General features: G+C 37.8%; 64 protein-coding genes and 3 pseudogenes (1 of these 67 running past the window's edge). 53 read left to right on the top strand and 14 right to left on the bottom strand.

All coding sequences use genetic code 11. From position 1 onward, the window contains the following. From ppc to BMZ31_RS00285, 4 genes are all read left to right on the top strand, one after another. Positions 1-483, top strand: the 3' end of a protein-coding gene (gene ppc / locus BMZ31_RS00300) for a phosphoenolpyruvate carboxylase (protein ID WP_090829733.1). It extends 2,280 nt beyond the left edge of the window; 483 of the gene's 2,763 nt are visible here — the last part of the coding sequence; its start codon lies beyond the left edge, outside the window; it ends in the stop codon at positions 481-483. 372 nt (positions 484-855) lie between these two features. Beyond that, positions 856-1,080 carry an SRPBCC family protein gene (locus BMZ31_RS00295; RefSeq protein WP_090829732.1) on the top strand — a complete coding sequence of 75 codons (225 nt, stop codon included), beginning with the start codon at positions 856-858 and terminating at the stop codon, positions 1,078-1,080. Between the two features lie 229 nt (positions 1,081-1,309). Next, positions 1,310-1,561, top strand: a complete 252-nt coding sequence (locus tag BMZ31_RS00290) for a hypothetical protein (RefSeq protein ID WP_090829731.1) — start codon at positions 1,310-1,312, stop codon at positions 1,559-1,561. Between the two features lie 239 nt (positions 1,562-1,800). Further along, on the top strand, positions 1,801-3,300 hold the full coding sequence (locus BMZ31_RS00285) for an amidase (protein ID WP_090829730.1): 1,500 nt from the start codon (positions 1,801-1,803) through the stop codon (positions 3,298-3,300). 105 nt (positions 3,301-3,405) lie between these two features. On the opposite strand, the gene BMZ31_RS00280 is transcribed toward BMZ31_RS00285, so the two are convergent. Then, positions 3,406-3,780: a nucleotide excision repair endonuclease gene (locus BMZ31_RS00280; protein WP_090829729.1), complete on the bottom strand. Its 375-nt coding sequence runs from the start codon at positions 3,778-3,780 to the stop codon at positions 3,406-3,408. Positions 3,781-3,903: 123 nt separating this feature from the next. Here BMZ31_RS00280 and BMZ31_RS00275 point away from each other — a divergent pair, with 123 nt between their 5' ends. Genes BMZ31_RS00275 through BMZ31_RS00265 form a run of 3 tightly spaced genes read left to right on the top strand, consistent with a single transcriptional unit; the run spans position 3,904 to position 8,882 of the window. Further along, positions 3,904-5,100, top strand: a complete 1,197-nt coding sequence (locus tag BMZ31_RS00275) for a coiled-coil domain-containing protein (protein WP_090829728.1) — start codon at positions 3,904-3,906, stop codon at positions 5,098-5,100. 7 nt (positions 5,101-5,107) lie between these two features. Next, positions 5,108-7,093: an McrB family protein gene (locus tag BMZ31_RS00270; RefSeq protein WP_254778530.1), complete on the top strand. Its 1,986-nt coding sequence runs from the start codon at positions 5,108-5,110 to the stop codon at positions 7,091-7,093. Next, positions 7,077-8,882 carry a DUF2357 domain-containing protein gene (locus BMZ31_RS00265; RefSeq protein WP_090829727.1) on the top strand — a complete coding sequence of 602 codons (1,806 nt, stop codon included), beginning with the start codon at positions 7,077-7,079 and terminating at the stop codon, positions 8,880-8,882. The genes BMZ31_RS00270 and BMZ31_RS00265 overlap by 17 nt, the downstream gene beginning before the upstream one ends. A gap of 51 nt (positions 8,883-8,933) precedes the next feature. On the opposite strand, the gene BMZ31_RS00260 is transcribed toward BMZ31_RS00265, so the two are convergent. Beyond that, entirely contained in the window at positions 8,934-10,091 is a 1,158-nt protein-coding gene (locus BMZ31_RS00260; protein WP_090829726.1) for an HD-GYP domain-containing protein, read from the bottom strand. A 136-nt stretch (positions 10,092-10,227) separates the two neighbouring features. After that, complete coding sequence (locus BMZ31_RS00255; RefSeq protein ID WP_090829725.1) at positions 10,228-10,491, bottom strand: zinc ribbon domain-containing protein; 264 nt, start codon at positions 10,489-10,491, stop codon at positions 10,228-10,230. Positions 10,492-10,773: 282 nt separating this feature from the next. Here BMZ31_RS00255 and BMZ31_RS00250 point away from each other — a divergent pair, with 282 nt between their 5' ends. Both BMZ31_RS00250 and BMZ31_RS00245 read left to right on the top strand, forming a co-directional pair. After that, positions 10,774-10,974 carry a cold-shock protein gene (locus BMZ31_RS00250; protein WP_090829724.1) on the top strand — a complete coding sequence of 67 codons (201 nt, stop codon included), beginning with the start codon at positions 10,774-10,776 and terminating at the stop codon, positions 10,972-10,974. A gap of 113 nt (positions 10,975-11,087) precedes the next feature. Further along, on the top strand, positions 11,088-11,579 hold the full coding sequence (locus BMZ31_RS00245) for a nucleoside deaminase (protein ID WP_090829723.1): 492 nt from the start codon (positions 11,088-11,090) through the stop codon (positions 11,577-11,579). 69 nt (positions 11,580-11,648) lie between these two features. Here the strand turns inward: BMZ31_RS00245 and BMZ31_RS00240 are convergent, their stop codons facing one another. Continuing rightward, positions 11,649-13,037 carry a VWA domain-containing protein gene (locus tag BMZ31_RS00240; protein ID WP_090829722.1) on the bottom strand — a complete coding sequence of 463 codons (1,389 nt, stop codon included), beginning with the start codon at positions 13,035-13,037 and terminating at the stop codon, positions 11,649-11,651. A 170-nt stretch (positions 13,038-13,207) separates the two neighbouring features. On the opposite strand from BMZ31_RS00240, the gene BMZ31_RS00235 reads away from it, so the two are divergent. The 25 genes from BMZ31_RS00235 (at position 13,208) to BMZ31_RS00125 (ending at position 33,975) form a co-directional block, all read left to right on the top strand. Then, the gene (locus BMZ31_RS00235; protein ID WP_090829721.1) at positions 13,208-13,624 is read left to right on the top strand and encodes a MarR family winged helix-turn-helix transcriptional regulator; all 417 of its coding nucleotides are present in this window, start codon (positions 13,208-13,210) and stop codon (positions 13,622-13,624) included. Further along, positions 13,615-13,953, top strand: coding sequence for a DUF3147 family protein (locus BMZ31_RS00230; protein WP_090829720.1), 339 nt, complete (start codon positions 13,615-13,617; stop codon positions 13,951-13,953). The genes BMZ31_RS00235 and BMZ31_RS00230 overlap by 10 nt, the downstream gene beginning before the upstream one ends. Positions 13,954-14,058: 105 nt before the next feature. Beyond that, the gene (locus BMZ31_RS00225; RefSeq protein ID WP_090829719.1) at positions 14,059-14,646 is read left to right on the top strand and encodes a hypothetical protein; all 588 of its coding nucleotides are present in this window, start codon (positions 14,059-14,061) and stop codon (positions 14,644-14,646) included. Between the two features lie 228 nt (positions 14,647-14,874). After that, positions 14,875-15,222: a DUF805 domain-containing protein gene (locus tag BMZ31_RS00220; protein WP_090829718.1), complete on the top strand. Its 348-nt coding sequence runs from the start codon at positions 14,875-14,877 to the stop codon at positions 15,220-15,222. Positions 15,223-15,504: 282 nt separating this feature from the next. Continuing rightward, positions 15,505-15,885 (top strand): VOC family protein, encoded by a 381-nt coding sequence (locus tag BMZ31_RS00215; RefSeq protein ID WP_090829717.1) that lies wholly within the window; start codon positions 15,505-15,507, stop codon positions 15,883-15,885. A 633-nt stretch (positions 15,886-16,518) separates the two neighbouring features. Continuing rightward, positions 16,519-16,647: a hypothetical protein gene (locus BMZ31_RS20850; protein WP_302846819.1), complete on the top strand. Its 129-nt coding sequence runs from the start codon at positions 16,519-16,521 to the stop codon at positions 16,645-16,647. A gap of 339 nt (positions 16,648-16,986) precedes the next feature. Continuing rightward, positions 16,987-17,790 carry an ABC transporter substrate-binding protein gene (locus BMZ31_RS00210; RefSeq protein WP_090829716.1) on the top strand — a complete coding sequence of 268 codons (804 nt, stop codon included), beginning with the start codon at positions 16,987-16,989 and terminating at the stop codon, positions 17,788-17,790. 8 nt (positions 17,791-17,798) lie between these two features. Next, entirely contained in the window at positions 17,799-18,458 is a 660-nt protein-coding gene (locus BMZ31_RS00205) for an amino acid ABC transporter permease (protein ID WP_090829715.1), read from the top strand. Positions 18,459-18,493: 35 nt separating this feature from the next. Then, positions 18,494-19,234: an amino acid ABC transporter ATP-binding protein gene (locus BMZ31_RS00200; RefSeq protein WP_090830642.1), complete on the top strand. Its 741-nt coding sequence runs from the start codon at positions 18,494-18,496 to the stop codon at positions 19,232-19,234. A gap of 12 nt (positions 19,235-19,246) precedes the next feature. Then, positions 19,247-20,506 (top strand): NAD(P)/FAD-dependent oxidoreductase, encoded by a 1,260-nt coding sequence (locus BMZ31_RS00195; RefSeq protein ID WP_090829714.1) that lies wholly within the window; start codon positions 19,247-19,249, stop codon positions 20,504-20,506. Beyond that, on the top strand, positions 20,499-20,777 hold the full coding sequence (locus tag BMZ31_RS00190; protein WP_175477960.1) for a (2Fe-2S)-binding protein: 279 nt from the start codon (positions 20,499-20,501) through the stop codon (positions 20,775-20,777). Before BMZ31_RS00195 ends, BMZ31_RS00190 begins: the two co-directional genes overlap by 8 nt. Then, positions 20,774-21,070 carry a (2Fe-2S)-binding protein gene (locus BMZ31_RS00185; RefSeq protein WP_175477959.1) on the top strand — a complete coding sequence of 99 codons (297 nt, stop codon included), beginning with the start codon at positions 20,774-20,776 and terminating at the stop codon, positions 21,068-21,070. Before BMZ31_RS00190 ends, BMZ31_RS00185 begins: the two co-directional genes overlap by 4 nt. Positions 21,071-21,097: 27 nt before the next feature. Beyond that, the gene (locus tag BMZ31_RS00180; RefSeq protein ID WP_090829711.1) at positions 21,098-22,351 is read left to right on the top strand and encodes an NAD(P)/FAD-dependent oxidoreductase; all 1,254 of its coding nucleotides are present in this window, start codon (positions 21,098-21,100) and stop codon (positions 22,349-22,351) included. A 91-nt stretch (positions 22,352-22,442) separates the two neighbouring features. Continuing rightward, complete coding sequence (locus BMZ31_RS00175; RefSeq protein ID WP_254778529.1) at positions 22,443-22,787, top strand: DUF3870 domain-containing protein; 345 nt, start codon at positions 22,443-22,445, stop codon at positions 22,785-22,787. Positions 22,788-22,990: 203 nt separating this feature from the next. After that, positions 22,991-23,653, top strand: a complete 663-nt coding sequence (locus tag BMZ31_RS00170) for a CoA transferase subunit A (RefSeq protein WP_090829710.1) — start codon at positions 22,991-22,993, stop codon at positions 23,651-23,653. Beyond that, entirely contained in the window at positions 23,650-24,324 is a 675-nt protein-coding gene (locus BMZ31_RS00165; RefSeq protein WP_090829709.1) for a 3-oxoacid CoA-transferase subunit B, read from the top strand. Before BMZ31_RS00170 ends, BMZ31_RS00165 begins: the two co-directional genes overlap by 4 nt. Beyond that, complete coding sequence (locus tag BMZ31_RS00160; protein ID WP_090829708.1) at positions 24,324-25,520, top strand: thiolase family protein; 1,197 nt, start codon at positions 24,324-24,326, stop codon at positions 25,518-25,520. Before BMZ31_RS00165 ends, BMZ31_RS00160 begins: the two co-directional genes overlap by 1 nt. Then, the gene (locus BMZ31_RS00155; RefSeq protein WP_090829707.1) at positions 25,505-26,893 is read left to right on the top strand and encodes an aminotransferase family protein; all 1,389 of its coding nucleotides are present in this window, start codon (positions 25,505-25,507) and stop codon (positions 26,891-26,893) included. Before BMZ31_RS00160 ends, BMZ31_RS00155 begins: the two co-directional genes overlap by 16 nt. Beyond that, positions 26,877-28,163 carry an aspartate aminotransferase family protein gene (locus BMZ31_RS00150; protein WP_090829706.1) on the top strand — a complete coding sequence of 429 codons (1,287 nt, stop codon included), beginning with the start codon at positions 26,877-26,879 and terminating at the stop codon, positions 28,161-28,163. Before BMZ31_RS00155 ends, BMZ31_RS00150 begins: the two co-directional genes overlap by 17 nt. Before the next feature lie 13 nt (positions 28,164-28,176). Next, positions 28,177-29,625, top strand: coding sequence for an aldehyde dehydrogenase family protein (locus BMZ31_RS00145; protein ID WP_254778528.1), 1,449 nt, complete (start codon positions 28,177-28,179; stop codon positions 29,623-29,625). 121 nt (positions 29,626-29,746) lie between these two features. Further along, the gene (locus tag BMZ31_RS20845; RefSeq protein ID WP_302846818.1) at positions 29,747-29,875 is read left to right on the top strand and encodes a hypothetical protein; all 129 of its coding nucleotides are present in this window, start codon (positions 29,747-29,749) and stop codon (positions 29,873-29,875) included. Next, a complete protein-coding gene (locus BMZ31_RS00140) occupies positions 29,872-31,374 on the top strand; it encodes a M81 family metallopeptidase (RefSeq protein ID WP_090829704.1) in 1,503 nt (500 codons plus the stop codon). The genes BMZ31_RS20845 and BMZ31_RS00140 overlap by 4 nt, the downstream gene beginning before the upstream one ends. A 2-nt stretch (positions 31,375-31,376) precedes the next feature. Further along, positions 31,377-31,853: a GNAT family N-acetyltransferase gene (locus BMZ31_RS00135; RefSeq protein ID WP_090829703.1), complete on the top strand. Its 477-nt coding sequence runs from the start codon at positions 31,377-31,379 to the stop codon at positions 31,851-31,853. A 328-nt stretch (positions 31,854-32,181) separates the two neighbouring features. Next, complete coding sequence (locus BMZ31_RS00130) at positions 32,182-33,129, top strand: nucleoside hydrolase (RefSeq protein WP_090829702.1); 948 nt, start codon at positions 32,182-32,184, stop codon at positions 33,127-33,129. Between the two features lie 111 nt (positions 33,130-33,240). Further along, positions 33,241-33,975, top strand: coding sequence for a polysaccharide deacetylase family protein (locus BMZ31_RS00125; protein ID WP_090829701.1), 735 nt, complete (start codon positions 33,241-33,243; stop codon positions 33,973-33,975). A 113-nt stretch (positions 33,976-34,088) separates the two neighbouring features. On the opposite strand, the gene BMZ31_RS00120 is transcribed toward BMZ31_RS00125, so the two are convergent. Together BMZ31_RS00120 and BMZ31_RS00115 are read right to left on the bottom strand one after the other, a co-directional pair. Next, complete coding sequence (locus BMZ31_RS00120; protein ID WP_090829700.1) at positions 34,089-34,523, bottom strand: hypothetical protein; 435 nt, start codon at positions 34,521-34,523, stop codon at positions 34,089-34,091. Positions 34,524-34,707: 184 nt separating this feature from the next. Beyond that, positions 34,708-35,355 (bottom strand): glycosyltransferase, encoded by a 648-nt coding sequence (locus BMZ31_RS00115; RefSeq protein WP_090829699.1) that lies wholly within the window; start codon positions 35,353-35,355, stop codon positions 34,708-34,710. A 204-nt stretch (positions 35,356-35,559) separates the two neighbouring features. Here BMZ31_RS00115 and BMZ31_RS00110 point away from each other — a divergent pair, with 204 nt between their 5' ends. After that, entirely contained in the window at positions 35,560-36,681 is a 1,122-nt protein-coding gene (locus BMZ31_RS00110; protein WP_175477958.1) for a thermonuclease family protein, read from the top strand. A gap of 476 nt (positions 36,682-37,157) precedes the next feature. Here BMZ31_RS00110 and BMZ31_RS20165 read toward each other — a convergent pair whose 3' ends face one another. Next, a complete protein-coding gene (locus tag BMZ31_RS20165) occupies positions 37,158-37,295 on the bottom strand; it encodes a hypothetical protein (protein ID WP_175477957.1) in 138 nt (45 codons plus the stop codon). Between the two features lie 198 nt (positions 37,296-37,493). Here BMZ31_RS20165 and BMZ31_RS00105 point away from each other — a divergent pair, with 198 nt between their 5' ends. After that, the gene (locus tag BMZ31_RS00105; protein ID WP_090829698.1) at positions 37,494-37,685 is read left to right on the top strand and encodes a hypothetical protein; all 192 of its coding nucleotides are present in this window, start codon (positions 37,494-37,496) and stop codon (positions 37,683-37,685) included. 463 nt (positions 37,686-38,148) lie between these two features. On the opposite strand, the gene BMZ31_RS00100 is transcribed toward BMZ31_RS00105, so the two are convergent. Continuing rightward, positions 38,149-38,412: a DUF2533 family protein gene (locus BMZ31_RS00100; protein WP_090829697.1), complete on the bottom strand. Its 264-nt coding sequence runs from the start codon at positions 38,410-38,412 to the stop codon at positions 38,149-38,151. Between the two features lie 123 nt (positions 38,413-38,535). Between BMZ31_RS00100 and BMZ31_RS00095 the strand changes: the two genes are divergently transcribed. Continuing rightward, positions 38,536-39,072 (top strand): DinB family protein, encoded by a 537-nt coding sequence (locus BMZ31_RS00095; protein ID WP_139205901.1) that lies wholly within the window; start codon positions 38,536-38,538, stop codon positions 39,070-39,072. A 55-nt stretch (positions 39,073-39,127) separates the two neighbouring features. On the opposite strand, the gene BMZ31_RS00090 is transcribed toward BMZ31_RS00095, so the two are convergent. Beyond that, the gene (locus BMZ31_RS00090) at positions 39,128-40,354 is read right to left on the bottom strand and encodes an MFS transporter (protein ID WP_090829696.1); all 1,227 of its coding nucleotides are present in this window, start codon (positions 40,352-40,354) and stop codon (positions 39,128-39,130) included. A 108-nt stretch (positions 40,355-40,462) separates the two neighbouring features. On the opposite strand from BMZ31_RS00090, the gene BMZ31_RS00085 reads away from it, so the two are divergent. Continuing rightward, positions 40,463-42,229, top strand: a complete 1,767-nt coding sequence (locus tag BMZ31_RS00085) for an ABC transporter substrate-binding protein (protein ID WP_090829695.1) — start codon at positions 40,463-40,465, stop codon at positions 42,227-42,229. Between the two features lie 392 nt (positions 42,230-42,621). On the opposite strand, the gene BMZ31_RS00080 is transcribed toward BMZ31_RS00085, so the two are convergent. Continuing rightward, positions 42,622-42,960, bottom strand: a complete 339-nt coding sequence (locus tag BMZ31_RS00080) for a L,D-transpeptidase (RefSeq protein WP_090829694.1) — start codon at positions 42,958-42,960, stop codon at positions 42,622-42,624. A 229-nt stretch (positions 42,961-43,189) separates the two neighbouring features. Between BMZ31_RS00080 and BMZ31_RS00075 the strand changes: the two genes are divergently transcribed. From BMZ31_RS00075 to BMZ31_RS00055, 7 genes and pseudogenes are all read left to right on the top strand, one after another. Beyond that, complete coding sequence (locus BMZ31_RS00075; RefSeq protein ID WP_090829693.1) at positions 43,190-43,579, top strand: hypothetical protein; 390 nt, start codon at positions 43,190-43,192, stop codon at positions 43,577-43,579. Between the two features lie 133 nt (positions 43,580-43,712). Then, a pseudogene (locus BMZ31_RS19975) lies at positions 43,713-43,871 on the top strand (sporulation protein YhbH); the annotation flags it as partial. Positions 43,872-44,217: 346 nt separating this feature from the next. Beyond that, a complete protein-coding gene (locus tag BMZ31_RS00070; RefSeq protein WP_090829692.1) occupies positions 44,218-44,484 on the top strand; it encodes a hypothetical protein in 267 nt (88 codons plus the stop codon). 331 nt (positions 44,485-44,815) lie between these two features. Next, positions 44,816-45,196, top strand: coding sequence for a hypothetical protein (locus BMZ31_RS00065; protein WP_090829691.1), 381 nt, complete (start codon positions 44,816-44,818; stop codon positions 45,194-45,196). 524 nt (positions 45,197-45,720) lie between these two features. After that, positions 45,721-46,020: a hypothetical protein gene (locus BMZ31_RS20595; RefSeq protein WP_254778527.1), complete on the top strand. Its 300-nt coding sequence runs from the start codon at positions 45,721-45,723 to the stop codon at positions 46,018-46,020. Next, a complete protein-coding gene (locus BMZ31_RS20590) occupies positions 45,996-46,331 on the top strand; it encodes a hypothetical protein (protein WP_254778526.1) in 336 nt (111 codons plus the stop codon). The genes BMZ31_RS20595 and BMZ31_RS20590 overlap by 25 nt, the downstream gene beginning before the upstream one ends. Before the next feature lie 359 nt (positions 46,332-46,690). Further along, positions 46,691-47,236: a VanZ family protein gene (locus BMZ31_RS00055; RefSeq protein ID WP_090829690.1), complete on the top strand. Its 546-nt coding sequence runs from the start codon at positions 46,691-46,693 to the stop codon at positions 47,234-47,236. A gap of 212 nt (positions 47,237-47,448) precedes the next feature. Here the strand turns inward: BMZ31_RS00055 and BMZ31_RS00050 are convergent. After that, positions 47,449-48,686: pseudogene (locus BMZ31_RS00050) on the bottom strand (IS110 family transposase). Positions 48,687-49,022: 336 nt separating this feature from the next. Between BMZ31_RS00050 and BMZ31_RS00045 the strand changes: the two are divergent. The 3 genes from BMZ31_RS00045 to BMZ31_RS00035 all read left to right on the top strand — a co-directional run bounded on the left by BMZ31_RS00045 (position 49,023) and on the right by BMZ31_RS00035 (position 50,744). Further along, complete coding sequence (locus BMZ31_RS00045; protein ID WP_090829689.1) at positions 49,023-49,484, top strand: YhfM domain-containing protein; 462 nt, start codon at positions 49,023-49,025, stop codon at positions 49,482-49,484. 320 nt (positions 49,485-49,804) lie between these two features. Further along, positions 49,805-50,251, top strand: a complete 447-nt coding sequence (locus tag BMZ31_RS00040) for a GyrI-like domain-containing protein (RefSeq protein ID WP_090829688.1) — start codon at positions 49,805-49,807, stop codon at positions 50,249-50,251. 118 nt (positions 50,252-50,369) lie between these two features. Next, positions 50,370-50,744 (top strand): VOC family protein, encoded by a 375-nt coding sequence (locus BMZ31_RS00035; RefSeq protein ID WP_090829687.1) that lies wholly within the window; start codon positions 50,370-50,372, stop codon positions 50,742-50,744. 182 nt (positions 50,745-50,926) lie between these two features. On the opposite strand, the gene BMZ31_RS00030 is transcribed toward BMZ31_RS00035, so the two are convergent. Both BMZ31_RS00030 and BMZ31_RS00025 read right to left on the bottom strand, forming a co-directional pair. Next, positions 50,927-52,510 carry a vanadium-dependent haloperoxidase gene (locus BMZ31_RS00030; protein ID WP_254778525.1) on the bottom strand — a complete coding sequence of 528 codons (1,584 nt, stop codon included), beginning with the start codon at positions 52,508-52,510 and terminating at the stop codon, positions 50,927-50,929. Between the two features lie 306 nt (positions 52,511-52,816). Next, positions 52,817-53,696 (bottom strand): annotated as a pseudogene (locus tag BMZ31_RS00025) (IS110 family transposase); the annotation flags it as partial. Between the two features lie 401 nt (positions 53,697-54,097). Here BMZ31_RS00025 and BMZ31_RS00020 point away from each other — a divergent pair. The 5 genes from BMZ31_RS00020 to BMZ31_RS00010 all read left to right on the top strand — a co-directional run bounded on the left by BMZ31_RS00020 (position 54,098) and on the right by BMZ31_RS00010 (position 56,649). Next, positions 54,098-54,607 (top strand): DinB family protein, encoded by a 510-nt coding sequence (locus BMZ31_RS00020; RefSeq protein WP_090829686.1) that lies wholly within the window; start codon positions 54,098-54,100, stop codon positions 54,605-54,607. Positions 54,608-54,809: 202 nt separating this feature from the next. After that, positions 54,810-54,989, top strand: coding sequence for a hypothetical protein (locus BMZ31_RS00015; RefSeq protein WP_217642730.1), 180 nt, complete (start codon positions 54,810-54,812; stop codon positions 54,987-54,989). A 280-nt stretch (positions 54,990-55,269) separates the two neighbouring features. Continuing rightward, a complete protein-coding gene (locus tag BMZ31_RS20160) occupies positions 55,270-55,416 on the top strand; it encodes a hypothetical protein (RefSeq protein WP_175477956.1) in 147 nt (48 codons plus the stop codon). A 243-nt stretch (positions 55,417-55,659) separates the two neighbouring features. After that, complete coding sequence (locus BMZ31_RS20585; protein ID WP_254778524.1) at positions 55,660-55,935, top strand: hypothetical protein; 276 nt, start codon at positions 55,660-55,662, stop codon at positions 55,933-55,935. Between the two features lie 54 nt (positions 55,936-55,989). After that, positions 55,990-56,649: a tyrosine-type recombinase/integrase gene (locus tag BMZ31_RS00010; protein WP_254778523.1), complete on the top strand. Its 660-nt coding sequence runs from the start codon at positions 55,990-55,992 to the stop codon at positions 56,647-56,649. A gap of 86 nt (positions 56,650-56,735) precedes the next feature. Here BMZ31_RS00010 and BMZ31_RS00005 read toward each other — a convergent pair. After that, a partial coding sequence (locus BMZ31_RS00005) for a hypothetical protein (RefSeq protein ID WP_254778522.1) occupies positions 56,736-57,041 on the bottom strand: 306 nt, incomplete at its 5' end.

Genomic DNA, 57,041 nt, shown 5'->3' with positions numbered 1-57,041 from the left:
CAAAGTCGCCAGTTGTTCCCTGCTTGGTATGCTGCCGGGGCAGGATTAGAAAGCTTTGCGGCGAAAAGTGAAGACAACTTACAAATGCTACAAGAAATGTACGAACAATGGCCATTCTTCCGCTCCACCATCGATAATCTGCAAATGGCTCTCATGAAGGCAGATATCACAACTGCGAAGGAGTATGCAGCACTAGTTGAAGATGAAAAAATTGGTACCCGAATCTTTCAAAAAATTGTAGAGGAGTATGACCGGACAAAAGAAGTTCTCCTCAAAATCACTGGTGATGATGAGCTATTGGATCACACACCAAACATAAAGGATTCTGTCTTCCGTAGAAACCCATATGTCGATCCTCTCAACTTCATTCAAGTAGAAATGATTAAAGAATTGCGTGCAATGGAAGAACCAGATGAAGAACTTGTGACACAAGTGCTGCTGACAATCAGTGGTATTGCAGCAGGTTTAAGAAATACAGGTTGATTTTTGAATACAAGTCCTCTCCGTTTTATTCATGGAGAGGGCTTTTTGTATGGGGAAGAACGGTGAAAGTTTCTAAACGGGAATAAAAGGACGTTATCGGGAAAAAGATTGTTTGGTAAGGGAATAAATCTAATATGACGGGAAAAAATCCTTCCACCAAGGGAATAAATCTCGAGAAACGGGAAATTAACAATTCACTTAGGCAAACTCTATATTTACACGCGTTCAACAAAGGATAAGAAAGCAATCGTATAGAATTTGTTAATAGTCTAAATAGACAAGTATGATCCCTGTTAGTGGTTTACTGTTCATTACGAGGAAAAAGCTGATAAAATAAACGGTGAAATTTCCTTTCTGTGGACGGCGAGTGGAGTGGGAACAATTGTTGATTTTGTACCTGAAGAAGTTGATGGTGCAACATTGGTCAAGGTGTACGAAAGTGGTTGGGAAAGTGATCATGAAGGTATCTATCGTTATGGACAACAAATTCAAGGTTGGGTGGATATGTTGAATTGTATGAAAGCATACCATTTGTTTGGAATCAATTTAAGGTCGGGAAAATCCTTGGCAAAAGATAAGAAAAACATTCCATCTTGAGTCCCTTAAAAGAGCATACAGTTTAACTGCAAAAATATCGAAATAGAGTCTGATGAATCAGGCTCTTTATTATTGATATATCGAATAGAAAGTTGCGTTAACAACAAGGAGACTCTTGTATCACGTACCGGAAAGCTAGGATTTGAAGTAGAATTCTACAGTCAAGTTTTACCTAAACATAAAATAAAATGTACTTCTAACCAACAAAAATTATGAGGGAGATTTTGTATTGAGCGAAATAGATAAAAGAAATCAATTAAGTTCTGAACCATTTACTTATCAAATTACGAAAAAAGGAACTGTAATGATCTCGTATGAAGGTAAACAAATCAAAATTGTAAAGGATAAGGAAGCTGAACGTCTAATAGCTAGAATCACAGAAGTTGAAGATGAGAAAACAGAAGTACAGTTATTGTTAGCTAAAATAACGGGCAACTTTAAACGAGGTAACGAGAAACTTGGTAAAAATAAAAAACAATAACATTCGTATTTCCAGAAAACCATTAATCTTACAATTTTATCATCTAATGACTATGTAATGATGTCTCGAAAAAATGAGCTATGCTTATTTTGGTATTGGGGATATAGAATTTTTTGCAGAACCTGGTTATCCATAAAAAATAGGATATTAATTTAGAAAAATAGAAAATAACGTGCTAATTATATAGAATATTCTGTAAAATAAAGATAGATAGATTATGGGGAGAAAGTGGGTGTAACATGGATGGTTTTCGTTATCAAGATTACGATGCACTCGGTTTGGCGGAGTTGATTGCTTCAAAAGAAGTCTCAAAGGAAGAAGTACTAGAAAGTGCAATCACGCGAATAGACAAGTTGAATCCTTCTTTAAATGCAGTTATTAACAAAATGTATGACAGTGCAAGAAATAGCTTGAAAACGAACGAGAAGGGAAGTCTTTCTGGAGTTCCTATATTACTAAAAGATATCACACAAGAAATCAAAGGCGAACCTTTGTCTGCGGGATCGAAAGCATTGCTTACATATAGAGCACCCGAAGACTCGCTTTTAGTGGCAAAGATGAGACAAACAGGCGTGGTGTTTTTAGGGCAGACGAACGTACCTGAGTTGGCACTGATGGGGATAACGGAGCCTGCACATTATGGTCCATCAAGGAATCCTTGGAATATCAAACATACCCCTGGTGGTTCAAGTGGAGGTTCAGCAGCGGCAGTCGCTTCTGGCATGGTTCCCATGGCTGGTGCAAATGATGGAGGAGGATCGATTCGAATCCCTGCTGGCTTTTGTGGTCTATTTGGTCTGAAGCCTTCTAGAGGGAGAATGCCAGTGGGCGGAAGATTTGGTCGGCAAATGCAAGGGGCATCTCAAGATCTGGTGTTATCGAGATCGGTTCGGGATAGTGCCTTTATGCTAGATACCCTAAAAGGATTCGAGAAAGGTGCTGCCTTCCATGCTCCACCAATAGATACTAACTACATGGAATGTGTCACAAAAGAAATAAGAAAACCTCTTCGCATAGCCTATTCTGTCAAATCACCAATTGGGACCGAAGTCCATGCCGACTGTAAAGAAGCGGTTTTGTTGGCTGCAAAACTATTGGAAAATATGGGTTTTGATGTCGAAGAGAAAGATGCACCTGTGGATGGGAAGAAGATAGCAAACAGTTTTATGACGATGTACTTTGGTGAAGTGGCAGCCATGTTGGTAGAAATGGAACAGGTTCTAGGACGGAAGGCAGGTTACCACGACGTAGAACAAACAACATGGATCCTAGGAATGATAGGTAAGGCGACATCTGCAGAAGAATGGGTTATAGCCATGCGTGAATGGGACAAAGCAGCATATGCAATGGAGTCTTTCCATGAAATATACGATTTTTATATCACACCAACTACAGCATTTCCAGCTTCAAGCATTGGTGAACTAGATCCTTCACCATTCGAAAAATTGATGCTAGGTGTCTTTGGTAAGCTTCGGATGGGTGGATTCATCAAGAAAGCAGGACTAGTGGATCAGTTAGTAGAAAAGAGTTTGATGAGAACGCCCTTTACACAACTGGCTAATTTAACTGGTCAGCCTGCGATGTCTGTACCCTTGCATGAAACAAAAGATGGACTGCCTGTGGGAGTTCAATTCGTTGCTGCAATGGGGAGGGAAGACCTTCTCTATCAAATGGCTGGTATGCTAGAGCAAAGCGATCAATGGAAAGATGTGAAGAAGAATCCGCTTTTTTATGCGTAACAGATTGTGAAGAAAGATTTTATAGGGAAATAATTAGTAATAATGGTTTCTGTATACCAATTTCATTGATAAAATAAAAAGAAGAAGGAGAAAATTCTCCTTCTTCTATTTGTAAAATACTTTGTCGATATTGTATTTAGCTTTTAAGTGATTGATGATGTAAGTTTCGTATATTTCTCTTTCAGTTGGATCTTCGACAACAATTACAGCGATTTTGTAAACTTCATCACGATGCATCTTGATGGGTGAAACTGTATCTTCAAAATGTCTTTTTACGCGCGGACGAAGCTTTCTAGCTTTTCCGACGAACATTAATTCATCGTTAGCATTGAAAAATAAAATAATGCCGCCTTTGTCACGAGGAATACGGTGGTATTCAGTAAATCCGAAAGAGCTGCTAATGACAGCCTCTACAGGCTCTCCTAATTGCTTTTTCTTCGTAATGACGATATCTGGACTTGGTATTTCAATCTTAATCATAAATAGTATCGCTCCCTAATTTCGGTAAATCACTCACTTTGTTGTAGTGATAATCCATTATAGCACAACTAAGGTGCCAGGCAACTGAGGTTCGTGGCACCTTCAAAAAAGGAGGAAATAAGAATGGATGAAAAGCAGGTTTGGAAATGGATATTGGAAAAGTTTTCTGATGAGAGTATCGCAGAGTTGGGTCGTGTATCGGGTATTAAAGTGCCGGGATTTCGCCAAATTAGTGTCCAACATAACTTTAAAATACTAAGGCCGAGACTCATTTCCGCACTCGTTAACTCAAAGAATATGAGTACATTAAAGGACTATTATGATCCCTTTTCAGATGAAGCTGATGAACTGAAGGGATATAGAGATAAATCTGTAGAGGAGTTACTTACTCTTGTTGAAACGGAAATAAAGCCTTCTGCACTTATTCTCATTTTACTATCAGGAGAACATGCGGAACATATAGACAAAGCAATTGAAATCTACTCCCATCTAAGTAATGAAGGAACTCTTGATGTGCTTGAGAAAAAATACGAAGAAAATGAGGGGGAAGGGGTAAAATCCTTTGAAGAAGATTCATCGACCATTCTTGAAACGAAAAATCTCAAAGCCGCACAAACTCAAATGAAGAGTCTTGAAAAAAAGTTAAAAAAAGCTGAGCAAAAAAATGAGAGTATGAAAGCCACTAGCTTGCAGGATAAAGAAACGAATGAAAAGCTAAAAAAACAGTGGAAAGAAGAGAAAAAGACGCTAAATCTCGAACTCCACCAACTAAAAACCGAAAATGGTAAACTGGCGGCCGAAACGTCAGCTTTAAATAAAGAGAAACAATCCTTCTTGTCTGAAAAAGAGAGTTTGAAGAAAACAAAAGAAACGCTACAACTTGAAAATACCTCATTAAAAAATGAGGTCGAACAGTTGAAAAACACGCTGAAAGAGAAAGATGCAGAAATATCACGACTTCACGCTTTGTGTCTTCATTTAAGAAAAGCTGGAAATCAGCCGTTGGAAGAACAAAATGATGAAATGAAGTCCCAATCAAAAACGAAAATTCATAGTGGTAAAACAAAAATTGCCATTGTGGGTAATCCGAAAAATACCAAAGTAAATCAAAATGGTGACTATGATTTGGTTATCGTTGATGCAAACGAGGTGGAGAATCAAATCCATACTGGATTGTTTGAACAAACAGAACAGATCTGGTTGCTCACATATAGGACGCCAATCAAAGCACAAAGGAGAATAAAGAGTGCTTATAGCGATAAAACACTTCGCGAATTTGCTACATTCGTAGATTTAGAGAATTTTATGTTGAAAGGATAGGATCGATTTGAGCACAAAGAACTGGAACATAGATTTGATCGGTGTGTTGCCGACAGATGAATACGTCATAAAAACGATCGACAAAGAATCGATTTATCCAAACAGCCAAAATATCATGCAATTTTCCGTTAAAATCGTTTCTCAAACACCAAAAAGTTTTCCTGACGTTAAGCTTGTTACTTGTTACGGAACCGATTTGGCAAAATGGGGATTTGAAGATGATATAGAAGCAACAAGACAGGAACGAAGCAAAGCTCTGAGAGACTTCCTAGGTGACAACCTTATTGTGTTCAAACCCCAGAGGAAGATGCTTTACGATCATAGTGAAGTATACTCGGGTAGTGAATTGCGGTTATTGCAAAAATCCGAAAGTTTTGATGGGAGAGATTTGATTCCGCTTCCGATTTTCAGTAATGAAGTCCATGGTCTTCAATTTAGCGACTTTGTAAAAAAGCTACAATCGAAAAAGCCGGTAGGACGCATTGATAATATTGCAAATGAAGTAAATGATACGCCAGAATATGTCATTTGGAAAGATGCTGAATACGAATTTACAGTACTTGGTGAATTCAGCCGTCATCATTACGCACACGGTGGATTTAGTTTCAGTACTAGAAAGAAGCTTAAAGCGGCCCATTTCAAAGATGAGTGGATCGATGACTGTTACGAAAAGGACAATATCTTATACGTAACGAGGGAGATTTACTCTTATTTGTCAGGTATGATTTCTGCTGCAGATTCGTTAGACCTCTTTATGGAGATTCAAGAAAAATCAGTTCAAGTAAGAAGATTGGCAAGTGAAGAAGCTGCTGTGGCGGTACTCGAAAAAACCATCGTCAAGCCTAAGCCAAGAGTGACGAATATGGGGTCTCTTGAGGATGTTTCAGAAGAAATGCTTATGCAACGCTTTTATGAAAGTACACAGGACCTAGGGCTCGTTTATGACCAAAGAGATCTATATAATTTCCACACTGCGATGAAGTCTTCGAATCTAGTCATTTTAGCTGGTATGAGTGGTACGGGAAAATCGAAACTCGTACAGGCATATGGTAAGGCACTAGGATTGGGTAAACAGTTGGCTTTTGTTGCAGTAAGGCCTTCCTGGACGGATGATGGTGATTTACTAGGATATGCAGACACGATGAACAAGCTGTATCGACAAGGTGATTCCGGTCTCGTAAATATTCTTTTAAGAGCTAATGACAATCAGGATAAAATGTATGTCATTTGTTTCGACGAAATGAATTTAGCGAGAGTGGAACATTATTTTTCTCAGTTTCTGTCCGTACTTGAAATGGAACAAGGACCTAAAAAAGCCATTCGCTTATATAATGAAGAACTTACAAGCTTTTTAGACAACTCAGAACAATATCCACCGTCCATTCCTATTGGTGATAATGTTATATTTGTCGGTACCGTCAATCTAGATGAGTCCACATATCATTTTTCAGACAAAGTTTTGGACCGTGCAAATGTCATCAGCTTAAAAGTTATGCCATTTACGAAATTAAGGCAGCTACCCGCTACAGACAACGGACAGGATCAAACTGAAACGACAGATGATCAAATTTCCTTTGAACTATTTGAAAGTCTTAGAAGAGGAAAAGGTGAAATTGAGTTGTCTGAAGGGGAGTTAAGCTTACTTTGGGACATTCATATGGAACTTCAGCAAGTCAGCCAGAATCTTGGTGCTGGACCACGAATCGTCAGACAAATTGATAAGTACCTAAAGAATCTCCCTGAAAACGATTTTCTATCTCGCAAGGATGCTTTAGATCTGCAATTGGTCCAACGAATCCTTACAAAAGTAAGAGGATCTGAGGAACAGTTAAGAAGATTAATAGGCATGTACGAAGATGGTAGAGATTTTGTATACGAAAGTAGACTTGCTGACATTCTTGACCGCTATGCTAGCTTATCCGAATTTAAAGAAACGCGTAAAGTTCTTCTTCATAAGGCGAAAGAGTTGAGAATCAATGGTTACACAGTCTGATTTTGAAATCGGTTTTATACAGAAAAGGCAAGGGCAGGATTATGTTTTTCCGATTAAGAATTTTTTTGACAATGAAGCTGAATTTTATGAAAAGATGGAAGACAAGCATACGGAGATAATCGAAAACTTTGAAACGTCTCTGACTTTTTATTCGCATATTCCTGAATTGAGATTGTATTTTGATGCCATCGAGGTTCTGCCTGAACAGACAATGAAGATGGATGAACGTGGAGAGTCATACTTGGAACCGTCACTTGAAGCATTGACTCTCTTTTCCACTACACAAGAATGTTATCCTTTAATCCCTGGGTTTTATCGTTTGATGGTCATCTTAGGAAACAAAACATGGTATAGCTGGGTCAAAATATCTCCCAAGCAAATGTTGGACACCCAATTAGAAATCATGAAGAATGAGGTAGAGCAGGAATTACGAGGTCTTGCACAAGATCTATTGATGAAAAAAACAGGAATGGGCTCTAGTGGACAGGCTATTCCGCAAAGTATGCTAGAGCAGTTCGCCACAATGAGAGAACGCTTTCCTTCCGTAATGGCTGCTCTGACAGATTTATTTCGGAAGGTTAACTATAGGATTACAAAGGAATATGTACTAGTACCAGCTGGCAAATCGAGAAATATGGATGGGAAATCGTTACAGCAGAGACTGATGAATCCAGGAAACCATCATAAGGTGAAGTCTCCTGAATGTACTCTGATTTATGACTTGCCAGAAAATCGTTTTGTAAAAAAAATCATCAGTAGCGTATCACAAAAGTTGTCTATTTTTATAGAAGCGGTTGACCGTTTAAATAGAGAGCTATTAACGGAAAAATCGAAAGGAATCTTTCGTTCGGAACTAGAAAAAAGACGAACCCTTTCAGAATTAGAAAATTTAGCTGAGATGGCCAAGAAAATGCGCGGTGCATTCTATTGGATAAAGACTGCTCCTTGGTATGACCAAGTAAAAGAGCATTCGGCTACTAACACATCCATTCCACATGTCATGCATAGTGATTCACGATATCGAGCTTTATTTCAGCTTTATCGTGAGCTTGAAAACGAAGAGAAAAATCAGAAGTTGGAACACTCTTATGCTTATCAGTGGAAACGAACAGACAAATTGTATGAAATATGGGGATTCATCAAATTCATAAAGTTGCTTTCCAATGATGAACACGGCTTTACCCCAGTCAGAGGATGGATCTTTGATGATCAGCCATCAAGTAGTAGTTCTTTAACTAGGTCCTTGCCTACTGGTACTTCGATTGAGTTCATCAAAGAAGATTGGAAACTTCAACTCGTTTATGAAGAACTACTTCCTACAAAAAGCGATGCATCGAATAGAATGAAACCTTTGTTCACGAGAGGTACAAATACATGTCCGGATACAAGGCTGGATGTATACAAAAAAGAGGTCTATGTTGGTAGCTTAATTATTGATTTTAAGTACCGTCCATTAAGATATATATGGGATCAGAACCTCTTCTTGACGAATCAGCCGCATAAGACAATGCGACAGCTTATCAGTTATGCTGACCATCTCCATTCTCGATATTTGTTCGGGGGAGATAATGAAGACCATCCGTTAATTCGTTTCATTAATCCTGTCCAAGAGGTTTGGGCGCTATTCCCGGCTCGCGCTTCAACTGCTCATATTATCTATGATAAGGATCACAAAGTGCGTCTGCTCGAATTTACTCCGGGCTTTGATCAATCACATGTAAGCATTGAGTTGAAGAAAGTATTAGATGGACTAATAGAACGAGCTGATAAGGTTAGGAAGATGTTTTGAAGTGAATATCTAAAAGGACACTCAGCCTTGATCTGAGTGTCCTTTTCCGTTCTATGCTATTCGGTTAGATTTGTTCAACATTTTTAAAAAATAGGGATAGGATTCCTTGAAATAGACCGCAATATGTTCGTCGAATTGTTTCCCTGCATTTTCAAGGATGATTTCTCTAGCGGCTTCAGGCGAAAAAGCTGCGCGATAGGGCCGATTGGATGTTAGAGCATCGAAAGTGTCAGCAATTGCAATGATTTTAGCAAATAAAGGGATTTCCTTATCAACAAGACGATTTGGATAGCCTGTGCCGTCTATTCTTTCATGATGATAAAGGATGGCTTCAAGTATATCCTGCTGAAAGCCCATATCCTTTGCTGTCTCATAACCGTACACTGGATGTTTCTTAATCGTATTATATTCCTGATCAGTGAGGGAACCTTCTTTTTCAAGAATTTTCGAAGGAATATTTATTTTACCAATATCATGTAGAAGGGCAGCGACTTTTAACGTATCTAATTCAATCTTATAGCCAGCTTCTTTCATACAACGACCAATAGAAACGGCATAATCCGAAACGCGAATGGAATGACCTTGTGTATATTTATCCTTCGCTTCAATAGCGATAATGAGGGCCTGTGCCGTTTTGGTGTATAAACTGTCTTTCTTTTCATATCTCATCATGACCAATGAAACGTAATAGAGGATGATGACATAAGCAAGGAAGATGCAGAAATTCACTGCGGTCTCGAACGAATCTAGTTTCAAATCAGGGAGAACAGCGAAAACGAGCAAATAAGTAAGGACTGATGAAAGATATGTATAGAAGAAATAGAATTTCTTTTTAAATATAACCGCAAAGATCGTCGTAAAGAAAAAGATCTTAAATTCAAGATAAGGCGCAATATAAAACAGTAATCCAACAATTAAGGTTACATTGAACATGAATAGCAAATGCTGCATGTCTTTCTTTAAAAAGCGATGGAACAAGGTATACGGAAGAAAGCCGAGGGTAAGAACCCCAAGCAGAAGATAGTAATTAGTACTAAAGTAATGCACGATAAAATAGGTGACAGACACGAGTGTAAAAATACCTACTCCTAAAATCGTCCATACAACCTTCAATAAATTCCTCATATCCACCATGACACACCTGCTTGAACGTATTGGTATAGAAGCTTCGTCGACAATTTGTGACATTGTCAAAAATATATCATGCATTGATACAAATGGGTAGTGGTAAATAATAATAATTCATTTTTATTTATAAATATCTGTATTAATGAATAAAAAGACTCATATATGAATGAGTCCATTGATACAGTATAGGAGCTTTGAGTGTTAAGCGTTTCGAAATTTAAGATTTTTTCCACCTTTCAAGATTCGGTATGCCTCGAGTGAAAAATCCGTGAAGGAACTTAGGGATTTTAAATTCCGTTAACTTTTCACTTACCTTTTCTTTCATTTGAGTGGCTGTGATATCAGGTAATGTAAAAACACCGCCTTCATAACAATGGCTACAATACACAGAACTCTTGGTTCCGTCCATTTCTGTACCGCCGCCTTTTTCGTCTCTTGATAAAGGCATTCCACAACTTTGGCAATTTTTATATTTCTTCATCTGGGTTCCTCCAAAACATTTATTACTTCTATTATAGTTGATGTAAAAACGATCACAACCAAAGACAGGAAAAAACACAGAGCAAATAAGGTATTGTTTGTAGGGTGGATGGGTATTGTAACTTTCGTCCCTATTGCATAATTGCAGAATCTCTGTTATTCTAAGTAAGAATTATTTTTGTTTGTTCGGTACGGATTGTTAAGTGTTAACGCTTTTCGTCTTGATGCTTACAGCAAGGATAGTAATACAATGTGTGCACAGCACACGCAGGAGGAAACACACATGGAACAAGGTAAAGTAAAATGGTTTAACGCAGAAAAAGGTTTTGGATTCATCGAGCGCGAAGCTGGCGACGACGTATTCGTACACTTCTCAGCAATCCAAACTGAAGGCTTCAAGTCTCTTGACGAAGGCCAAGCAGTAACTTTCGAAGTAGAACAAGGCCAACGTGGACCACAAGCTACTAACGTTCGTAAAGCTTAATATAGCATAAGCAAAACAGACTCTCTTGTAGAGTCTGTTTTTTTGTATTGTCTAAAAAACCTCTTTGTGGGAAAATATTCCTTGAAAACATTAAGATCAAGGAGACTTTTAAGATGATCGATAATCTTGATGGGGTTGACCATTTTCTTTTTATGAAAGAGGCACTGAAAGAGGCGAAAGAAGCAGGGGATCGTGGGGATCGTCCCATCGGTTGTGTCATCGTCCATAATGGGAAAATAATCAGCCGAGGCTCTAATCGCTATAAAACGATGGATAGTCATGTGGAACATGCTGAAATGAATGCCATCTTTAATTGTGCATCCTACTTAAAGAAACATTCTAGAGAGTGTATCCTTTATACAACGGTTGAACCGTGCGTAATGTGTTTAAGTACCATTGTAGTGAGCAATATTCGAAACGTCGTCTTTGCAGTAGAGGATAAATATATGAATATGACAACAATTATCGAGTCAAATCCATATATTAAGAATAGGCTTCATCATTATATTGGTGGAATTTTAGAAGAAGAATCTATCAATCTTTTAAATACTTACGACCCGCTTACCGCTGGAGTAGTATTAACGGGAAAATTACCAACACTCTAACGAGTAGATAGAATTAATTTTAAATGGAAAAATCCTCTCTTTCTTTCAAAAATGAGAGGATTTCTCTGTTTAATATGTCCTTACTGGTGATGGCTGTATAAGTCCTTTAGCATTAGCTTGTTTCACCCAACCGGGATATTCTTCCATTAACAAATCATACAATTCAGCATCAGGGGTGGAACGGGGATCTTCGACGCTAAAGAAATTGGCGTTATCCAAGTATCTTCCTGAGAGCTGATCGAGCTCTTCAAGGAATGTGAAATCAGATTGGAAAAGGGATTGGAATAAGCCCCTTCGTTTTTTTACATCTTTATTTGATTTACCAATAGCCATGAATTGCCAAAAAATCGGCTCGTACGATGAATTCTGGATATGAGCGATTGTCGTATTTTCATCGAAAGTGGCGCCGTCAGTCACGAACATGACATAAACAGGAAGGGGACGCGCCAAAGGCTTTAGCCTTTTTGCAGCTGAACCGAAATAATGTTCGCGAATTTCTTTCATGACTTTCCCGTAATAGGTTGCGCCTTCAAGGGGATATTTCTGAATTGTGCGGCCAACAAAGCCGTTGAAATTGTCTATCGACAAGTCACCAGCATAATGTGCATTTTGTCCAAAAAGGAAAATATCGATTGACCCGTCATCATCAAAACGAGTACCAAGTGCCAATATTCTTTCAGCAAATTCTTGGATTTTGCCAGATTTATATAGATTGTACATAGATCCCGAAATATCGAGGCAAAGGGCGACCTTGGCATTATGGTTTTGCAGCCCGACTTTTTCAAGTGATACTTTAGCCTTTTTTGATAAATCTAGGATTTTAGGAGCCTTTTGCTCCATTTTCTTTTCCAAGTTAATTTTCTTCTGATTTATAACTGGTGCATGTGGCGCGACTGATGGTGTCTGTGATACCGGTGCAACAGTGGGTGTTGGCTGTTCTTCGGCAACTACTCCTCCAAAATGCTTGAGCAAGGCAGCAAGTCCTCCGTCAAATCCTTTTCCTACCGCAGAAGCTCGCCAAATCGTCTTATGGTAAATCTCCGAAATGATGATGGCTTTTTCATTTTGAAAATCCAATCCTGTAAATATGTATTGAAAAAGGTTCAGACCGTTTGCACTTAGCGTAATTGTGCCACTGTTGATGGATGACATTGTGCCTTGGCCATCAATAGTCGCTGTGAATACAAGGTGGTTAATGGATGCTGGGAGCTTGGAAGTATCGATTGTAAATACTCCAGAACCACTTTGATGTGAGAGCAATTTTACTTCCTGTGCAGGAGAGACCGTTTGGTTGTAAAAAATCATGTATCGGTCATCGACTAATTTTTTCTCATCATTCAATCCGAAACAAGTAATGTCCACTTCAAGATTGGATTGAACCTTTACCTCCACCTGTAATAGGGAAGCTTGCGTAAAGTCGGATAATTTCACTTTTTCACCGCGAATAAGCGTCTTCAACTTTATCACTCCTAAACTATCAGAATTAGTCTTATTTTAACTCAATTTGAAATAATTTGCTGCACTGATAGTAGTGAGGCAAGTTGTTTATAAAAGTATTTTCCTATTTTCTTCAATTACATCGTATAATACGATATAATTGAGTGAAAAGATATTTGAGGTGTTTTTAAATGAAAACGCAGGCAAAATTAATAAACAAGTATTGGACCGATATTTATTTTCATACGCATTATCCTCATAAAGAAAAGATCTCCCATCAAGTTGTTCGGATTCTTCAAGTAGTGGAAAAACAAGACAGTGTAGGAATCAATGAAATCGCTTCTTATCTAAAGGTATCTCATAATACGGCATCAGAACACATAAAAAGGATAATAGAAAAAGGATATCTCATAAAAAATAAACATCCACAAGATGAAAGAAAAGTAACCCTATGTTTAACCGAATTTGGAAGGGAAGTGCTTCATCACAATACAAGTCTCGATGAAGAAAAGTTAGGTACTATATTAAATGGGCTAAGCGATCAGGAACAACGGTTAATAGAAGAAGCATTAAAGTTATTAAGTGAGAGTGCAAAAAAATGTACATAATAGGAAAAGTTTTATTGTCTGCAGTTGTGATTGGGATTGTAACAGAAATTGCCAGGAGATTTCCAACTTACGGAGGAATCGTGGCGGCTTTGCCATTAGTGAGCTTATTGAGTATGATCTGGCTTTATGTTCAAGGTGAACCGTCAGCAAAGTTAAGTCAGTTTGCTTTAGGGGTGCTATGGGGATTCCCTGCGACTGCCGTTTTATTGGCCATCGTCTATCTCTCATTAAAAAACTCATTGCATTTATTCTTGGCCATAGGATTTGGAGTTGGAGGGTGGCTGCTATTTATGGTTGTTCAAGAAGTCGTGTTAAAGTTCATTAAGTAATCATTCTTATCCAAGTAAGGTAGCTAAATTGATTTTTGATGTTTGGTTAAGGTAAGCTTTCTGTATCACATTAATGAACATCCTATTAGAGAGGAGTCAATAGTCGTGGCAAAACAGTCTGCTTTGCACAGAGTAAGATCTACTTTACTAATTAGATATATTCCCAATCCTAAAGAAAGAAGACTGGTTGTTTTAACACTCGGAACGGTTGCGGTTTTATTAGTAATAGCACTCTATTTCGTTACTCACTTTTATCAAGATTGGATAGCAGCTAATAGTCGGGCATATAAAGGCTGGTTTAAACAATTAGGCTCAATTGCCCAAATCGGTTTCTTTACTGCAATATCCATTTATCCCATTTTTCTATTGCTAAAATGGAATCCTCTTAAACAAATCGTCTTGGGAAAGTATCAATTGAAAACTCTTCTGCAGTTTCTTGGCAAATGGGTTAGGCATTGGCATGTACCAATAGCAATAACCTCTGCTGGTTTCGTTCTCTTACACGGATATATGGCGATATTAAAAGAACTTAAATGGGATTTTACCTATTTTTCAGGTATTCTTAGTTTGATCGCTCTATTTCCGCTTATGTTTATGGGATTGAAACGTTTTAAAAGGCAAGATAAGAAATTGCATTTTAAGATGGCAATCGTTTTTTTAATACTATTTATGATACATGCCTCTTTTGGGTAAAAATTGCCTTTTTCTAAAGTCACCAACTTACTAGGGTGACTTTTTATAATTAGAGGAATAGAGCACGAAATAAGTATCTGGACGTGTGTGGTGCTTATTTCGTAAAATCAAAATTCAATGCGAAAACAGCTTTTTATGAACACGAGACGCAAAAAGAATGAATATTTCCATGACTACTTTCATATGAATAGGGTGTACCGGAAACATTACTTCTTAGGGGGAACGTAAATGGAATGGTATTTGAAGGTATTAAAGAATTACGTCGTATTCCATGGAAGAGCTAGGCGTAAGGAATATTGGATGTTTGTTCTTGTTAACGTCATTATTTCTATTATTTTATCTTCAATTGAAGCGGTTGCTGATCTACCAAAATTCTTATCAACCCTCTATTCTTTAGCTGTTTTACTTCCATCTTTAGCTGTTGGTGTACGCAGACTTCACGATATTGGAAAAAGTGGATGGTGGTTGTTGCTTAGCCTCATTCCGATAATTGGCGGAATCATTCTCTTAGTATTCATGTGCCAAGATAGTCAAGAAAGCGATAATCAATATGGAGCGAATCCAAAGTATAGCTAGACTGAAATGAAAATAAGATACAATACTTTAGAACCGCCTTTTTAGAGCGGTTTTTTTGCTGTCTAGCAAATTTGAAATCCTTTACAAATATAGATAACATCTTTTTTGGTGAGAAATGGTTGTTAACAATCTGAATGAAATTATATAATATAACGCATAGTCTCTTTAATAAACACCCTCTCGAATCATATGAATTTTTATTGGGTATCAGAAACCTTCTCAATGGAAAGGAATAGAAGCATTGGGTTAGGTATTTTACTTATATAAGGAGTGGCAAAGTCTATGATTAGTAAAGTCGGTCAAATTATGTTGTATGTAAATAACCAAGATGAGGCAGTAGATTTTTGGACAGAAAAAGTAGGATTTAGTGTGATTTCTGAAGAAGATAATGGTCAAGGGATGAGATGGATTGAAATTGCTCCAAACAAAGGCGCAGAAACAAGCATCATTTTGCACAATAAGGAATTCGTTGCAAAAATGTCACCGGGATTAAACCTTGGCACACCATCACTGTTGTTTTTTTCGCAAAATCTCGATGAATTACGTAGCGACTTATCAAATAAAGATATCAAAGTAGGAGAAATTGTAAATATGCCTCATGGTAGAGTATTTAACTTTGCCGATAATGAAGAAAACTACTTTGCTGTAATCGAAAAAAATTAAATTGCTCAAAAGGAATTAATATAAGACTGTTTTTAAGCAATATTAATAGGTACACAAATCGATTAAGAATCTTAACAAATTCAGAAAAATGAAAAATAAATATGTTTATATTATTCTAAATAGTCAAAAGATATTGACTATTTATTTTTTTTGGTAATATAATTGGTTTTAAGAAAATGAAAACATCATTTTCGCTTAGGGGAAACTAGGTGACAAACTCTATCAAGGAGGTAAGTCGTCATAGCGAACCTCCCATCTGATCTATTCTGCACTTTCATCTCAGACGATTTACTGTAAGCGGATCAATTTGTCCCAGAACAAACCGTTGAATTTGCGCAAACGAGGCTTCTTGCAGCTAAGGCGATGGCGCTAACCGGTTATAAAGTCAAAAAGAATAAAGTTTTGCAGAACAGCATCCGTAATGAATTTGAAGTTGGGAAGAGAGACACCTAATTTACAAGAATAGGATAGATATATTTATAATTCCATACATATATTTTGTAAAGCGCTTACATGGTTTGTGGGCGTGCAATCAGTGGTCAGGTATTAATGCAATGAGAAGATTCCCTCTTTTCATTTACCCATTAAGACCGTACAACCGTGATTACTTACCTATGGATAGTCATGCTATTCATGTTAGGTATTCATGTTTGTGCGGTCTTTTTTGTTTGGTTATTTGTAAACGTTGTTGCTAATTATGGATTGGTTGATTTCCACTCCAGGATGCTCGCTTTCCGCGGACGAATTTTGAAAAAGACCTAATGCCGGTTCTTTCAAGAATAATTCTTCTCGGGTTGGGCGGTGAGCCTCCTCTGCAATTGCGCCTGTGGGGTCTCACCTGTCCCGCTAATCTCGCAGGACATTTAGAGGGGCTTCCTTGAGTAATCCCACGCACGAAGGAAATACGATAGCATTTTCGAGGAGTCTCGCACCTTTCGTTCCAATCAACTCCTTTTTCTACGATTAACCAATATACAAAAACATTAATCTTTCAGAAAACAGCCTTTTTGTTTAAGTAGCCAACAGTCCCGGTTTTCGTTCATGAATTTCCCTAGTAGAGTTCATGAATCACAATAAACAATATTAAGAGGAGGATTTACTTTGAAAAAGACCATTTTGCTTTTGATGACTTTGTGTTTGATGTTTGTGATGAGTGCCTGTGGAAGCAGTGAGAAAAGCTCGACTACAGGTGGAAAAGCGGGGAAAGATTTATTAGCTCAGATTAAGAAGGAAGGCACGATTGATATCGGGATAGAAGGGGCATATCCTCCATTTAACTATTTCGACGATAAGAATGAATTGGTTGGATTTGATGTTGATGTTGCGAAGGAAATTACGAAAAGAATGGGTGTTAAGGCCAATTTTGTTGCGACTCCTTGGGACACCATCATTGGGGGATTGCTGACGAAAAAGTACGACATCATTATTTCTAGTATGGCCATTACTGATGAACGAAAAGAAAAGGTGGATTTTACAGACCCATACTATCACACGGGTGCTCAACTATTTGTAAGAGAAGATTATACAGAAATTAAGGACCCTAAGACAGACGCTAAGGGCAAAAATATCGGAGTATGTATCGGAACAACTTTTGAAGAAAAAGCAAATGAACTAGGTGCAATGGTGACAACGTATAAGAGTGATTTATTAACTTTCCAGGACTTATCCGCTAAGCGTATCGATGCTGTTATTACGGATAAAGCGGTTGGATCCAGGGTGATCAAGGAACAAAATTATCCATTCAAGAGTGTAGGAGACATGCTTTTCACAGAGGAAGCTGGTATCACACTTAATAAAAATCAAGAAGAATTAAAGGCGGAAATCAATAAGCATCTTAAAGCGATGATGGAAGATGGAACATACGCAGAAATAAGCAAAAAATGGTTCGGTGAGGATATTCGCTAAGGAGAGATATGATGCTTAATTTTGGTTTAGTCAGCGAGTTTATTCCATTTTTGATCAAGGCGGCAGTTGTCACCATGCAACTGTCCCTTGTATCCATAGCAGTCGGTCTAGTATTCGGTCTTGTCATTGCTTTGATGAGAATATCTAAATTTAAAGTCCTGTCTTATATTGCGGGTTTCTATATTTGGATTATTCGTGGAACACCGATGTTGGTTCAACTTTTCCTCGTTTATTTCGGATTGCCTCAAGTAGGGATAGAATTATCGCCATTTGTTTCTTCGGTCATCGCACTCGGAATGAATGCGGCTGCCTATATTGCAGAAATTTACCGCGGAGGAATCATGTCAGTACCAACAGGACAAGTGGAGGCAGCTGAAGCATTGGGAATGAGATATCCGACCATTATGAAAAAAGTAATCCTGCCACAAGCTCTTAGAGTCAGTGTTCCGTCACTTGGAAACCAAGCTGTCATGATGTTGAAAGATTCATCATTGGCATCCCTTGTTACCGTTTCAGAATTGATGATGGTTTCCCAACGTTTTGCTGCCACAAACTATGCTTTTATCGAATTCTATATTGTCGCCGCAGGATTCTATCTAGTGATGACGACCATCTTTACTTTTATTCTGAATAAGGTTGAAAAGAGAATGTCCATAAGTGAGCGTTAGGAGGAAACATAGTGGAAGCAAGCATGGTAGAAGAAATGGCCACATCAACTCCCATCATTACCGTTGAAGATCTTCATAAAAGGTTTGATCAATTAGAAGTCTTAAAAGGAATTGACCTTCAAATCTATAAAGGCGAGGTGGTTGCCTTAATCGGTGCGAGCGGTTCGGGGAAGAGTACATTGCTGAGGTGCTTGAATCGACTAGAAACGGTGACAAGCGGGAAGATCGTTATAGACGACATCGCCTTGGACAATTCAGTTAAGAATATCAGTAAAATCCGTCAAGAAGTCGGCATGGTATTTCAGCAATTCAATTTATTCCCACATATGACCGTTTTAGATAATGTGACGGTTGGACCGATTCAAGTATTGAAAAAAAGTAAAGCTGAAGCAGAACAAGAAGCGATTAAGCTTCTAGATAAGGTGGGCTTGAGGGATAAGAAAGATGTGTACCCAAAAAAGCTTTCGGGTGGTCAACAGCAACGTGTTGCCATTGCAAGATCACTCGCAATGAATCCGAAAATCATGCTTTTTGATGAGCCAACTTCGGCGCTTGACCCTGAACTGGTAGGGGAAGTCTTGCAAGTTATGAAACAACTAGCGCTAGAAGGAATGACGATGGTGGTTGTGACTCATGAAATGGGATTTGCACAAGAAGTGGCAGATCGCGTCATTTACATGCACGGAGGCGTTATTGAAGAACAGGGAGATCCGCGAGAAGTCCTGACGAATCCAAAAAGTGAGAGACTCAATTCATTTTTACGATTAGTAAGGTAAGGGAGTTCACAAATGAATCGTCTCAGTTTATTAAGTTTACAAGTAGATAAAGAGACTACTAGATCAGCACAAAAAGCAAGAAATACTTATGATGTTTTAAAAGAATCCCTTTTCCAAGACTTCCGTGTAAAGAAATCCAATAATCATATAACGATTATTGGCGGTGGCATTGTAGGGCTCATGTCCGCCTATTTCCTGCAAAAATGTGGTTTCCAAATTACGGTTTTAGAAAAAAAGTCATTTGGAGCCGCAGCTTCAGGGAGAAACGGTGGCGGGGTACTTTCGTTAGGAAGAGAGCTTAACGAAATACCATTTGCGCGTTTGGCGACTGAGATATGGAGTGAGCTTGATAGAGAAGGAATCGACACGAAATATACGGCATCAGGTCATGTCATGGTAGCCAGGAATCCTATAGAAGAGCAAATGCTTCTTGCAGCTCAAGATTTATATTTGGAATCTGGTTTGGACGTAAAAGCCGTCAATCCTGATGAACTGAAAAGGATGGCTCCTGACTTGCATCCAAATCTTAAAATGGGATTGTTTAGTCACAGTGATGGACAAAGTTATCCGTTTACAACGAGTACTAGTCTAAAAAGTTATCTGAAGGAAAACGGTGCAAAGCTGATTGATCATTGCAATGTAGTAGGCTTTCATACTAAAAATGGCTCCATCGTTACTGTTTCGACAGATCAAGGAAACTTCGAATCTGACGTATTTCTATTATGTGCGGGACCATGGACTACTGAAATGTGCGATTCATTGGGAGAATCTGTCTTGATTAAACCGAGGCGTTCTCAAATTCTTGTTACTGAAATCTTAAGTAAGAGAAGAATTCACCCCTTTGTAACAGGAAACTCACTTTATTTACGTCAAACACATGCAGGTAATGTCTTATTTGGAGGAGGCGGACCATGGGAAATTTCTGGGTTTGATGTTTCCAATACCAACTATGCATTAGAGTTGCTTTCAAGCAGGTTGCTGGAGCTTTTTCCTTCTTTTAAAAATAAACAATTAATAAGGGCTTTTGCAGGCACAGTCGAAATCACCGAAGACCACCTCCCGTATTTCGGGGGATTAACCAAGTTTGATAATGCGTTTATTTCGGCAGGCTATAACGGACACGGTTATGGAATGTCTGCAGTGATGGGGAAAATCATGGCCCAAAATCTTTGTTATTACTTTGAGGGAAGAAAAAATCCTATTGAAGATCCGTTCTTATCTCAATTCTCGGTTGTTCGCTCAAGAATCAAGGAGGAGAAACAAAGTGTGTGAGTATTCATTCATCATTTGTCGATGTGAAGAGGTCACCCTTGAAGAACTTCAAAGTAGCATCCTGGCGGGAGCAAGAACAACTCAAGAGTTGAAAATGGCGACTCGAGCTGGAATGGGTATGTGCCAAGGGAGGATTTGCAGGTCTTTATTGGAAAGATTGGTACCTAGTCCTTCTAATGAGGTTCTTGATAGCCCAAGTCATTTAACGATTCATCAACCCGTTCGACCTGTTGCTTTATGCCAAATATCAGGAGAGGGGAATGGGTTATGAGAATACAACACCCAATGCTAAACTCCTGTTCTAAAACGACAGTTTCTTTTTCCTTTAATCACGTGGATTATGAAGGAAGAGAGGGAGAGACAATCGCTATTGCATTATGGGCAAATGGGGTGAAGGCTTTACGGAAAAGTGAGAAAAACAATGAACCAAGAGGGATGTATTGTGGGATTGGTCAGTGCTATGAATGCAGAATTTATCATTCCCAGAAAGGTTTATTAAAAGCTTGTACAACAATCATTCGTGATGGTGAACAGTACTTTTCTCAAGAACAAATGGAAGATTGACCTCATTTGTCTGTAAGGGGGTAAAAAATGAAGGTTGATGTGGTGGTAGTAGGAGGAGGGCCTGCAGGACTATCTGCAGCGATTGAAATAGGTACAAGAGGCGGGAATGTCGTTGTTGTAGATGATCATCCGAAAATGGGCGGTAAATTATTGGGGCAGTTGCATCAAGAAGGAAATCACCAGAATTGGTGGAAAGGATACGAGCATGCCCGGTATTTGCAGGAAAAAGCAAAAGCGGCTAATGTGAAATTCTTATCGGGAAAACAAGTCTGGGGTTTGGAAACTGGATGGAAGGTTCACGTTTCTAATCTCGAACAAAATGAACCAGGATTAAGTATTGAAGCAGATTGTGTTTTGCTGGCGACAGGTGCGGTTGAAAACCCCATTCCAATCCAAGGGTGGACATTACCTGGTGTACTTTCAATTGGCGCCGCTCAGGTGATGACAAATGTATATCAAGTTTTACCCGGTAAAAAAGTGGTTGTGATTGGAATTGATATGCTTTCCTTAAGTATTGCCCGCTCCATGAAGCTGGCTGGAGCGGATGTCGAAGGGATTTATATCCTCCCTAATACTACATTCTCCAAATATCTTTCACCGATCCACCAACTCGAGCTGTTAAAAGAGATGACGGACTATGCTCCCTCCAGATTTTTGAGACTAGGAGGAAAATTATTGCAGTCTCAAACTGGTAGGAAAATGGCTGCGATTTTTTATCCTCGAAAAGGGATGAAGATGTGGGGAATTCCTATCCATTTAAGGAAGACAGTGACCTCTATCAACGGGGATCAGGAAGTCGATCATGTAACAGTTTCCAATATCGATATTGACGGCAATCCAATCGGTGATACAAAGAACCTTAAGGTAGATGCGGTATGCATTTCTGGTGGACTTAGCCCATTGTATGAGTTGGCAGCCACAACTGGATGTAAGTTTGTAAGCTTAAAAGGTCTATCAGGAACAGTACCACTACATAATCGTAAACTCCAAACGACAGTGCCTAATCTATTTGTGGCAGGGAATATTACAGGGATTGAAGGGGCAAAAGTGGCTATGACACAGGGGACATTGGCTGGCCAATCTATCTGTAAATCATTGGGTATTGGTAAGATCAGCAACGCTCATATTGAAGAATGCATTTCCCATGTTGAGCATGTCAGAAAATTATCCGATATCCAATTCCACCCAAAAGTTGACGAAGCTCGAAAGCAACTCAATTATCTTTGGGAACAATGGATGAATACTAGTGAAAAACAATCTTCTCAAGTTGTAAATAACTAGGATTAGCTTTCGGATATTGACATATGTATTATTTTCCAATATAATAATTTTAAATATTCCAATAATTAAATAACAACTGTGTTTCTGTTCGGTGGGGGGAATAAACATTCATACACTAGATACTGTTATTGTCACTGGTTATGCAAAAGCTCCACAGGGAACTTCTATGTATGAGCTTTATAAGCACGCAGGAATTGTCCTGGAGATTGACTATAAAACTCATACAATAGAAAAAGCCGATTTCACTTTTGTAACAGGTTTAACAAAGGATTTTTTCGAACGTATTCTTATTGGTTATCGATTGGATGAAGGATTAGAACCACTGATCCAAACCATTAAGGAACACTATTTTGCGCCGTCCCAGCAGGCGATTATTGTTGCGTTGCAATCGGCGGTTCAAAGGTATTGGGATTCAACTGCAAATAGAAGAATATAAACTTAATAGATTGGTTTTAATAAAGTGGGAGATTTCCCTCTCTCATGGTCTTATTGAAGCTGAGTCGATTTGAAAGGTTACAAAAATTCGCGGGATTTTTGTAGCTTATGAGAATCTGCTCAGCTTTTTTCTATTTAAAAAAGGACGAAATGTAGATCATCGGATTAACATTCAAGAATACATTAAAAATCGGAGGAACCCGTATGAAAAAGCTGATTTCCCCCAACAAAGCAGCATCATTGATCAAGGACGGAAGCAGAGTCATGGTAGGCGGATTTGGGTTAGTTGGTAGTCCATTAACATTGATTCATTCATTATTTTTATCAGAGGTAAAAGATTTAGAGATTATCAGTAACAATCTAGGCGAACCTGGAAGGGGACTTGGCGTACTCGTTAGAAATCAAAGGGTGCGTAAGGGAATTGGTTCTTATTTCACTTCAAATCCTGACGTTGTAAAGGCCAATCAAAAGGGAGAATTAGAAATCGAACTGATTCCGCAAGGCACTTTGTCTGAAGCGATTCGTGCCGGTGGTGCTGGAATTGGTGGGTTTTATACGCCTGTAGGAGTTGGAACGTTAATCTCTGAAGGAAAAGAAGAAAAAGTCATAGATGGGAAGAAGTATATTCTGCAACCAGCCTTAAAAGCTGATTTCGCCTTGATCAAGGCACATAAAGCAGATGAACAAGGCAACTTGATATACACAAAATCAGCCCGCAACTTCAATCCCAATATGGCAACCGCTGCAAAAGTCGTGATTGCTGAGGTCGATGAAATTGTTAAAGTAGGAGAACTTTCACCAGAAGAAATCGTTACTCCACATTTATTTGTGGATTACCTCGTTATGAAAGAGGTGGAGATGCCATGAGTCACAAAGAATTTATAGCCAAAAGAGCAGCGAAGGCTTTAGAAGATGGAGATATTGTCAATCTCGGTATTGGGATTCCGACTTTAGTGGCTGATTATGTTCCTGAAGAGATCGAAGTCTATCTCCATTCAGAAAACGGGATTTTAGGGGTAGGTCCAACACCAAAGCCCGAAGAAATCGATAAAAACTTAGTAAATGCAGGGAAGCTTCCGGTAACCATTGAGGAGGGTTCATCATTTTTTGACAGTGCCTCATCCTTTGCGATGATTCGTGGCGGACATGTGGATGTCTCTATATTAGGGGTCCTCCAAGTCGACGAAAAAGGAAGAGTCGCAAACTGGGCTGTGCCAGGTAAAAGTGTTCTTGGAGTCGGTGGAGCGATGGATTTGCTGGAAGGTTCAAAAAGAGTTATTGTAACGACCCTTCATACAACTAAAGAGGGCGATTCGAAAATTGTGAAAGAATTGCAGTATCCGATTACATCCGAAAGAAGAGTCGACCTAATCATAACGGAACTTGCCGTTTTTGAAGTGGAAGAGGATGGACTTGTCCTAATCGAAACAGCTCCAGGAATCTCTGTGGAGCATGTAGAAAAAAATACCGAGGCAACATTCAGGGTCTCGCAAAGCGTAAATGGTGATCTTGCTCATAATAGGACGGTGAACGAGTAATGGTGGTGATTGTAAGCGCCTTAAGAACTGCGATTGGGAAATACGGAGGAACTCTTTCCACCATTCCCCCAGAAGACTTATTGACGGTTGTCATGAATAATAATCTTTCTTCTATTGGTTATGATTCTTCGATCGTGGATGAGGTCATTATTGGTCAAACGAAGCAAAGTGCAGAAACACCAAATATTGCTCGGGTGGCCGCACTAAAAGCTGGTTTTTCTGAAGAAGTAGTTGGTCATACCGTTCAAATGCAATGTGGTTCTGGCCTACATGCAGTTATGAATGGTGCCATGAGCATCCTGACAGGACAGTCCGAAGTCGTTTTGGCTGGTGGAGTGGAAAGTATGTCTCAAGCTCCATATTATTTTGTAGGAAACCGGCAAGGAATCAAGCCTGGTGACTTCACATTATATGATTCCAATACACGCAGTCAGCCTTGTTCACAGCCACAAAACGTTTACGGAACTTTTAATATGGGTGAAACAGCAGAATGGATGGCTGAAAAATATGGAATTTCCAGAGAAGAGCAAGATCGATTCGCACATGAAAGTCAGGTAAAAGCATGGCGAGCGATCGAAAATGATCGTTTTTCTGATGAAATCGTACCAATCAGTGTTTCTCTCGGGAAAGGTGAATATCGCTTATTTGCTGTTGATGAGCATCCTAGAAGGACGACCGTCGAGAAGTTGGAGAAATTAGATCCAGTATTTAAGAAAGATGGTTCTGTCACTGCGGGAAATTCGTCTGGAAGAAATGATGGTGCGGCCGTACTCATGTTAATGAGTGAGGAAAAAGCGATTAGTCTTGGATTAAAACCACTTGCGTATATTAAATCGTGGGCTACTAGTGGGGTGTCACCGAAGGAAATGGGGATTGGTCCTGTATCAGCTAGTGAAAAAGCACTTAAAAAGGCAGGTTTATCTATCCATGACATGGAATTAATAGAATTGAATGAAGCATTTGCCGCACAAGCACTAGCCTGTCTTAAACAATGGCCTGGCCTTGATCGGAAAATTGTCAATGTAAACGGTGGGGCAATTGCCCTCGGACATCCATTAGGTTGCTCTGGAGCAAGGATACTCGTCACGCTTCTGCACGAGCTTCACAAGTCAAAATTGACATATGGATTGGCAACATTATGTGTAGCAGGAGGCCAAGGAATCGCAATGGTGGTGGAACGATGGAAAGAGAGCTAAAGGAAGATTACGTGTTTCATAGGGATTTCACCAAAAAGTATCCTATTATCACCCATGGTGAAGGCATCTATCTATATGACGAAGATGGCAAGAAATATATCGATGCCTGTTCAGGTGCAGTTGCAGCTAATCTTGGTCACGGGGTAGAAGAAATTGCGGATGCGATGGCTTTTCAGGCAAAGAAAGCAGCCTTTGTTCACACGATGAGATTTGAAACAGAGGTTTTGCATACCCTGTCTGAAAAAATCGCTAAGCTTGCTCCACCTTCTATGAACAAAGTTTATTTTACAAGCGGTGGTTCAGAAGCAAATGAAAGCGCTATTAAACTCGCGAGGCAACATCATAAAGATGCAGGAAGACCTGAAAAACACATCGTGATCGGCAGATGGCAATCATACCATGGAAATACGATGGGATCATTGTCCGCTGGGGGAGATATCAAGCGAAGGCAAGTGTATACTCCGAATCTATTGAATTACAATCATATCCATTCACCTTACTGTAAGAGATGTCCCTATCAAAGAGAAAAAGCAGATTGCGATAGCAAGCAAAACTGGTCTTGCGTGAAGGACTTTGAAAGTTTGGTACTTGAAGTAGGACCTGAACAAATATCTGCTTTCATCGCAGAACCGATTGTCGGAAGTCAGCTAGGTGCCGTCAGCCCTCCTGAAGTCTATTTTAAAGAGATTAGAAGAATTTGTGATAAGTATAATATTCTCTTAATTGTCGATGAAGTCATGACAGGCTTTGGGCGTACTGGAAAGGACTTTGGCATTCAACATTTTGGCATTATTCCTGACATCATTACATTTGGAAAAGGGGTATCTGCAGGATATGCCCCGCTTGCAGGAATGATTGTTCATGACCGAATCGTTGAGGGATTAATGAAAAATAGTAAAGGTAAATTCGTTCATGGATATACGTATAGCGGGCACCCTGTATCGGTTGCGGCAGGATTGTCCGTGTTAAGGATCTATGAAAGAGAAGATATATTAAGCAATGTCCAAGAATCAGGTCAATATTTAAGGGCAAAATTATTGGAACTCAAAAGCAAATGTCCGATTATCTTTGATGTTCGTGGAGAAGGATTGCTGATGGGAATAGAATTAGCAGTTGATGGTGTGATAGGTACACCTTTTCCAGCGAATTTGCTAGCTTCAGAGAGAATTAATAGTATTGCAATGGATCTTGGAGCTGTATTTTATCCGGGAAGTGGTTCGATTGGAGGGCACTCTGGTGATCATTTGCTCATTACACCACCACTTACGGTAACAAAAAGTGAAATAGACGAAATGTTAGGTTTATTAGAAAGAGCACTTCAAATTTTTATAGAGGAAATAAAGGAGGCCGAAACCCATGAAGTTACAAAATAAAACGACTGAAATTCAAGAAAAGGCAAGAAAGCATTTATCTCCAGTATTAACTAGGGTTACTGAATTGGTCGTTGAAAAGGCGAAAGGTGCAAGATTTTGGACAGCAGATGGAGATGAATACATAGATTTTGTCTCTGGTGTGGCTGTAAATGCTGTTGGTCATGCAAACGACACGATGATTGACGCAATTAAAGAACAAGCCGAAGCATTCATTCATTTTGGATTGAACTATGGTTATTACGAAACAGCAGCAAACCTTGCGGAAAAATTGGCTTCCATTGCACCAGGAAATCTTGATACGGTATTTTTCTCTAATTCAGGAGCAGAGGCGATTGATGGAGCTTTGAAACTGGCTCGTGCTGCTACAGGAAGACCAGGAATCATCGCTTTTGAAGGCTCATTCCATGGGAGAACAATGGGGGCAACGGCTATCACCGCTTCTAGCTCTAAATACAGAAAATACTACGAGCCTATTTTAGGAGAAGTATATCATGCTCCATATCCTTATCCATCGCAGTTAAAAGGTGTCAATGAAGATGAGGTTACATCTTATTGCTTACACCAGCTGCAAAAAATCTTTGATTTACGCATTGACCCTTCAAGAGTAGCGGCAGTAGTGATTGAACCAGTAATGGGTGAAGGCGGATACTTCCCAGCACCGCCAGAATTCCTGCAAGAACTAAGAAAAATTACTGAAAAGCATGGTATCATGCTAATTTTTGATGAAGTTCAAACAGGCTTTGGCCGTACGGGAAAAATGTTTGCAGCTGAACATTCAGGTGTGACTCCTGATATCCTCGTTTTGGCTAAAGCATTATCCGGAGGATTGCCACTTGGTGCAATTGTTGCTAGTAGGGAAACTCACGAAAAATGGCCAGTAGGTGGGCACGGGTCCACATTCGGTGGAAATCCGATTTCCTGTGCGGCAGCCCTTGCGAACATTAAAGTCATTGAAGCAGATCAGCTCGTTGATCGCAGTAGGGATGTTGGCGCGCAAATTGTGGCACGTTTGAAGCAATCTCTAACAGGCTTACCGGGAATAAAGGAAATCCGTGGACTTGGATTGATGATCGGTTTAGAGTTCCATCGCGATGTAGCAGGTCTTGCCGTACCAGCCATTAAGCAAAAGTGTTTGGAAAATAAGCTTCTGATCATGAACTGTGGAGTTGAGGGCCAAACGATTCGCTTAATGCTTCCGCTTAATATTGATAAACAAGATTTAGATGAAGGTTTAACGATTCTGGAAAATGCCATTAAAGATATTTTGTAAGGGAGGGATTGGATTGCTTCATCAAGCGACGAAAAAAGGATTGTATATTAACGGAGTTTGGACACAAGAAGATAATCAGGATTACTTTCAAAGTACGAATCCAGCAACAGGAGAAGTTGAAGGGTATCTGGCTGTTGCTACTCCCGCACAAATAGATCAAGCTGTTGAAAGTGCAAAAGTCGCTTTCAAGACATGGAAAAATACCCCGCTCCCAGAGAGGGCCCAATATTTATGGAAAGCAGCCCAGCTCTTTGAGGAGAAAAAGCAATATTTAGCTGAAACGATGACGAAAGAAATGGGAAAAGTACTAGCTGAATCATTAGGCGAAGTTGGAGTCGTTGTTGAAACATGCAAATATATGGCTGGTGAAGGGCGCCGCCTTTTTGGAGAAACGGTCTCTTCCGGTGCAGGCAATCGCCACATTATGATGGTCCGTGAACCAGTAGGTGTTGTAGCTTGCATCACGCCATGGAATTTCCCTGTTGCATTAGCAGGATACAAGATATTGGCTGCTCTAATCAGTGGAAACACAATCGTTTGGAAGCCTGCGTCAGAGGTAGCTCTTTCCGCACAAATCTTCACGGAGGTATTTCATGAAGTCGGTCTGCCAAAAGGTGTTTTGAACTTAATCACTGGAGCAGGCAGTAAAGTAGGTGCACAACTCGCGGAACACAAGGACGTGAAGGTAATCTCATTTACCGGTTCTACGGAGGTTGGGATTAAGTTATCTGAAACAGCTGCTAAAACGTTAAAGCGGGTTTCTTTGGAGCTTGGTGGAAAGAATGCCTGCATCGTTTTAAAGGATGCGGATCTAGATCTTGCGGCAGAAGCCATTGTCAAAGCTGCTTTTACAACAACTGGGCAAAGATGTACAGCTGCAAGCAGAGTTATCGTGGAATCGGATGTAAAAGAGGAATTGCTTAATAAAGTTGTCGCCATTAGCCGAAAGTTGAAAGCTGGAAATGGCCTAGAAGCTGGGGTAGACATTGGTCCGCTAACAAATCGAAATCAACTTGAAACAGTGGAAAAGTATGTATCCCTGGCTGTTCAAGAAGGTGCAGTTATCGAATGTGGAGGTAGGAGACTAGCGAGCGAACAAGGTTATTTCTATGAACCTACCGTGTTAAGTAATGTCAAAAAGGGCGATTCTGTCGCACAGGAAGAAATTTTTGGTCCAATTCTTGCTTTCATTGAAGTTAATAGTTTTGAAGAAGCCATTGAAGTGAATAACGACACGATTTATGGACTATCCACTTCCTTATTTACGAGCAGCCTTCACTTCGCAAACCGCGGAGCGAAAGAAATTGAAAGCGGACTCGTCTATATTAACAATGGAACATCAAATGCAGAGCTTGGAGTTGCTTTTGGCGGAACAAAGCAATCCGGAAATGGTCATCGTGAAGTGTCACATCATGCATTTGATGTAATGACAGAATGGAAGTCGATTTATACGACTTATTAAGGTGTAAGATGAAAGATCATTGTTGTATTGGCACTTTGTTGATTGGAGTGGAAGGCGCGAGACTCCTCGAAAATGCATACGCATTATCTTCGTGCGTTGTCACTTCAAAGGAGTTTCCTCCATGTCCTGCGGAAAAACGGGCTGGAAAGACCCCGCAGTGAGGTACGAGCGAGGAGGCTTGCCAGTTCGTCCGCGGAAAGCGAGTGCCTGGAACGGAGGATCAACAAGCAAGCAAGGAGTGGCTTTATGAAAAAGCTTAGAATTGGGATTGCCTTTTTTTATCATGAATCTCACAGTTTTGCTCCTTTAAAAACCGATATTCAAGCATTTTATGATGAAGGATATTTTAAAGGAGACGAAATATTTACTGCCTATACCGATACAAAAACAGAAGTGGGCGGCTTTTTGGATGTTCTAAATAGGTTCAAGGAAATTGAGATTGTACCTTTATTATGTGCAGCAGCGACTCCTTCGGGGATGGTAACGAGAGAAGCCTTTGATCAAATTGAACAAGAAATGTTAGCAGCAATCGGGGATGCAGGTCAGCTTGACGGTTTGCTCCTCGCCCTGCACGGGGCAATGGTGGTGGAGGGAATATTTGACCCAGAGGAAAAGCTTCTGAGGGAGATCAGAGGCTTGCTTGGGAGCGAGATTCCGATTGCTACCACTTTGGATATGCATGCAAACCTGAGTGCAGACATGTTGAAGCACACCGCCTATCATTTTGGATTTAAAACCTATCCGCACGTGGATATGTATGATCAAGGCGTAAAGGCAGCCCGAATCATGGTTGAACATGTGTTGGAAGGGAATCGATATGAGTCAGCTTTTATCAAACTGCCGATGATGCCGCCTTCCATCAATATGAGGACCGAAGAAGGTCCTATGCAGGAAATGATCCAGCTTGCACTAGAACTTGAAACAGACTCATCCATAAAAAATGCCTCTGTTTTCGGTGGATTTCCGTATTCAGATATCCCAATGGTGGGTGCGAGTGTCCTGGTTATCGGAAAAGATAAACTCAGCGCTCGGAATGCCGCGAAACGACTCAGTAATAAGTTCTGGGAACTAAAAGAAGATTTCATCATGAACCTTCCAAGTGTTCAGGAAGGTATGAACCTTGCAGTGGGGATGGAAGAGTCTAAGCCGATTGTCTTGGCCGATATTTCTGATAATCCACTTAGCTGCGGAAGCGGAGATACGACCAAACTTCTCCAAGAATTCATTCATGTGAATGCACCAAAAACTTTGTTTGGCGGGTTAACTGACCCAGAATCGATTAAGCGATGTAGGAATGCTGGAGTCGGGAGTATCGTTGAATTGGAGATTGGCGGAAAAACTTCTCCAGAGTTCGGGCAGCCAGTAAAAGTGAATGCCAAGGTTGTTGCGATATCAGATGGTGTTTTTTACAATAGCGGTCCTTTCAATCAACATTTGCGTGTAGACGTCAAAGGTGCAGCTTACGTTCAAGTGGGTGAATTGGATATTTTACTAATAGGTCGTCCGATGTCAGCAAATGACCCTGAGATGTTCCGACATATTGGAATTGAACCAACTTCTTATAAAATTATGGGCTTAAAGGTGAAAAATCACTTCAGAGCAGCCTTCGATCCATTGATTAGCAAGGTAATTTATGTAGATGCTCCAGGCGTAGCTTCAAATGATTTGAGTCATTTTCCTTATAAAAATATACCTAAAGATATATGGCCACTTAAAGATATACAGTACTCAGTTGAAGAGGAGGCTTAAAAATGACAGTTGTGAATAAACCCTTTTACGTTGAAGTTCCAACGAAATTAACACCGGATGAACAAATCATGATGATGGAGCTAGAGAAGGATGCCTTTCCGGGAACAGGTGCCATTGATGAACAAACACTGGTACCCATCGCTCGATACGGGAAACTCATTCTATACAAAAAACAAGACGATAATCGTCCTGTCGCCGTTTGTGAGTGTATGAGGGATTATAACAATCCTGATAAAGCCTACATCTTCGGATACTATGTTCGCTCAGATCATAAAGGGCAAGGTGTTGGCAAACAGTTTATGCGTGAAGTCTACTCTATTCTGAAACAAGACGGATTTTCACTCGTTTGTTTAACCGTAAGTGTGAAAAACATTCCTGCAGTAAAGCTATACGAACGAGAAGGATTCGAAGTGAAAGAAACGAGATATTCAGAGTTCGGAGTCGGGGAAGATCGTTATTATATGGAGAAGGTATTATAAGAATGTATTACACCACATGCCATGATGAGATGGCATGTGTTTTTTTTGCGGCAACATTCTCAAATTGTTTATTCCTCTTTTAAATAGGCTCTTTTCGTAAACTTTGTTGTTATTGATTACTGAAACCCAAAAGAGTTTACCGTTTAGAATTTAATATTGAGGAAAAGAGCACGAAATAAGAATTTATTCGTGTTGTATCATTATTCGTAAAAGCAACAATCACTGCGAAAACAGCCTTTAAATGAAAGCTATGTACCTTTGTTTAATCCTTTTTGTCATTATCAAGATTCCTGCTGTCATATACATTGTCATAGAAGGAGGAATGTGTATGCCAAAAAAGGTTTTACTCTTCACTGATTTAGGTATAGACGATGCTTTTGCCCTTATATATGCCTTCTTCCATAAAGGTGTAGAAATTGTAGGGATTGTTGCCGATTATGGAAATGTTTCGAGAACAAATGTAATAAGGAATATCAATTACATAAAATACCTGATGGGACAAGAAAAAATCCCCGTTTTTCTAGGTGCTTCCATCCCTTTAACCGGTATCTCGGTTCAGTATTTTCCAGAAGTGCATGGAGAAGTAGGGTTAGGTCCTATTACCCCACCAGACATTCCCTATCCGGTTTACCCTATTAATGATATTTATCAAATCATTGATGAAAATATTGAGGACCTTACAATCATCAACCTTGGAAGACTATCTTCGTTAGCAACTGCATTTATCATAAATTTAGAAAAGATGAAGAACGTGAAAGAATATATTTGCATGGGAGGAGCGTTCTTTTATCCAGGAAATGTAACAGCTGTGGCAGAGGCGAATTTTTATAATGACCCCTATGCAGCCAATTTAATTTTGCAACATGCCAAAAACTTGACGATTATCCCATTAAACATCACACAACGTGCACTTGTTACTCCCGAGATGGTTGAAACAATCGATAAATTCCACCAAAAAACTCTGGATCCTGCTGGACTGATTATCAAACCTATGCTGGACTTCTACTATAAGTTTTACACCAAAACAAATCCTGGTATTAAAGGCAGTCCAATGCATGATTTTATGACAATTTGGTTTTTGTTGAATCCTGAGTTTGTAAGCATTTCAAAAGTTCCTGTTAAAGTAATTCCTGATAGAGGGGAAGGATTTGGACAAAGCATTGCCGACTTTCGCTTTGAAGCTAATCCAGACTATAAAATGCATAATGTAGCTTTTCAATTTGATTATGAAGCCTTTAAAAGAAGTATTTTGGAAACTCTCTTAAAAAAGAGATAGAGTTTGCCTAGTTAAAATAATCACCTTCTTCTGAACGAACATAGGAATAATCATAATAGAACTTAGTTGTTGTGGAACAATAACTTGAAAAGATGAAGAGGATGGCATTTTATGAAGAAGGTGACAGTGTTTGTCCTAAGCGTTTTGTTCTTAATTCTCCCCTCACAAGGGTTTGCTCAACGAAAAGTGCCCATATTAGTTTATCATTCCATTGATGATTTTAAAGGACTCGGGTCCAAGGAGTTATATGTAACTCCGAAGAATTTTGAGAAACAAATGATCTATTTACAAGATCATGGCTTCACATTATTAACTTTTGATCGGTGGAAAGATATTCATAAAGTAAAGAAGCCAATTTTCATTACATTTGATGACGGTTACAAAAACAATCATCATGCATTTGCGGTTTTTCAAAAATTAAAAAGCGCCAACTTTAAACCAGTAGGTACGATTTTTGTTATTTCTGACTTTATCGGTCATTCAAACAGATTAACGGAATCTGATTTGAAAAAGATGAGTGATTCGGACTTATTCTCTATTCAGTCACATACTGCCACACACACTGATTTGACGAAAATAAGAGATATTGAATATGAATTGAAGGTATCCAAAGACAAGATCCAAAGAATAACAGGTAAAGATGTTACCGCACTATCTTATCCATACGGTAATTTTAATAAAAAAGTGGTAGCAGAAACAAAGAAATACTATCGGTTCGGACTTACAACCACCCCTAGCCTTTTTTCTGAAGAGAACATGAAAGACGAACTTTATGTTTTGCCTAGAATTTATGTCAAGTACTCGACGAGTCTGGAGGAATTTGCAAAGATCGTTGAAGGAGAATGAAGGCGGTTACGGTTCATGGTAACCGTTTTTTATTATAGCGATGGGGAAATCTTTTAAAAAGAATCATATAGTTGCTACAGAATGAACAGGTATACGATTTCTAATTTACATCTCTACTGATTCAAATATTTCAACTTTACAATTTCATTGCCGATATGAAAAGAGTCTTTCACAAAATATCCCTGGACGCTCTCTTTATACTCTAATTCCTTAATCTCTATAGGTGCCAAACCAAGTTTTGGTTTGTAACTAAAATCAAATGGACCAGAAATAATAGATAACTTATTATCGGAACCAATTGTTATGATTGCAATCTTACCTTTTCGGAAGATCATCCTCCAGTTACCTCGATGGTTTGTAGCCAAATCTAAATAATCTGCATCACTATTGTTAACAAAGAAGATATGATCATATGGTTCCTGCAATCCTTGGTTTTCAACACCATGTCCAGGATGAAAAGATTTCAATCTCTGGGAACGACCTTTTTCATCTAACCAGTATTGACTACCCATTGAAGTTTTGAATGTCAGTACAGGTTTAATATTCATATATTTCAAACCTCCCTATCTTTTATTCTTCCAATCATTTTAGTATATTCCGTTACTAGATGGGGGACTTGTACGATTGCAGATAGTCATTCGTGGATTTTTAAAACGATATAATTTTAATGTTTTTGAAATCTATAAACGAAAAAAGGACCACTAGGGGTCCAAAAGGGTGGAGTTTCAAATATTAAAACTTTTGAGGGAACTGTTTCATAATACCTTTAGATAACACATCAGCAAATTGGATTAAATGTGCTGTGCCGTGATCGAAAGCTTTGATATCTGCATTCCAATCCTTTTTAAAACGAGCAGATACCACGTCTGACACTTGTTGTAAATGCATATATAACATGTTTTTAATTTCGTCTTTTTTCCAATAAGGATTTGCTTTTGAAAGAAAGGCAGTGATATCATCTGCATTTTTGTACCATTCTTTATTGAATTTTGTCATGGAAACCTGATCATTGCTCTTGATAGCAGCCACTAATTTTCCCGCAATCACAATATGATCCGTTAGAAGTTGTCCAAGTTGGTCTCCAGCGGCTTTCCCATAAAATGGCTTAATTGCATTGCCGATATCCTTTTGATTTTTAAGTAATCGAGCTAACACAACTTCTTGATCTTCAAGACCAGCAAGTGCACTCTTAATATAATCCCTCGTATAAACCGCATGTTCAATCCATAATTTTCTCATGTTATCATGAAGCTTTAATTCTTTTGCACTTACGCTCTTGGTTTGAATCCTATTGTTACTCTCTGCGTTAGCATTTTGTGGAATACATACAAGTGAGAGAGTAAATAGAGCGATCGCTATTTTAATCATCCAATGTCTCATGTCTATAATCTCCTTTATTAAAGTGAATTCCTACTTATTTTGGATAAAAGTTCCGTATTCCATTCATGGTCTAAAAGTAAGTATTCATTTATCCACATATTGTTATAGTGGAAAACTGATTAATTTTACAGAAACTGGCCTATTTAATATAAAAATACGCTATACTTGTCGAGGGGAATTTTGAAAAAATGGGGGAAATTCGAAGTGAGATTAATCAAGAATATAGCTATTGTAATCATTTTGCTCCTACTTTTATCTTTAGGGATTGCAGCACCATGGGCATTTATAGGAGTGAATATTTTCATTGTCGGCCTTTTTTTAAGATGGGCATATTTAAAAAGAAATACTTCATTTAAGAAATATGGTTGGGTGATGACTGCAGGAATTCTGCTAACTTTCATTATTGGTCTTTCAACCATGGAAGCTCCGGAACAGGAAACAGAAAAGCCGAAGGTAGAGAATCAAGCTAAAGAGCTTGCTGAAAAAAAGGCGAAGGAAAAAGCAGAAAAAGAAAAGAAGGAAGAAGAAGCTAAAAAGGCTGAGGAAGCCAAAAAAGCGGAAGAACAGAGAGTAGCTGATGAAAAAGCAGCTCAAGAAGCAGCTGAAAAAGAAAAACAGGAAGCACTTATTAAACAAAAAGAAGAACTTGCGAAAAGCCTTAATCTTGAATTAGTAACGATTGGCAGAGTCGTAGATGGTGATACAGTGGAAACGACGGACGGCAGAAAAATCCGTTTGATCGGTGTTAATACGCCTGAATCGACCACTAAAATCGAAGAATACGGAAAAGAAGCAAGTAACTATACTTCTTCAAAGTTGACGAACAAAGAAGTTTGGGTTCAAAAGGACGTATCGGAAACAGACCGATATGGTCGTTTACTTCGAGTGGTGTGGCTTGATATTCCTACGAACGATATGGATGAAAGCGAAATCCGTGCCAAAATGTTTAATGCTGACTTAGTATTGAACGGTTATGCAGAGCCTTCAACATACAATCCTGATGTCAAATACAGTGAGATGTTCATGAAGTTTGCCCGTGAAGCGCGCAATTCGAACAAAGGTCTTTGGGCGATTTCAGATGAGGGTACGACTAAAGGGGATCTGGATACAACGAAAGCAGCGAGTACTACTTCATCCGGAAGTACATCAAGTAGTTCTTCAAACAATACAACAACTGCTCAAACACCAGCCACTTCAAGTGCGACTGAGTCCTACCAAAACTGTACGGAACTGCGTAAAGTCTATCCCGATGGGGTCCCATCAACACATCCTGCATACGATTCAAAGCATGACCGTGATAAAGATAATTATGCATGTGAAAGATAACGTGGAGAATTAACTAAAAAAAGAGAAATCGAGTATGAAATCACAAAGATTTTATACTCGATTTTTTTGTTGGCCGAAAAGAATGTATAAAATTTGTCCTAGTTACTGTGCTTTTTTGTCTGAAAGGGGCATTTACAAAAGAAACCGGGTTTTACACAAATAAAATGCTAATCCTCTACACAAATAAAGTGTACAGTTACACAAATAAACCTTACAGTTTTACAAATAGAAATTCTTCAATAATCTACTTTCTGAATCAGGGGTGAAAATAGATACTAAATACTACTTTTTACACTTCCTTCGTCTTCAATATGTGACGATTTTTCCAACAGTCTATTTCATTGGTGGGAATTTTTAATGTAAATCATAGATAGATGCCAAAATGATTGTCAAAACAAGAGAAATTTCTCAAATGATTCGAGTATTAAATAAATAAAAAAAGCTGCAGTATAACTGCAACCTCATAAAATAGCCATTTATTCAATTTGTTTTGGAGAGTCGATTCTGCTTGAATCATCCGTGTCGAGGGACAACTTGATTAAGACGAAGAAAACACCGCCGATAATGGTTAGACAAATCAAGATACCGAGTGTCACAATCCACAAATAAGCCATATTAACCCCTCCTTGAAAAATATATATGCAAAGGGAAGGGGGAAATTTCCGTAAATATTTGTGGTGATGAATTTCTTGTTAAGAGATGACCTTATTGATCTCTCGTTCTGTTAGTCAAAGAACATATTTTCTTCTTATATTCATGTATGGTGATATAATGATATAGAGTGCCATTATTTTTTGGGGAGTGACAAAGTCTTGGATTTTATTCTGATTATATTTTATGGCTTTGTTGGTTTAGTCGGTCTGTTTCTATTCATTGTATACGCTGTTAGCATGGGAATTGACCATTCAAAGTCTGTTAAAGCTTTAAGATATGAGTTGAAAGAATTAAAAAAACAACTTAAAGATACTGAAGAAGAAAAGAATAGTCCGGGAAGGTGGCTTTAATTTGCTTGCTTTTCTATTGGATAGCACACCATGCTCTAGAAAATACTATTTTCATTTAGGGAAAGGTGTAAGTTGTGAAATTGAAAAAGGCAGAAGGATTGCAACGATCCTCTGCCTTTTTTGCTTTTATGAATCATGCTTTGTGCATGATTGTAAGTAACTTGCGTGACGCAATGTCAGTGTCTTTAAATATTTTCTCTTGAAAATTGCCGCGGTTCAAATTCCACCCTGGTGGTTTTAGCATAAAACGAAGGTTCGTTTTAACCTAAACGACGTTAGCCCTACCTCTCAAACGTCCTTACGGCTCCGAAGCCGATCCAGTTGTGAATAGTTGTATCTAAAAAACAAAGTAGAATGCCAGTACATCTAACTTTGCGTAATGTGAGATTTCCAAGTTACTTTTCAATAGATTAAAAGCATACTTGACTATATTATCATTGATTCCTGAAACTGTCAAATGGTTTTATCCATTTCTATGGGAATTAACATAATCCATGATCATCTCAACACTAACCAATTTCCTTTTTGGTAGTTCACCTTTCATATTAAGAGCATTCATCTCTTTTGTAACCTCATTGATTCTATCTGTTTTGAAAGGCTTGTTTTGTTTACAAAGTTCAAGCGCTTCTTCAATAAGAGTTTCACGATATTGATCAAGCTGCAAGAATTCGGTTATCGTTCTATTTTGTCCTCCAACATGTTGGCTGATAGCTTTATGTACGCTCATTTTCATTCTCCTAATCTAAATAAGTTAACGGATTTCATCATTATATCATCTACATAAAAAGGTCTGCCACCTTTGAACGAAATGCGATATAGTTTAATTAAATACAGGAAATGGGGTTATGGGATGAAAATGGATAAAACGACATTGTTTCTGATTGATGATAAGAAAGGTTTTACCCCAACTTTTAGCCATCTTGTTTCAATGATGAACTACACTCGTGATACTACACTTAGAGCGGTACAAGGATTAACGATTGAAGAATTGGATTTTCTGGTCCATCCTAAGGCAAACTCGATCGGGATGTTGCTGGCACACTTTGCAGCTGTAGAAAAATACTATCAAATTCATACATTCGAGAATAGGGAAATGAACGAAGATGAAGAAATAGAAATCCTTGCTGGTTTAGAGCTAGGGGAGAAGGGGCAACAACTTTTTCGAGGTCAGCCACTTGAATATTATTTAAAGGAATTAGAAGACGTTCGAAGGTACACATTCGAGAAATTCCAAGCACTTTCTGATGAATGGCTTTTTGAGCAAAGCGATTTTTGGAATCATCAAAAAGCAAATAATTATTTCAAATGGTTCCATGTATTCGAAGATGAATTAAGTCATCGAGGTCAGATTCGTATGATCAAGAAGTTGCAGCCGATAATGAAATAGATTTAAGCAAAATGCAGCTATTGGAAAAGTGCTAATAGCTGCATTTTGCTTATTCTTATTTTTTCCAGAGGAGGCTCATTCGACAAAAGATAAAAATAAGGATGTTACCAATAAATGATAGAAGAAAAACCCATTCTGGATTAGCGAGTTCAGAGATCCAACCTGCTGCAAAAATGGCGAATGGCATACCGAGTTTAAAAGCAGAGCCGGTGATGCCACTAATTCTACCGATTAAATGGTGCGGTGTGGATTCCTGACGGAAGGTCCAGATGCAGAGGGAACAAATCGTGCTGAATACACCGTTTAACAAAAGTGAAACTCCCAAAACATAAGGATTGCTAGCGAAATACATCATTAAGTAGGTGAAACCTAACAACAGTGTAGTGACAGTGGTTACTACTCCTGTCGTCCATTTTGCACGGACTTTTCCAATGATTAAGCTTCCTAGCAAACCACCAATTCCAGCCGTTGAGAGTAACACACCGAGCTCTGCGTTTGATAGTTTCAAGACATCCTTTGCATAAAAGATAACTGTGGTATCGACCATACCCGCTGTTGAATTCAGGAAGACGACAGCAATGGTGACAAGCCAAAGTGTCTGGTTACGATAGAGTTCCACCCAGCCTTCTTTTAATTCCTTCCAGAATCCTTCTTTCTTGGCGATCCCCACATTTTCGTCCGCTTTTACTAAAAGAAGAATCATAAAGGAAAACATGAAAGATATGGCGGTGATAAGCAACCCCATATGCAAGGAAGATAGCATAAGAATCAATCCTGTTAGAGCGGGGCCCATGATGCCAATAAAATTATGGACCAGGTTAAAGCTTGCATTGGCAGATGTGAGCATTTCGTTTGGAAGTGCCAGTTTGACCATGCTGGCACGGGCATTTAGGAATGCATAGTTGAAGGTCATCAGAAAAAAACCGCAAATATAAAAAAGCAGGATTGGTGCGTTTCCATAGTGTATGGATAGGAATAAAACCAGCAAGATAACTATCTGAAGGGTGATCATCCATAGTGACCAGCGTTTTTTCCTTGCCCGATCTACAAGGACACCAATGAACATGGCTAAAAATAGATTCGGCAGAAATTCAATTCCTCTCATGGTCGACATCACGACCGGAGAAGACGTTGTACTATAAAGAATCAATGGCAATGCAAGTTCATAGATTTTACTTCCGAAAGTGACGATGGTTCCGGATATTAACAATATTAGAAAATTAGGGTTTTGCCAGGCGGCTTGCCTTTTGATTGGTTGAGATTTTTTTATTGCTGAAATCATATTAATCCCTCTTTACGCTTTGTTTTATAAAAATTATAATTTTTAAAAAGAGGAAGAAAAAGAGAAAGTTCAGAAAATTTAATTTCACCTTTTATAGGGAGAGTTTATATGAATATGGATCAGCATTACATCACACTTAGAAAACATTTCGAATCTATTAAGGATAATGAAGAATTTCCTATTAAGATGGAGCAACTTGAAGTGGTCTTGTCGTGTACGAGAAGAAATGCTCAAATCTTGGTAAAGCGGATGGCGGAAGAAGGATATATCGTATGGAAAGCGGGCCGTGGCCGTGGGAATCAATCCACCATGCTATTTATACAGCCTCTGGATGAGTTGATATTTGAAAAAGCGAAAAGGCTTGCTGTTGATGAAAAGTTAACGGATGCATGGAAACTGGTCGATCATTTTACTGGGGCAAAGATTGAGTTTGCGAATTGGCTGCATAAGCATTTGGGCTTTATTGAGAGCGTTGATGAAGATACACTGAGATTTCCTTTTTACCGCACGGTACCCGATCTTGATCCAACATTTGTTCATCGCAGATCAGAGGCGCACCTTGTAAATCAACTTTTCAATAAATTAGTAAAGTTTGCGGATGGAAAATTGACTCCAGACTTAGCTCATTTTTGGGAGAGTTATGATGAAGATTCAGTTTGGCGCTTTTATTTGCGTAAGGGTGTGAAATTTCATCATGGAAGGACATTGACGTCTAAGGATGTAGAATATACATTTTTGCGTTCAATGAAATACGGTCATTATGATCTTATGCGAGATACGATTATGGAAATTAAACCAGTCGGTAAATACACCATAGATTTTATTTTGAAAGAATCAAACGCATTGTTTGCCGATTTCCTATGTTCGGAAAGGTATTCCATCGTTCCGTTCGAGTTGGAGCAGATTAACCTTACGCGACCATTTTCAGCCCTTCCGATTGGTACCGGTCCTTTTCGTATAAAAAAGAATACAGATTCCATTTTGCAGCTTGAAGCACATGATGAGTATTTTGGGGGAAGACCTTGGCTAGATCGAATTGAAATGTGGGTTTGGCCAAATTATCACCGCCTGGAACACAAAGGGCAAATGCGTGAAGACGACTTATATTTTGGAGGTTTTCCCGCAGAAGAACCGTCATTTAATCAAATTCAGAACCTCGAGCAAGGTGCTGTCTATTTAACGTTCAATTTGAACAAATCTGGACCAACAAAAAACGTTTATTTTCGTTCAGCGGTTCATCATGCACTTGATCGAGAAAAGATAATGGGACTGGGTGGGGCGAAGGAGGCACCTGCTTGCAGCTTCTTTACAGATTATAGCCAAAAATGCTTTCAGTCTGATTTTGATAGGGTAAGGGCAAAAGAGCTGTTGGCAATGTCAGATTACAAAGGAGAAAGTCTACATCTATATACCTATGTAATGCCATCAAATGAACAGAATGCTAGATGGATAAAAGAACAACTAGGCTTATTGGGAATCAATATCGAAGTGACAATCCTGCCAATCTCAGAATTAAGTAACCCAGTTGTTTTGGCAAGAGCCGATTTTGTAGTTGCTGGAGAAGTATTGGGTATCCAAGAAGACATCGATCTAATTGAAATGTTCAATTTCAGAAATGGATTTATCTATAATCACTTAGGTGATGCGGAAATGGAATTGGTTCAGGAATGTCTATCGTTGTGTAAGAGAGAAAGTAGTTCACAAGTACGAAAAAGCCATTTGAGTTCCCTTTTGGAAAATCTTACACAAGAGCAAAAGCTGATTTTCCTCTACCATAGCAAACAAACGGTCCAGCACAGTAAATCTTTAAGCGGGATTATCATGAATGGGTGGGGAAATGTTGATTATCAAAATATCTGGATTAAGAGGGATTAACGCTTATATTAACAATTAACGCTTATTTTTGTGGTGATTCTTCAACTACCATGAAAATAAGTTGCTACAGAATAGAAAAATGACAAAACTTAAGAAGACCCTGCTCGATCGTTAAAAAAAGAGGAGAGCATGAAAATAAAGCTTCTATGGATTAGGGTTGACTGGATCAAGGTCAGTATCAGTATTGACACTTCCTATGCATTTTCATTCTCTGTGGTGAAGCGCCGTTTTTGCGCTTCATGGATGGCTAACGGGTGCGTTGATCCTGGAAGGATTACGTACTCTTTTTGTTGAACTCCTTATTGAACAAACGGAGCAGGTTAGTTTAATAAGAAGAACTGGGCTGTTGTCGTAAGACACAAACTATGCAGTATATGGGTGAGATTAACAGATTATTTATGAATGATGACCCTAGTACCAATTGGAACTCGAGATGATAATTCTAAAACATCATGATTAAACATTCTAATACAACCGTGAGAAACGCTTTTACCTATAGATAATGGATTGTTTGTACCATGTATTCCATAATGAGGTCTTGATAATCCCATCCACAAAACCCCAAAAACATGTCTGGGAGGATTTGGCTGCTTATTTATTATGATGTAAGTGCCAAACGGTGTCGCAGTTAATATTTTGCCAGTAGCTATCGGATAGGATTTTATCAGTCTGTTTCCGTCATACAATCTTAATCGGTGTTTTGATGTTGATACGTCAATCCATCTCGCCACGAAGATCAACTCCATTTTTTTAATAATGTATGTAGTAACTCAAGCCTTTGTTATTTAACAGGGATTGATTGAACAGGATTGTATGAGAAGTTAATGAACAGTAATTTGGGATTATATGCAATAGCAGAGAAGGTGCTTGTTGGTTGAAGCTCTTCTTGTGCTAACGATGCAGGTTAGCTTAAGAAGGAATTAGTATTTTTTTTATAGAATTAGTTTTCTGACAGGAGATTTGTGGAACAAGGGTAATTTAATTACGCTGAAAGAAGGCAAAGTTAATATAAATAAACACAATTATTACTTTATTGATAAAAACACTGGCAAAATTTGTGGACCTGATATACTTGATAACGAGAAATTAAATGAACCACACTCGTTGAAACAGTTAAAAACCCTTCTTTATAATGAGAAATTAATGATTTTTATCAGGAAATTTAAAAATGTCTTAGAACCAATTCCTCAAGATGAAGTGAAAATGAAGTGGGAAACGCAATTTAAAAACAATATTTCCCTTAAAGAATCAGATTATTTAGAGGATTACCCTAATGAATATTTCTACTTTGTTGACAAATGGGTTATAAATAACGGGGAGATGATACTTGTTTTTACTTTAGTCCATTAAAAAGTAGCTTGTTCAGCTAACGGGTTGCTTGAGTTGAAGAACAAGATACCGTATGAGTGGCTTCTTCTTATTGAAAGTGGCTGGGGGAGAGAAAATAAGTGTTTGAGCTTAGGTTGATCCACGGGTGCATGATGGTCCACTAAATCAATACAATCGCCATTCGACCCTCATGTCCGCGTATAAAAACATCAAACATGAAAACTTCCGTTACTATGTCCTCAAGCAGAAAGCCGATGTCTTCCATGCCATGAAGAATTTCTTTCATAATGAAGAGAATAAGAAATTTGCTTAAACGAGACCGACAGGCTGATGTCTGTTGGTTTTTATTGTGGATTCTAAATATTTGTAGGGTATAGGGTTTAAGTAGTAATTGTAAGAAGTGGCTGCAGTTATAACTATAGTAAAGTGATCATAAAGACTTCTTACTCGACTGAAATCAGACCATATAGAAGTGTCATTTCAGAGACACAAGAGAGACGTTAATATATTAATACGAAAGATCAGGTTTGTTTCATCAATCAAAGCAAAATCATAACATTATTAATCATATTCCTGATAAATTATGCGGTGATAGTGTTAAATAAACAAAGTTCGGTAAATAATTTTGAAGATTAACTTTGATGAAAAGGAGTAAGAAAATGAGTTCGAGATATCAATTAGGGGAAATATTAAACGTTTGGGACGAGGATGGAAATATTGATATTAAAGTTGTTAGAATTACATCCGTTGTTGACATTAATGATCCGAATCGAACGTTTTATAGGTACAAATTGTATTCAGTTGAATACGGTTCTGATCGACAATGGGATTTTCCGCAAGAACATTTAACACAATTAACTCTCAATCAAGAAGATAGAGATTGGGATAAAGTTGACGAAGAATACTTCGCTTTTAGGAAAATTTAATGGGAGGAAAACAGTAGTTCATTGCTCTATGAGCTTGCGCATTTTTCAAGAAGAATTAATTCACTTTTTTGTTGAAGCAATGTTCGGAGTTTTTCTTATTTTGGTGACGGTTAGATATAAACTTTTCCAATGTGGCGGCATTTTCCATCCACAAAACATTGAATATTAACCCCATTCTGACCCAGAACCTATTTTTTAATTTCCTAACGGAGGCTTTACTTCAATATGAAGTGAAGCCATTTTCTTCTTCATTTAACGGATCAGGTTGCTTAATATGCACTACTATTAAATAAACTAAAATTTCAAATATTTTATAGTGGATGATGATAATATGAAAAAAGAGAGCAAAAGTGAAGTTAAGAAAATGAGTGGAATTTTCAACCATATGCTCTATTTCGAAATTTTTGTTACCTATATTCAGAGTGTTGACGGTTTAATTGATAATAAAAGAGGTGGTACAGTGACGAAAAGAGAGCTTAAAGGAAAAGAGAAGTATTTTCAGATATTAGATTATCTTGTTTTTTTAATCGTAATATTTGGAAACGTATTTGGGATTTTCAACGAAATTGAAGGAGTTGAGAAATTCATCTGTATTACATTCTTTGTTTTATGGGGAATATTTGCATTCATGAGACATATTCAACATAGAAAAGTGGACGCCTTTTTAGCAATCACAATCGTAATTTTTACGATACTTAATTTGACTACATAGGATTCTATGAACTTAAGAATTTCTGCAAAGATGAATTCCAGATTCAAATCAAATACAGATTTCATTAAGAGATGCCACACTTCAAGGCATCGCCTTTTTCTTGTTCGATCAGAAAAGCAGATTGTAAAGAAATGTAATTGAAAAATAGGGGTGTTTTTGCCACTTGGTAACTTTTTCTTATTGCACTAATGGAGCAATTTATTTAAAGAAGGAAATAGTCACTATAACTAAGAAATACTGTACCATACCATTTATTCCTTTATTAAGGGAGTTTTATTTTAAAATTATTGTATTATGAAATTATGGAGTGATTTCAATGGTGTTAGCTGATTTGTGTGAAGCCTGTAAAGTAAATGTAATTAACATCGAAGAAACCTCAGACGCCCCCAATCAGCCTTATAAATTATGCAATAAATGTCACGATAGGTTAATAAAACTCTCCTTGAGGCCTATCGAATGGTACAACCTTGCAATTATCCATTCTACCAATAAGTTTTTGCTACACGATGATTTTTACGATGAAGATGGGGAAGCTAGTCAACCAGAAGAAGATAGTAATTGTAACTGATAAAGATAAAGCACCAACATCGGAAGATGTTCAAAATGATTTAGAGTCTTTGATAGATTTTTCTATAACTAGATGGTTCCTTGAAGATGATGTAATAAAAGCTCTTAAAGAACACGATAATCAAACGATTTTAAAATCCATACAATCCAGATTTTATGAAACAGAGAATTACGAAATAAAAACTCGAATGTTAGAAATTGTGGCTGATGTATTAGGTACCACAGCTTCAGAATGGGTCCTATTGAAGAGGGCTTAAATAATGTATTTGAGAAATTGAAATCGGTAAGAGAAAAAGAATTGCCAATAGTCGCTTTCAGCAGTCTTTATCGTTTCCGATCAAATATCATACTCGTTTGGATGGAGTCTAATTGTACTATTTTTAATGATAATTGGGGAAGGTTAGCAGCCTTATGTTTGCCCACCTGGGATAGAATGAAAATGTGGCTAAACAAAGGAAGACCATTAAGTTTAATTGCTCTTGATACAATGGCAAACTGTTTTATTAGAGGCGGAGATCCTGTTGTTGAGCAATTTTCTCCTAAGATACTTGGAAAAGAGAAAAAATGAAGTAGAACAGATATTAATTGATTATTATCAAAGGGATGGTGTTCCTCGTGTCAAAATGAAAGTAGCTAGAATAATGGATAACAAGAAAGAAATATTTCAATAGTTAGTTCCTTTATTCTAATCACCATATTAGCGTGTTTCAAATTGTTTTTTTATCCAATTTACAGCAGTTTGTGAATAATTTTACTTAAACAAACGAGTGCGTTGATCCAGGAAGGATTAACGCTTTTTATGTTGAACTTACTTATTGAACAAACGGGCAGTATAGTTGAACAGAAAATAGTTTTTATTGGTTATATACAAAGGGTTTGATATAATTTGTTTATTGAAAAATTTTGAGAAAAAAAGGATGAGTGATTTTGAGAATTTACTTTCTCCTCCCTGCAATTGCTATAACGATCATATGGTTAATCTTTAAAGCTGTTATGATAATTTTTATTAAAAAGGAATTTGTTTTGAAGCGAGAAGTAGTGAATCTTTTCTATTTCATAAGTGTGATGGGAATAATCGGACTAACACTTTTCCCTATTGAAATAGCTACGGGTACTGAATACGATTCACCTAATAATTTTGTGCCATTTTCAAGTATTAAAGAGTTATTAAATCACTTTTATTTTATGGGTCCCTTAAAAAATATCTTAGGAAACATCATATTATTTATTCCGTTAGGTTTCATACTTGTTTTGAAATTTAAGAGAATAAATGGCATGCTAACTGTGATTATAGTAGGGTTATTAAGTTCAACAACAATAGAGATTATTCAACTTCTATTACCCAACAGGGCGTTTGATGTTGATGATATTATATTAAATGTTTTAGGGACTATGGTAGGGTTCTTACTTTTAAAATTAACCAGTATTGAAAAAATTATAGGATTGAGTTCAATTCAAAAACAATTAAATTAAGATTGGCCTATTAAACAAACGCGTGCAAGAGTTAAAGATCAGAGCTGTCATCGAGGCAGCTTTTTCTTGTTGAACTAAACCAGCTAATAGTTTGTCAATATTTTTCAATAAAAATTTAAAATATCTCATGCTATACTAAAAATGTGCATGCCAAATAACCTTCCGTTAGACTAATTTTGGAAGGTTTTGTGATATTTAGTTAGATATAGGTTCTAAGCTATATCTTGGAAAGTCGTTTTATTCTTTAGTAGGGTAAATATCCAATGTAAGAGCTTATTTACACAAGCAATGACAGCTACCTTAAAAGGTTTTCCTTCTTCACGTTTCTTATCATAGAACTTTCGTAATTTCTTATTACGAGGAATGATCTCATCGCTTGTTTTGCTCTTGCGACAGTCACGTATAGCACAACGAACAGCCATATATAGGGCGTGACGAAGCCTGCTGGACCCTCTTTTTGTGATTCGATTCTTGGTGGCTGTAAACTTACCAGATTCAAATACACTAGGATCAACTCCAGCGAAAGCTACCAGCTTTTTAGGATCCGTAAATCGGTCTATCTCCCCAATTTCTGAAATGATCGTTGCCGCGATTTTTTCTCCGATACCAGGGATAGATTTGATAATATTATATTCTTCAACTTCTTTTGCGAGGGCATCTATCTCTGACTCTAACTTGGATAGGTGCTCTTTATATTGAAGAATGATATTAATATACATACCAAGACTCAAAATATGACTCTGATACAAAGTCTTTTCAAACGGATTTCGGTTTGCGGCTGCCTTGAGTTGAATAGCTTTTTCATTGGCCCATCTGTATGAACGACTTTTACATAATTGAGCGATTTTGTCAGCTATGGTTTCCACACTTGCCTCTAATATATCTTCAGATGAGGGAAACTCTGAAAGAGTTAAGAGTGTTACTACTGAATACAAGTCCCCAAAAACTCCTCTATATTCAGGAAAGACCTGTTCCAGAATCGCTTGAAATTGTAGTTTTGTTTGAATCAATATATTAGTAATATTTTCGTGCTGCCTTGTAAGATTCCGAAGGTTTAATAGCTGTACACCACGCTTCTTATACGGCTCTAAATCCTCCTTATAAAACAGCTCGCAGAGATGGTAAGCATCTATCGCATCTGTCTTTACTTTTCGAAGACTCGAACTCTTAGCCTTATAAGAAATCAATGGATTAATAATTATCAATAAATACCCACGGTCCTCCAAGTATTGAACAACAGAGGAATGATAATGTCCTGTTGCTTCTAGAACGACAGGTGGTTTCTTACCTGTTTCTCTCTTTATGTCCTCTAGAAAATCTACAAGTAAATCAAGACCTTCAATAGTGTGTGGAACTTTAAAACTCTTTCGATATGGTTTTTGCCTTTATATAAAAATGCCTGAACTTGACTTTCCCCTTTTGAAACATCCAGACCAATGACTGGATTCATTCTAAAATCTCCTCCTAAACTAGTAATTTGCCAGTAACCCCTAATCCTCCATGCAGTATCATAGCTTCGCTTGTTATACGAGATCTAAGTCCCAACCAGCCTCAATCATGTTTCTACAAGTAGGGGGCGAACCGTTTACTTGACGGGGTCAAAGCCCCACGGGCAGTTACGTTCTACCCTGGCTACTGATATAATAAGACCAAAATAAATAAGGTCAACCAGAAATATTTAGCATTCTGGCTAACCTTATAATACGAAGGGGCAGGTTAGTTGAACAATAAAAGGGTTTCCCGTCTAATTTAAATAATAGTATTAAAACGTAGGAGGTAATAATATTTGAGAAAATTTATCTTTTTGGCTTTATCATTATCCTTTATGTCTTTATTTATTTTGGGATGTCAATCAAAAGAGAACGTTTCCTCGGAAACAACTACTGTTAATTCATCACCTAAATCAGAAAGCAATAAAAGTCTTTCAATAGAAAAAGACTTTGTAAGCATTGATGTTTCAAAAACAAAAGGGTCTAATGAAATTACTTTTGATGATAAAGAATCCCTAAAAGCCTTTCAAGATATCTTTTCAAGTGCAGTAAAAGAGCCTGGCAAAGTTAATATGGCTAACCCCGAATTTTATATGGATGTTGTTCACGATAAGAACAATGAACAAAGTTTATTTCTATGGATAGGTGAAAAAGGACAAAAAAGCACATTTATGAAGGCGGAAGATTCAAACACCATATATACTGTTCCAGAAAAAATGACTGATAAATTGATTGAATTAGTTGAATCTCGTTATTAATGAGAACTTTAATGTGTTGGTAAATGTATGTTGCGATGAAATTTAATTAAAGAAAAAATGGTGCCAGATAATAATAAGAAAACGTCTTAACTGGTAGGGATTGTGAAGAAATGTACTTAAACAAACGGGTGCTTTAGCTGAAGATCGGAGCTGTCTTTAAGTCAGCTTTTTTTTTTATGCAACTATCGGGGCAGTTTAGTTGAATAACAGTTGCATAAATCAGTATGAAATCCTTACTTCATTGCAGGAAGTAAGGATTTTTTGTTGAATAAATAAAATTAGAATATTATGGAATTTTTATGTGGATAGGAGAGGTTAATATGTCGTTTATGATGGTTAAAAAAGAATTTAAGCTTGTTGGATTAAAAGGTAGTGGGGAGTTTGTTAACTTTGGTAATGAAGTACCCTTGCTTGCAAAGCAACTATTAAGTCGCTCAAACGAAATCCTAAATCTAACAGAGACCGAAATTGCATTATTTGAGCCTAAAAAGGATGAGGAGCATAGGATAGGTCATTATTATGTAGGGTTAATTGTGAGTGAGAGGTTAAATGAAGTACCAACAGGAATGGATTATATTGAAACAAATAAAAGTTACATAACTACAAGAGGGAATATATCTAATTTGGGAGAACTTCATTTGAATTTATTGAATTGGGCAGAAGAACAAGGTTATCAAAGAGATCTCGATTCTTATATTATCGAGACATATCACCCTATGGGCGAAGGAGATGAAGAAGTACAGATTTATTTACCAATTCAAGCTTAAAAGACAAATCAAAAATCTTCTTCAACAAACGAAGCAGGTTAATTCAATAATTTGGAAGGAAAGAAACACAAAAAAGAGAATTATTTGATATACCAGATTAAAGTAAGGAGAGGTAAATATGAGTAAATCATTTATTGAGCAAGTACATTATATTAGAATTCCTGTAAAAGATTTAGAACAGTCTGCACAATGGTATAGAGATGTATTAGGGATTCAGTTATTAAAAATTACTGACGATCCATTTGCGATTTTTAAAGTAAATGAGGGAGCTTTTTTACTTATCTTAGTTCCAACTGACGATGAAACATTTGCCCACTTTACAATTAATAATGAATCAGCTTTTAGTATTGGCTTTACAAGCCCAGAACTATCCGAATTTCGTCAACACCTAATTAATAATCAAGTTAAAGTCGAGGATATACAAGAAGATAACGGTCATTCGTATTTCCACTTTTATGATCCAAATGGTAATAAACTTCAAGTACACTGGTAGGAACAAAATAAATTTCCTTATTGCATTAACGGGTGCAAGAGTTGAACAACGAAGATGTTATTTTGTCAGCTTTTCTTATGGTGAAGCGGAGGTGAAAATTGGTTGGCAAATCTGAAGTAAATCAAAAAGGACACAAAGCTAAAAGACACCAAGTTTAAAGATACAGGGTGTCTTTTATTTTCTCAGATTGTTATCTTTGTCCCATCAAATTTTGTGAGAGAGAATCCTTTGAAAAACTCGTTATAGGTTTTTCTGTAATCCCTCATTATCCCAATGGCCATAGATTCTCCGAGCATAATTCCATCGAAATAATCGTTGCGGTAGTGAATACCACCGAACGACCGGCCGATGGAAATATTTGATGCAAGTTTATTTAGTTCCCCGCCTATCGTAAGCGGCGGACCTTCGTAAGGTATGAGGGAAAGACCATCGGAACTGGCAACAACCGGATCGGGGATTACAAACGATTCATTAAAGTAGGCCTTCAGTATTGTTACCATTGCTCCAATAAGTGCTGCATGACCGGAAACATAGGATGGATGCGCAGGAGCTCCTTCTGCATATGCCTGAGGTAGCAAATAGGTGCCGAATTTATTAAAAGTTTCGGCAAGTGCTTCCGAATTCAGAACTACCGGATTTATCGGGTAATCAATATCCGATTTCTGATTTTGAATTCGGCCGCCGAATTCCTCCGGACGGAGACTGCGATGGACCAGCCATTTTTGGAACCAAACTGCCTCAAGAGCCGGACGCGAAGCTCTTGTCACAAAGTCCAAGATATGCGGTGGTCCAAAGGTAGTGAAACCAACTTGGGTTGCAGAGTTAAAGTAAGGATTGGACGGATCCAAAGCTTGTCTGCCAAAACTATGCAAAATGTAACAAGCAATTAACCCGCCATCAATGGAACTATCCCTGTGTACCCATTCTCCCAAATCCCGACCATTTCGAATATAGCGAGGTAGGGGGTCAAAACGATTTGGGGTAGGAGGACTGGAGCCGTTTTGTACAGCCAGCCAGTCGTCATAAGAAGTTAGATGGTCGTCCCCAGGAACAGTGGTACGGTATCGCTGGATAATTTTAGTTGAAACAAAGGGGACATCCTTCCATAAAAATTGTGAAATATATGGTCCTGTTAAGTCGCCTTGAAAGTTCCCTCGGAATAAGGTACCTGTCGTGACTAGTCCATTCTTTTTCGGTCCCCGAAAAATAGGCAGGCTGGAAAGTTCTTTTGCAGCATAATTTGTTAATGGGTCTTGATTATATATATTGAAAGGAATATCCCGTGCCAATGCTTGCCAATAAAGCTCAACCATCTCTCCAGCTATTTCAGCACTGCTAAAGGCTGGTGGTGCTGGAATAACCAATTGGTGACTATTAGGTCCGACTAATTCGAATGCAAAAGCACCCTGTGGATTTACTAGTTTAACAACGCCACCCAGTGGAATCTTCTCAAAGTCGTTAGGGTCTCCTGTTTCCAATGCTTTTAAATATTTATTATAAGCTTGGATGTTTACCTCGCCTAACTGATTATGCGGAAATGCTTTTGTATAACTGGCAATTTTATTTGGATACCTATCTTCATCCCCATTACAGGGATGGTGAACTAATGGCTGATTTTTATAGAATCTCGCAGCATCCTTACGAATATCAAATACCTTCTCGCGTCTTTCAGCAGGAGATAAGGGACCGAGAAGACACGAATTTTTGTCCTTAGCAATTTTGTCATTTTTCATTTTACATTCATCCATACTTTCTTCGTGATCCATTTTTAACACCTCCATTTGATAACTTATTCAAAAGTTAAATGGATGATTGGACAAACTAACAAATAGATTGGATATGATTTGGAGTGGTTTTTGAATCATCTTGTGAATAAAAATACTTAAACTATAGGGTGCGTTGATCCAGGAAGGATTAACGCCTTTTTTGTTGAAATTGTTCTTAAGCTAAACCAGCTAATAGTTTGTCAATATTATTCAATAAAAACTTAAAATATCTCATGCTATACTAAAAATGTGCATGCCAAATAACCTTCCGTTAGTCTGATTTTGGAAGGTTTTGTGTTATTTAGTTTATTTTTGGTTCAAAGCTATATCTTGGAAAGTTGTTCTGTTCTTTAAAAGGGCAAATATCCAATGTAAGAGTTTATTGACACATGCTATTACAGCTACTTTAAAGGGCTTTCCTTCTCCACGTTTTTTGTCGTAAAACTCTCGCATTTTCTTGTTGCGAGGGATGATTTCATCCGTTGTTTTTTTTTTTATGGCAATCACGAATTGCACAACGAACAGCCATATATAAGGCGTGACGAAGCCTACTGGACCCTCTTTTTGTGATTCGATTCTTTGTGGCTGTAAACTTACCAGATTCGAATACACTAGGATTAACTCCAGCGAAAGCTACTAGTTTTTTAGGATCAGTAAATCGATCTATCTCCCGAATTTCTGAAATGATCGTTGCAGCGATCTTTTCTCCGATACCAGGGATAGATTTGATATTATTATATTCTTCAGCTTCTTTTGCAAGGGCATATTTCTGACTCTAACTTGGATAGATGCTCTTTGTATTGAAGAATGATGTTTATATACATATCAAGACTCAAAATATGACTCTGATACGAAGTCTTTTCAAACGGATTTCGGATTGCGGCAGCTTTGAGTTGAATAGCTTTTTCATTAGCCCATCTGTATGAACGACTTTTACATAATTCATGTATCTTGTCTGTAATGTTTCTTCACTTGCTTCTATAATATCCTCGGAAGAGGGGAACTCTGAAAGCGTTAGGAGTGATACAACAGAATATAAATCGCCAAAAACTCCTTTATATTCTGGAAAAACTTGCTCAAGAACAGCCTGAAATTGAAGCTTCGTTTGAATTGTGACTCCAGTAATATTTTCATGCTGTCTTGTAAGATTACGAAGGTTTAACAATTGGACACCACGCTTTTTATAAACGAGGATATTTATTGATTATTATCAATCCGTTGATTTCATACAAGGCAAGAGGTTCAAGTTTAAGAAAAGTAAAGGTCGAAAGCCCCACGGGCAGTTACGTTCTACCCTGGCTACTGATATAATATGACCAAATAAAAAATGGTCAACCAGATATATTTAGCATTCTGGCTAACCTTATAATACGAACGAAGCAGGTTAGTGGAATAAAAAGTGAATTAATCCATTATTATCTGTATTATGTTAATTGCATAAATCAGTTGTACAGAGATAATAAAGTTGTTTAATTTGCAATTATTTTGCGGTAATGAAATTAAATATCAAAAATACAGGAAATATCTTCTTGACAGTCGAATATTAGCCTAGAACCATAGTTAACTATTCCGATGAGGAGGATTCTTGTGCGTCCACGACCATTATTTATTGAAAATCCAGAGCATGATAGGTATGTTAGTCTTGTGCCACATGGAGATATTGAAGAAATACTTACTAAGCAACGGACTAAGACCCTTACCCTCTTAAGCAGCGTATCAGAGGAGTCAGCAAGGAAGGCGTACGCACCAGGGAAATGGACTTTAAAAGAAGTGATTGGGCATATGACCGACTCGGAACGTGTGATGTCGTATCGAATGCTTGCCATTGCACGAAATGAAAGTGCACCACTCCCAGCAATGGAACAGGAACAATACGTTTCTGCGGCAAACTTCAACAAATTATCCTGGGAGCAGTTACTAGCTGGTATAGACACGGTACGCTCCAACACGTTAAGCCTTATTTCAACCATTGATGATGCAGCGTGGGTTCGTAATGGAACTGTAATGAACAGCCCAGTTTCGGTAGGTACCATTGCATATGGCATTGTCGGGCACGAGTTACACCATATGAAAGTGATTAGTGATAAATACTTATAAGTCTTTTTCTATTAATGAAAAAACCTAATTTCGCATTTAATGCTGAAAAATTAGGTTTTTTAATATTGAAACTTCCTTAACGTTGTAAATCTGCATTTTCCTGAAGCTACCCCTTATAGCGAACTTACTATACTTTCAATCAGAACTAAGGAGATAATTTATGTTGGATTTATAAAAACAAAAGAAAAAATCATTGCCTTAGATGAGTCAGATGGTAAAAAGCATTGAAATGATGACCGCCGCTTATTTGGAAATGGCAAAAGACGGAAAAGGTGACTTTGCAAGCGATAAATGTGTAGATGAACTAATAAAGATATTAAATAATATCCCTGGACCAGATGTACTAAAAGAGATGTATAAGAAAAAGCAACAAGAGAATTAAATAAAACTTCTTCTTCAACTACCATGAAAATAAGTTGCTACAGAATAGAAAAATGACAAAACTTAAGAAGACCCTGCTCGATCGTTAAAAAAAGAGGAGAGCATGAAAATAAAGCTTCTATGGATTAGGGTTGACTGGATCAAGGTCAGTATCAGTATTGACACTTCCTATGCATTTTCATTCTCTGTGGTGAAGCGCCGTTTTTGCGCTTCATGGATGGCTAACGGGTGCGATTGTTCAAGAAAAACAGTCGATTTATCAGTAAAAAGGAGTTGTCCATATGGTAGAACATGGTGATGGTGGTGTCTCGAAAGAGTTTAAGAAGAAAGTAGAAGAGCTTTGTGATAGGCTTGCACCAAAAAATAAAGAAAACAACGCTGTATGGCAGCTAGTTAGTGAAATATGCAAGGACGATGTAAAGGAATAACGCCAACAATCTCTTTATTGACCTATGTTTAAGATCAGAAATTAAAATATTTTTTTGTTGCGCAGTACAAAGATACTTGCAATACATAATCAATAAGAGACGATTACACCACAAAAGGAATCGTCTTTTTCTGTCGGCTAAATGTTATAGAAAATAAAGATGTAGCCCATACTCCTTGGTATTTTGGGTGTTTGAATGGGTAATCCTTAGTTTACCAATCTTAACTAAGGAGTGTTGATTTTTATGAATCTAGGAGAGCAAATATTATCAGATTTAGTGACAGCTTTAAAAGAGTTGTACCCTAACATCGAAGTGGAAAATACAAAGAATAAACTGTCTACTGTTTTATCAGTGTATTATATTCAAAGAGCGGAGTTAGGCGAATTTCATCCTGATCTGGAGGACAAAATTAAATTGTTCATTTCAGCAAAAAAACTAGAAGGATTAAGTTCTATTACTCTAGACAACTACCTCCTGGAATTAAGTATGTTTGCTGATATCGTAAAAAAGAAGGCTTAGGACATAGCAACAGCTGATGTTCGCATGTATTTAAGTATAGATGGGACCTTAAAAATGAGCACAATTAGAAAGAAACTATCTATTTTAAAGAGTTTTTTTAGTTGGTTAGTTTCAGAAGAATATATCAAACGTGATCCAACTACTAAATTAAAAGCTCCAAAGGATGAATTCAGACTTCCTAAATCCTTATCAATCGAAGAACTGGAAATGTTAAGAGAAGCATGTGAAACAGTTAGACAACGTGCTTTTCTTGAAGTATTGTATGCAACTGGCTGTCGTTTATCTGAAGTTCATGGATTAAATAAAAGTGATATCAATCAACAGAATATGAGCACATTAGTTATAGGTAAAGGTGATAAACAAAGGGAAGTCTATTTTTCAATTAGAGCTATGTATCATTTAAATAAATACTTAAAACAACGCGAGGATGACTGTAAGGCCTTAATGATTACAGAGAGAAAACCTTATAGAAGATTATCTAAACGTGGAATCCAAAGGGAAATAGGAATGATAGCTCAAAAAGCTGGTTTAAAAGACAAAGTTAGTCCTCATGTTTTAAGACATACATTTGCTACATTAACATTAAATAATGGAGCTGACCTTGTAGCTATTCAAGAGCTGTTAGGTCACAGTTCACCAGATACTACACTAAGGTACGCAAAAATTACTCATGAAAGGAAACGTGAACAGCATAAAAAGTATCTAATTCAATAATGTTTGTTTGTCATTCGACCAAAACTGCGACATTAAATAAAAAAGAGAGGGATTCTAAAGCATGTTAGAATCCCCCTCCATATCATTTAATCAGATTCGAATCCAATAGCTTGGACAAACTGACAATCAACAACGATAAGTTGTCCTCCTTCTCTCTCAGAATTGAAGAAAGCACAGCAATTTTTTTCATCAAAATTTACAAAAACGAGATCTTCAAGGATAGTCCCACCTGATAAAAATAAATCTACTTCTGTATTTGTTGATAATTTTCTAAATTGATCACATGCGCATCCTTTGCAACGATGTTTACTTTCACTTTTCTTTCTACAATCTTCACATTCTTCGTGTCTCATTCCCTTTACCTCTCCTTTTTTAAAAAATAAGTTACAATG

The organism is Bacillus sp. cl95 (genome assembly GCF_900115925.1).
Classification (GTDB): Bacteria; Bacillota; Bacilli; order Bacillales; family Cytobacillaceae; genus Neobacillus_A.
The sequence above is the reverse complement of the archived record's forward strand: the minus strand, read 5'-3'. Positions and strand labels throughout refer to the sequence as shown.

What these genes read in the sequence shown, in the direction of transcription:
- BMZ31_RS00085 (WP_090829695.1), top strand. Translation starts at nt 40,463, where the DNA reads ATGAATATGGATCAGCATTACATCACACTTAGAAAACATTTCGAATCT.
- BMZ31_RS00070 (WP_090829692.1), top strand. Translation starts at nt 44,218, where the DNA reads ATGAGTTCGAGATATCAATTAGGGGAAATATTAAACGTTTGGGACGAG.
- BMZ31_RS00280 (WP_090829729.1), bottom strand. Translation starts at nt 3,780, where the DNA reads ATGATTAAGATTGAAATACCAAGTCCAGATATCGTCATTACGAAGAAA.
- BMZ31_RS00135 (WP_090829703.1), top strand. Translation starts at nt 31,377, where the DNA reads ATGACAGTTGTGAATAAACCCTTTTACGTTGAAGTTCCAACGAAATTA.
- BMZ31_RS00065 (WP_090829691.1), top strand. Translation starts at nt 44,816, where the DNA reads ATGAAAAAAGAGAGCAAAAGTGAAGTTAAGAAAATGAGTGGAATTTTC.
- BMZ31_RS20845 (WP_302846818.1), top strand. Translation starts at nt 29,747, where the DNA reads ATGTCCTGCGGAAAAACGGGCTGGAAAGACCCCGCAGTGAGGTACGAG.
- BMZ31_RS00255 (WP_090829725.1), bottom strand. Translation starts at nt 10,491, where the DNA reads ATGAAGAAATATAAAAATTGCCAAAGTTGTGGAATGCCTTTATCAAGA.
- BMZ31_RS00285 (WP_090829730.1), top strand. Translation starts at nt 1,801, where the DNA reads ATGGATGGTTTTCGTTATCAAGATTACGATGCACTCGGTTTGGCGGAG.
- BMZ31_RS00205 (WP_090829715.1), top strand. Translation starts at nt 17,799, where the DNA reads ATGATGCTTAATTTTGGTTTAGTCAGCGAGTTTATTCCATTTTTGATC.
- BMZ31_RS20595 (WP_254778527.1), top strand. Translation starts at nt 45,721, where the DNA reads ATGGGGAAGCTAGTCAACCAGAAGAAGATAGTAATTGTAACTGATAAA.
- BMZ31_RS00120 (WP_090829700.1), bottom strand. Translation starts at nt 34,523, where the DNA reads ATGAATATTAAACCTGTACTGACATTCAAAACTTCAATGGGTAGTCAA.
- BMZ31_RS20160 (WP_175477956.1), top strand. Translation starts at nt 55,270, where the DNA reads ATGGTAGAACATGGTGATGGTGGTGTCTCGAAAGAGTTTAAGAAGAAA.
- BMZ31_RS00195 (WP_090829714.1), top strand. Translation starts at nt 19,247, where the DNA reads ATGAATCGTCTCAGTTTATTAAGTTTACAAGTAGATAAAGAGACTACT.
- BMZ31_RS00155 (WP_090829707.1), top strand. Translation starts at nt 25,505, where the DNA reads ATGGAAAGAGAGCTAAAGGAAGATTACGTGTTTCATAGGGATTTCACC.
- BMZ31_RS00200 (WP_090830642.1), top strand. Translation starts at nt 18,494, where the DNA reads ATGGCCACATCAACTCCCATCATTACCGTTGAAGATCTTCATAAAAGG.
- BMZ31_RS00010 (WP_254778523.1), top strand. Translation starts at nt 55,990, where the DNA reads ATGAGCACAATTAGAAAGAAACTATCTATTTTAAAGAGTTTTTTTAGT.
- BMZ31_RS00035 (WP_090829687.1), top strand. Translation starts at nt 50,370, where the DNA reads ATGAGTAAATCATTTATTGAGCAAGTACATTATATTAGAATTCCTGTA.
- BMZ31_RS00185 (WP_175477959.1), top strand. Translation starts at nt 20,774, where the DNA reads ATGAGAATACAACACCCAATGCTAAACTCCTGTTCTAAAACGACAGTT.
- BMZ31_RS00215 (WP_090829717.1), top strand. Translation starts at nt 15,505, where the DNA reads ATGATTAGTAAAGTCGGTCAAATTATGTTGTATGTAAATAACCAAGAT.
- BMZ31_RS00100 (WP_090829697.1), bottom strand. Translation starts at nt 38,412, where the DNA reads ATGAGCGTACATAAAGCTATCAGCCAACATGTTGGAGGACAAAATAGA.
- BMZ31_RS20585 (WP_254778524.1), top strand. Translation starts at nt 55,660, where the DNA reads ATGAATCTAGGAGAGCAAATATTATCAGATTTAGTGACAGCTTTAAAA.
- BMZ31_RS00265 (WP_090829727.1), top strand. Translation starts at nt 7,077, where the DNA reads ATGGTTACACAGTCTGATTTTGAAATCGGTTTTATACAGAAAAGGCAA.
- BMZ31_RS00245 (WP_090829723.1), top strand. Translation starts at nt 11,088, where the DNA reads ATGATCGATAATCTTGATGGGGTTGACCATTTTCTTTTTATGAAAGAG.
- BMZ31_RS00160 (WP_090829708.1), top strand. Translation starts at nt 24,324, where the DNA reads ATGGTGGTGATTGTAAGCGCCTTAAGAACTGCGATTGGGAAATACGGA.
- BMZ31_RS00015 (WP_217642730.1), top strand. Translation starts at nt 54,810, where the DNA reads ATGAGTCAGATGGTAAAAAGCATTGAAATGATGACCGCCGCTTATTTG.
- BMZ31_RS00115 (WP_090829699.1), bottom strand. Translation starts at nt 35,355, where the DNA reads ATGAGACATTGGATGATTAAAATAGCGATCGCTCTATTTACTCTCTCA.
- BMZ31_RS00250 (WP_090829724.1), top strand. Translation starts at nt 10,774, where the DNA reads ATGGAACAAGGTAAAGTAAAATGGTTTAACGCAGAAAAAGGTTTTGGA.
- BMZ31_RS00125 (WP_090829701.1), top strand. Translation starts at nt 33,241, where the DNA reads ATGAAGAAGGTGACAGTGTTTGTCCTAAGCGTTTTGTTCTTAATTCTC.
- BMZ31_RS00140 (WP_090829704.1), top strand. Translation starts at nt 29,872, where the DNA reads ATGAAAAAGCTTAGAATTGGGATTGCCTTTTTTTATCATGAATCTCAC.
- BMZ31_RS00220 (WP_090829718.1), top strand. Translation starts at nt 14,875, where the DNA reads ATGGAATGGTATTTGAAGGTATTAAAGAATTACGTCGTATTCCATGGA.
- BMZ31_RS00180 (WP_090829711.1), top strand. Translation starts at nt 21,098, where the DNA reads ATGAAGGTTGATGTGGTGGTAGTAGGAGGAGGGCCTGCAGGACTATCT.
- BMZ31_RS00235 (WP_090829721.1), top strand. Translation starts at nt 13,208, where the DNA reads ATGAAAACGCAGGCAAAATTAATAAACAAGTATTGGACCGATATTTAT.
- BMZ31_RS00275 (WP_090829728.1), top strand. Translation starts at nt 3,904, where the DNA reads ATGGATGAAAAGCAGGTTTGGAAATGGATATTGGAAAAGTTTTCTGAT.
- BMZ31_RS20590 (WP_254778526.1), top strand. Translation starts at nt 45,996, where the DNA reads ATGGGTCCTATTGAAGAGGGCTTAAATAATGTATTTGAGAAATTGAAA.
- BMZ31_RS00150 (WP_090829706.1), top strand. Translation starts at nt 26,877, where the DNA reads ATGAAGTTACAAAATAAAACGACTGAAATTCAAGAAAAGGCAAGAAAG.
- BMZ31_RS00170 (WP_090829710.1), top strand. Translation starts at nt 22,991, where the DNA reads ATGAAAAAGCTGATTTCCCCCAACAAAGCAGCATCATTGATCAAGGAC.
- BMZ31_RS00130 (WP_090829702.1), top strand. Translation starts at nt 32,182, where the DNA reads ATGCCAAAAAAGGTTTTACTCTTCACTGATTTAGGTATAGACGATGCT.
- BMZ31_RS00030 (WP_254778525.1), bottom strand. Translation starts at nt 52,510, where the DNA reads ATGGATCACGAAGAAAGTATGGATGAATGTAAAATGAAAAATGACAAA.
- BMZ31_RS00165 (WP_090829709.1), top strand. Translation starts at nt 23,650, where the DNA reads ATGAGTCACAAAGAATTTATAGCCAAAAGAGCAGCGAAGGCTTTAGAA.
- BMZ31_RS00095 (WP_139205901.1), top strand. Translation starts at nt 38,536, where the DNA reads ATGAAAATGGATAAAACGACATTGTTTCTGATTGATGATAAGAAAGGT.
- BMZ31_RS00230 (WP_090829720.1), top strand. Translation starts at nt 13,615, where the DNA reads ATGTACATAATAGGAAAAGTTTTATTGTCTGCAGTTGTGATTGGGATT.
- BMZ31_RS00260 (WP_090829726.1), bottom strand. Translation starts at nt 10,091, where the DNA reads ATGCATGATATATTTTTGACAATGTCACAAATTGTCGACGAAGCTTCT.
- BMZ31_RS20165 (WP_175477957.1), bottom strand. Translation starts at nt 37,295, where the DNA reads ATGGCTTATTTGTGGATTGTGACACTCGGTATCTTGATTTGTCTAACC.
- BMZ31_RS20850 (WP_302846819.1), top strand. Translation starts at nt 16,519, where the DNA reads ATGTTAGGTATTCATGTTTGTGCGGTCTTTTTTGTTTGGTTATTTGTA.
- BMZ31_RS00090 (WP_090829696.1), bottom strand. Translation starts at nt 40,354, where the DNA reads ATGATTTCAGCAATAAAAAAATCTCAACCAATCAAAAGGCAAGCCGCC.
- BMZ31_RS00040 (WP_090829688.1), top strand. Translation starts at nt 49,805, where the DNA reads ATGTCGTTTATGATGGTTAAAAAAGAATTTAAGCTTGTTGGATTAAAA.